The organism is Paraburkholderia tagetis (genome assembly GCF_022213065.1).
In the GTDB taxonomy this organism is placed as follows: domain Bacteria; phylum Pseudomonadota; class Gammaproteobacteria; order Burkholderiales; family Burkholderiaceae; genus Paraburkholderia; species Paraburkholderia tagetis.
Window position 1 is genome coordinate 459678 of record NZ_JAKLJA010000002.1, and the last position, 42949, is coordinate 502626.

Genomic DNA, 42949 nt, shown 5'->3' on the forward strand with positions numbered 1-42949 from the left:
TTGAAAAGCCGCGAGCGCCCTCCGCGGTGGATCTCGAACTGGCGGCTGCGTTTACGCAGACAGCTGGGATCATTATATGGAGATATTTGCAGTCGGTTTAGGGGGACTGGGTTGTCGCGTTTCCTTGTATTCGCGGTGGTCTATTAGCGTTGCCCCTGTGCGGGGCGGCACCTACTTTTCTTTGCAGCGGCAAAGAAAAGTAGGCAAAAGAAAGCCGCTCAAACCGCTAGTGTGACGCCGTCCACCACTTGCCGTTAATCGGAGCGGTTCCGGAGCGTCTGCCACCACGCGCCCTACAACAGAGTGACTAAGGACTCATACCTCCGGCGGCGCTACGCGCGCCGTGGGGCATAATCCAAAACCAGAGGAATGCATACGAATCGATGCTGTATGTGCGTATTCGAGCGCCCAGGCAGCACCCTTGGTTTCCCCTGCATACCCGACCGCTGCGCGCGTAGCGAGCAGCGGGATGAATGACTCCTTTGTCACTAACATCGAAGGTGCGAGGTGACAGATGCCCCGGAACCACTTCGATCACAGGCAAGAGGTGGACGGCGTCACACTAGCGGTTTGAGCCGCTTTCTTTTGCCTACTTTTCTTTGCGGCTGCAAAGAAAAGTAGGTGCCGCCCCGCACAGGGGCAACACTAATAGACCACCGCGAACACAAGGAAACGCGAAAAACCATGCACCCCGAACCAGCCCCTATGCGACCACCAGCCCCTTTTCCTTCAGCCACTCGGGATTGAAAAGCCGGGACCGATACAACTCGCCACGATCACACAGCAGCGTCACGATCGTATGCCCCGGCCCCATCTCCCGTGCAAGCCGCACAGCGGCTGCAACATTAATGCCCGTCGAGCCGCCCACGTAGAGCCCCTCCTCGCGCAGCAGCCGATAAACCATCGTGACGCACGATTGATCGTCGATCCGGTAGGCGTCGTCGATCGGCGTGCCTTCGAGATTTGCCGTCACGCGGCTCGAACCGATTCCCTCGGTAATCGAATTGCCTTCGACCTGAATCTCGCCGGTTTTCACGAAGCCATACAAACCACTGCCATGCGGGTCCGCGAGGACGATCCGCACACTGCTATCCTGTTCCTTCAGGAAGCGTGCCACGCCGGCAAGCGTGCCGCCCGTACCGGTGGCGCTAACGAATGCATCGACCGTGCCAGCGGTATCGCGCCAGATTTCAGGCCCAGTCGTCTCGTAGTGCGCCTGGCGATTGGCCAGGTTGTCGAACTGGTTCGCCCAGATCGCGCCATCCAGTTCTTGGGCGAGCCTTCCCGCGATCTTCTGATAATTGTTCGGGTCCTTGTACGGGGCCACCGGCACCGCGCGGACTTCAGCGCCCAGAACGCGCAAAAGCTCCATTTTTGCGGGGGATTGCGTCTCCGGAATCACGATCACGCAGCGATAGCCGCGAGCCGCGCAAATATGGGCAAGACCGATGCCGGTATTGCCCGCTGTGCCTTCCACCACGGTGCCCCCGGGCCCGAGTTCTCCGCGCTGTTCGGCATCCTGAATGATATAGAGCGCGGCACGGTCTTTGACGGAGCCGCCCGGGTTCATGAACTCGGCTTTCCCGAGAATCTCGCAGCCGGTCTCCTCGCTGATCCCGGCCAGTCTGATAAGCGGCGTATCGCCCACGCACCCGGCAAAACCTTTTCGCACATGCATACCGCCTCCCGCATCGCGTCATACTGAATTGAACGCCTCGCCATTGTCGGTGTCCGCGCTAGCCGCTGCGACCCATCAGCAAAGCGTCGGCGCTCAACACAAGACGCAGACGGATGTATCCAAGCATCGAGTCCAGGCCATTCGTGAGGGCGCTGTAAAGCGCTTCGGCAAGCGACGTATCCGCACCCTTGGCGCGAAGCGTGCGCAAGCGCTCTTCCTGTTCGTGAACGAGAACGAAGCCTCGACGAATTCGAGTTTCGAGCAAATCGATCGTGGCGAGATCGAGCTCGCATACCTCGCAAACTGGCGGCCGTTCCGATTTTCGCGTTCTATCCTTCGGACGCCCCGATAAAGCCGGCTTATTGCGTGCCTCGTGGCTGGTGAGTTGGGTGGTAAGTTTATCGAGCAGAACGAGCAATGTTGCCGGGTCGAAAGGCTTTCTCAGCATACGCGCGACGGGGACAGGCGGGACCGTCGTCTTGCTGGACATCAGGACCACCGGGATGCGCTCAAAGCCCGGAACGGCCTTGATTTTTTGAACCATGGCTGCCCCGTCCATCACGGGCATGGTGATGTCGGAGACAATCACGTCCGGATGCCGTGCAACCGCAAGCCGCAGCGCTTCGCGGCCGTCGCTGGCCACCGTCACAGTGTGGCCTGCGCCGTCGAGCACTGCGCCCAGCGACTGACGCACGTTTGCATCGTCGTCCACCAACAAAATGCGACTCACCGGCGACCTCCCTTATCGCCCTACTAATCGCGCATCGCCTGTTCCTGGCATCCCCGTGCGGCCTGGTATGTCGCGACTCAGGCGAAGACGAAGTACTTGCGCACCGTCTCCACCACCTCCCAGGTCCCTTTCATGCCGGGTTCAATCACGAACACGTCGCCAGCCTTCAGGTGCACCGGCTCCTCGCCTTCCGGCGTGATAATGCAGTAACCGTCGAGGAAGTGGCAGTATTCCCATTTCTCGTAGTTCACCTCGAACTTGCCCGGTGTGCAGATCCAGGTGCCCATGATCTTGCTGCCGTCTTTGGAGAGGTAAGCGTTGAGGTTCACGGTGTGCGGATCGCCGCCGATGCGCTTCCACTTGGTGGCGTCAACGACCGGAGTCGGGCAGGTTTTGCGCAAAACGGTGATGAAATCGGACATATCAGCTCCAGACGATCGGATAAGAGGTTCATCACCTTAGATCAATCGCGCTACTCGGGCTTGTACGGTTCCGACACCGACTCGTCTATTTTCGACACGCGTCATTACATGGAGCGTTTCTCTTGATCACCCTGAAGACGTTTCTCGACGAGAACAAAATCCACCTGATGTTCGAATTGAGCCTGTGGTTCAAGGCAATTTTTGCGCTTTCGGAAATCGTTGCCGGCGCAGCCACCTGGTTCGTTCCGCAGCGGCTTGTGCTGACGTTCGTGCTTTGGGTCACTCGGGACGAGTTCGCCGAAGACCCGCACGATTTCGTCGCCAACTTTCTGCTTCACACCGCGCAGCATCTTTCTGTCAATACCCAGCGATTCGCGGCGATCTACCTGCTCGGACACGGCGTGATCAAGCTGTGGCTGATCATCGGTTTGCTGAGGGAGAAACTCGGGTATTTTCCTGTTTCGATCGGCGTCTTCGGCTTGTTTATCGCCTACCAGGTCTACCGGTTTACATTCACGCATTCGATATGGCTGCTGCTATTGACGCTATTGGACGTCGCGATTATCGCCCTCACGTGGCACGAGTATCGACACCTCCGAAACGACCGGAAGTCCGTTACGAAGGCCTGACCTGCATACTTACGCTCAACACACCCAGAGGCCCACGAACATGGCCGCAAACCTCGCACACACCTGGTTGACGCTCAGTCCCGCAGTCGCCGCGGCGAAGGCCGCCGGTCGCCCGCTAGTCGCGCTGGAGTCGACCATCATCGCGCACGGCATGCCCTACCCCGAGAACGTCCGCACCGCGCGCGAAGTAGAAGCGTTGGTGCGCGACCTCGGCGCCGAACCCGCGACGATTGCATGCATCGGCGGCCGAATCCGCATCGGTCTTGCCGACGACGACCTGGAGCTGCTCGGCAGCGCTGTGCAAGTACACAAAGTCAGCCGTCGCGATCTGCCAGCGGTGCTCGCCAGCGGCGGCCTCGGCGCCACGACGGTGGCCGGCACGATGATATGCGCCGCCCTGGCCGGTATCGAGGTCTTTGTCACCGGAGGCATTGGAGGCGTACATCGGGGCGCGCCGGAAACCTTTGACATCTCCGCGGATCTTCAGGAGTTGGCGAGAACATCGGTGGCCGTGGTCTGTGCCGGCGTGAAATCCATTCTGGATATCGGGCTCACATTGGAGTATCTGGAAACGCACGGCGTGCCGGTGCTCAGTTGCGAGCAGGATAATTTCGCTGCGTTTTACACGCGCGACAGCGGCTATCGCGCCGATTTCAGGCTGGACGACGCAGCGGACCAGGCACGCTTCATCCGCACCAAGTGGGACCTGGGCCTGGTGGGCGGGGTGGTGTTGAGCACGCCGGTGCCGCAAGCAGCGGCGATGCCGGGCGAAGAGATCGAGACCCTGACCCGGCAGGCGCTAGCCGAGGCCACGGCGCAAGGCATCACCGGCAAGGCCGTGACACCCTTCCTCCTCGCGCGCATCAAGGCGCTAACGGGTGGCCGCAGCCTGGCGACCAATATCGCGCTCGTGAAACACAATGCCGAGGTCGGGGCGAGGCTGGCGCTCGCATTGGCCGGCTCGGCAGATTCGGCAGACTCGGAACATGGGGCGGGCCAGGCGTAGGCGCGCCCCTGACGCGAAGCATCATGAAGCCGAAGAGGCAACGAGCGTGCGGTGTTCGCGCTTGCCCGCATGATGCCTCAAGGTCTGCCGATGCGCGCCGGACGCTGGAGCGTTCCGGTACGACGCGAACCGCACATTGACGCGATGCGAACGCGCGAGCATCGAATGGCGATGATGCAGCCGCGTGTCTGCGTACCAGTGCGGCGCGACGGTCGGCGTTTCGTCGCCGTTCAGCCACCGGCGTATCGTGACGAGGTCCGCCGAGCGCCCCCACGATGTTTGCGAGCCGAGCAGCGCGATCATCACCTGGCCGCCTGGCATGTTGGCATCGACCACGATGCAGCGTCCCGCCTCGCGGGTATAGCCGGTCTTGGCGACCAGCACGTCCCAATCGGCTGAGCGGACGAGCGGGTCGGTGTTGTGATAGAAGCGCGTCCTCGCGCCGATCTGCTCTTCGTAACGGGGAAGCGTCGTGTCTTCGCTAATCAATGGATAGTGCGATGCGGCGGCCGCCATCTTCACGACATCGCGTGCCGTCGAGAGATTGTCCGGCGAGAGCCCGCTTGGATCGTCGAAGTGCGTAGCGGCCATCTGCAACGCGCGCGCCTTTTCATTCATCTTCTGGATAAACGCGGGCTGGCCGCCCGGAAACGCACGCGACAGCGCAGACGCCGCGCGGTTCTCGGACGCCATGAGCGCGAGCCGCAGCATCTCCGCGCGTTCCAGCGATACACCCGTCGGCAGGCGCGACCCGGAATGCTTGAGCCGGTCGATGTCGTCATCGTCGACGCTCACCCTGTCTCCCAGCGGCTGGGCGCTGTCCAACACCACCATGGCGGTCATCAGCTTGGTGAGCGAGGCAATCGGCTGGGCGTCGTCGGCGTTCTTTTCCAGCAGGACCTTGCCGCTCCCGACGTCGTAGACGATCGCGCTATGCGAATAGAGGAAGGGCGTTTGCGCCCACGCGACGAGAGGCGCAGACGCAAGCACTAGCGCACCGAGGGAGTGTTTCATGGCATTCACACCTTGGGACGGCAATCAAGCGATGGCGGGTCCAACGTGCAGGTCGATTCCCGATAACTAAACTGTAGTGGCTGGCGGCCGGAATGAGTGTGTGAAAGAAAACAGAATTTGCGTGCCTGGAAGTCGGGTAGTCGCCGGCCGATCACCAGACAATTCGGGTGTTGGGTAAAGCCGTTTTGAGGTCGTCGACATTGGTGACCTTGGTGCCATAGAGAACGAGTTCCCGCAGCCCGGTCAGGCCCTTCAGTACGTCGACGTCCTTGACCGGCGCGTTGGCGAGATACAGCTCTCGCAGACCCTTGAGCCCCTTCAGCGCATCGATGTCCCGAACCTCGGTGCGAAACAGATTGAGCGTTCGAAGGCCCTTGAGATTGCTCAGTGCATCGATGTTTTCGACGCTGGTATCGGAGAGATTGAGTCTTTGCAGGCTCGTCAGGCCCTTCAGCGCGTCGATATTCGTGACGGGCGTGCGGGCAAGAACGAGTGTGTCCAACTGGAGCAATCCGCGCAACGCGTCGATATCCTCGACCTTGGAGCCGTCGAGCACGAGCGTCTTCAGGTCGGGCATGTCCGCCAGCACATCGATGTCGCGGACGGGCGTATTCGCGAGATAGAGCGCCTGCAAATCGTGCAGATCCTTCAAGGGGTCGAGGCGCTCGACTTGTGTCTCGTTGAGATCGAGTAGTTTCAACGTGGTCAACTGACCGAGCGGCTTGATATTCCTGACGTTTCTCGCGCCACCCAGTTTGAGTGCTTCCAGGTGAGGCAGCTTCGCCAGCGTATCGAGGTCGCGAACCTGCGTATCGCGCAGATCGAGTTGCCGCAGGTCGGTCAAGTCCTTCAGCGCGTCGAGATTCGACACGCGGGTCTCCCAGAGATTGAGCGATTGCAGACTCGTCAGTTCTTTGACCGCATCGATGTTCTGGACCTGAGTGCGGTGTATCACGAGTCTTTTCAGCGAGCGCAGGTCCTTTAGCGCGTCGATGTTCCAGACCGGCGTGCCCGTGAGGTCGAGCGATTCCACATCGTCCAGGTCTTTCAGCGAGTCGATGTTGTCGACCGTGGAGTCCGCGAGACTCAACTCGAGTTTGCGGTGAATCCTGGCCAAATGCGGAACCGCGGCGGCGAGCTGAGCCGTCGTCAATGTCGATTTGGCCCGCAGTGCCAGGCATCCGGACTCGCGGGTGAGCGCCGAATCGCCAGCGTCAATGCACGCGCCCGTGAAAAATCCCAGCTCGCCTAGCGCCCGTTCATCCAGCTTTTCCCGAAATGGGCTGAAGACCACCAACAGGCTCGCGAGCAAAATAACAATGCCTGCGCAGATGACCCAAAACTTCGCACGACGCGAGACCGATGTGCGTGCGCCTTGCGCAACGGGTTCTTTGTTGGAGGGAGGGAATTCGGCCACAGTGGTCTCCGTTTGGTGCTGGATCGGCCCATTCTATTCGAAGCGGGTTGAATCCCGTTTTTCGACCTTCCCTGGCAACGCTCGCCCCACTCCTCCCATCAATCCCGCACCGGCAACGTGGCGCGCGCCGGCTCATCCCTTGGGGTGCTTCATGTTTTCCGAGTCGACGGCCGCGTGCCATTCCTCGTTCGCCTCGAACGGTTCCAGTTCCTCGTCAATGGAAGCCCTTGCGCGCTCGGCGGTCGCCCGCGCGTCGTCGGCCTCCAGTTCCGAGTCCTCGTCGACAACCTCAGGGGGCCGGATCATCTCCCTGATCATCGCGCGCAATTCGGGCGTATCCCATGGCAGGTGATGCTGCGTTTTCACCTTGATGTAATGCCTCACCTCCGCATCCTGCTCCGGAGTCAGAGGCAACCCCCTGAATGTGCTTTCCGGGCCGAGGTCAGTCATGGTGTCCTCCTGTCGCCGCGATCCGAATAATCATCCTAGTGTAACGCCGGCGCCATGACGCTGCCTGGATTCACTTGCAGGCATCAGACATCGAAGTACAGATAGAACTCCCAAGGATGCGGCCTCATCCGGATCGCGTCGATCTCGCGCTTTTTCTTGTACTCGAGCCACGTGTCGATCACGTCTTCGGTGAAAACATCGCCTCTGCGCAGAAACTCGTTGTCGGCTTCCAGCGCCTTGAGCGCTTCATCGAGCGAACCGGGCACCTGGCGCACGTCCTTCGCTTTCTCGGGCGGCAGATCGTAGATGTTCACATCGAGCGGATCGCCCGGATCGGTCTTGTTTTCGATGCCGTCGAGGCCCGCCATCAGCATCGCCGCGAATGCGAGGTATGCATTGGCCGATGGATCGGGACAGCGAAACTCCACGCGCCGCGCCGCCGGCGAATCCGAGTACGTAGGAATGCGCGCCGCCGCCGAGCGGTTGCGTTGTGACATGGCCAGATTCACCGGCGCTTCGTAGCCCGGCACGAGCCGCTTATACGAGTTCGTGGTGGGCGCGCAAAACGCCATCAGCGCCGGCGCATGCCTGAGCAGGCCGCCGATGTACCAGCGGCACAACGCCGACGTGAGCGCCCAGCCGTGCGCGTCGTAGAACAGATTCTCGTTGTCCTTCCAGAGGCTCTGATGACAATGCATGCCGCTCGCGTTGTCGGCGAAGAGCGGCTTGGGCATGAAGGTCGCCACCTTGTCGTGCTGGCGCGCCACGTTCTTGCAGATGTATTTGTAGATCATCACGTTGTCGGCCATGCGCGTGAGCGTGGAAAAACGCATGTCGATTTCGTTCTGCCCCGCCGTTGCCACCTCGTGGTGATGCACTTCCACCTGCACGCCGGCCTGCATCAGCAACAGCACGATTTCCGAGCGAATGTCCTGCAAGGTGTCGTGCGGCGGCACCGGGAAATAGCCCTCCTTGAAGCGCGACTTATAGCCGAGATTGCCGCCGCCATATGCGCCTTCGTCGCGGCCGGTATTCCAGTCCCCTTCGGCGGAATCGAGGTAGTAGTAGCCGCTGTGCGCGTCCTGGCCAAAGCGAATCGAATCGAAGATGAAAAACTCGAGCTCGGGCCCGAAGTAACAGGTCGTGGCAATGCCGGTCTGCCGCAGATAAGCCTCGGCCTTCTTCGCAATGTGACGCGGATCGCGCGAATAGGGCTGATGCAGCACGGGATCGACCACATCGCAGATCAGCGAGAGCGTGGGCGTCTCGCTCACCGGGTCGATGAACGCAGTCGTGGGATCGGGCTTGAGCAGCATGTCGGATTCCTGAATTTCCTGGAAGCCGCGAATCGACGAACCGTCGAAGCCTATGCCATCGGCAAAGAGCCCTTCGTGCACCTCGGGCAGCGTGATGGAGAAGTGCTGCCAGAGACCGGGCAGATCGGTGAACTTGAGGTCGACGATTTCGATCTTGTGCTTGTGCAACTGATCGATGACCTGCTGCGGGTTTTCGGGCCGCGAAACGCGATAACTCCCGGCGTCGACGGAGACCTCCAACGAAGATGAACCTTTGGAATTGGACATGAATGCCTCCCGGCGTGACTGCTGATGGATGCAAGCGCCTTCGGGCGGGCGTCGCCCGCGTGATTCGCCGCGCGCTGACTGGAGCATTGCTCGTGCCGGCCCGGCGGGCCGTGGCGTTTCTCGGCCGGGGCGAATTCTTCCGAACTCTTCGTTAGGTAATTAAATGCACGCTTTTGGGGGGCGGGATTGGTCGGGGTTTTTTTCGTTGTTCCTGGTTTTTCGCGTTTCCTTGTGTTCGCGGTGGTCTATTAGTGTTGCCCCTGTGCGGGGCGGCACCTACTTTTCTTTGCAGCCGCAAAGAAAAGTAGGCAAAAGAAAGCGGCTCAAACCGCCAGTGTGATGCAGTGGACCACTTGCCCATTATCGGAGCGGTTCCGGAGCGTCTGTCACCACGCGCCCTACAACAGAGTGACTAAGGACTCATACCTCCGGCGGCGCTACGCGCGCCGTGGGGCATAACCCCAAACCAATGGAGTACATGCGCATCGATGGGTGCATGCGTACCCGAATGCCCAGGCAGACCCTTGGTTTCCCGTGCGGACCCGACCGCTGCGCGCGTAGCGAGCAGCGGGATGAATGAGTCCTTTGTCACTACGTTTGAAGGTGCGAGGTGACGGATGCCCCGGAACCACTTCGATAATGGGCAAGAGGTGGACGGCGTCACACTGGCGGTTTGAGCGGCTTTCTTTTGCCTACTTTTCTTTGCCGCTGCAAAGAAAAGTAGGTGCCGCCCCGCACAGGGGCAACGCTAATAGACCGACACGAAAACAAGGAAACGCGAAGGAGAGCGCGAAGGAGAACGCGAACGAAAACGCGCCTCGTGCATTTGCAATCTCCAAATCGCTAGCGCGAAAATCAATTGCTACGCGCCCGCGTCCTAATCTGCACAAAATCGGCAGCAATGTGCGCGCTACCGTAGCGCACTTCCATCTGCTTCAACTGCTGTTCAACAGCAGCGAGATACACCGCACGCGGTTCCGACGCCGGACGCAGCGCATCGAACAGCGGCGCAGGCGTAATCAGCAACACAACCATCTCGGTCCCGAACGGCTTGTCGATAATCCAGTCGCCCGCGCTGCCGACCGTCGCCGAAAAACCCGGCGGCGCCTGGTTATCGCGCTCGTGATTGCTCGGCACGAGATGCACGACGCTGCCGTCGAGCGCGTAATAGTCCACGTTGACATACGAGTCATAGTGCGGCGTGGTGATGTCGACGATGAGCGGGCTGCCCTGCATGAGTTGCGCGTCCAGCGGCCGCGTGTGGATCGTCGCCTCGCCGCCTGCCTGTCGATTGGCGCGCCAGTACGGCGCGAACGCGTTCACGACCTCGCAGTTGTGGTTTTCGATGGCGCTCACGTCAAGCCTCGCGCCCTGTGCACCCGGTATTTGCGCGAGTGCGTCGCGCATGCGCGCCATGCCGTCGCCGGCACTGGCAAAGCCCCGGACCTGGAGCGCCTGCGCCGGCAGCGACGCCGTCAGCGCCGAGCACGGGATACGCGAGAGCGTCGAATCAAGCGTAGCCAGCGCCGCCGCGCCAGGCACGGCGGCCACCAGGGTGGTGCTTGCTGCGGGTGTTTGCGCCGCCGCGCTTGCGGCAGGGGCATTCGCCACCACGGCGGCCGACGGGGCCGCGTTCATGGGCGCGGCGGTACTGGAAGCGCTTGCATGCGGCGCTTCATTGCCGGATAGCGCGCGGTAGCCAATCCAGAGGCCTGCGGCAAGCACGATGGCGCCCGCGCCTAAGGCACCCACCCGCGCACCCACCCGTGCACCCATCCGTGCACCCATCCGCGCGCCAGCAAACGCCGGCGCGTGCGCGTGCGCGCCCATGCCCTCGAGAAACTGATTGATGCTCGCCGTGCGCGCGGCCCGGTCAAACGACAGCGCGGCGCTCAACGTGCGCCATTGGGTGCGATCGAGCCCCTGGGGCCGCTCGGCGCGCATCTTCTCGCTGCGCGCCTGGGTCGCCGACTTGCGCTTGAACGGATGCGTGCCCGTGAGCAGTTCGTAGGTCACGCAGGCGAGCGCGTAGACATCGTCGCGCGGGTCGGGCTCCCGATGCTCGAACATCTCGGGGCTCGCATAGGCGGGCGTGATGCCGCCGAGCGTCGCCGGATCGAATACGGTCACGTCGGGGTCTTCCTCGGGCCGCTGGAACACGCGGGCAATGCCGAAGTCGATCACCTTGACGTCGCCGCTATCGGTGAGAAAGACGTTGGCGGGCTTGAAGTCGCAATGCACGAAGCCGCGCTCGTGCGCATACGCAAGCGCCTGCCCCATCCCGGCGATGATGGGCCGCGCCTGCTCGAATGGCATGCCCGCAAAGCCTTGCGCGCGCAGCACCTTGCTGAGCGGCTTGCCGCACAGATACTCCATCGTCAGATAGACGAGCGGGCCATCGCGGTCGAAGTCGTACACCGTGACGATGTTCCGGTGCGCGAGCGTCTGCGCCTTGCGGGCCTCGCGCTGAAGCGCGATCAGCGAGGTCGGCTGGCCGCGAAACTGCACGTTGAGCACCTTGATCGCAATGTACGGTCTGCGGTCGGACGCTTCGAGCTTGCGCAGGTCGAGTGCCTTGTAGACCGTGCCCATGCCGCCCACGCCAAGACATTCTTCGAGCACGAAGCGCCCATTGAGCGTGTCGCCAATGCCCTTGATGTGCTCTTGCTCGTCGGGCGTCTGGGGGGCGCGCGCCGGCTGCGCACGGGCCACCGAAGGGCTCTCCTGGATGCGGGTTTCGTCGCTGGTGGTCGCCGTGCTGTCCTGGCGGCGTTCGATGCGCCGGAGGACTTCCGTGTAGACGGCATCGGGCAGCGGACGGACCGTCTGCGTCGCGTCCATCGCTTCGCGCAGGCGAGCGCCATTGGCCGCGTCAACCGCGAGCATGTGGTCGATCTCGGAGTAGAACGCCTCGCGTGAAAGCGTCCCGCTCTGGAACGTCTGGATCAGCTGCGAAAGGCTCATCATTCGTCTGCCTTCAACTCAGCTTCGGGCTGGCCGGCGCCGCTGAATTTGCGCTTGCGTTGAGCAGCACCACGCTGCGCGCGCAGCGTTTTCGCCCTGTCTGACGGGAGATTAGTCTGCCGCAACGCGCAGCGCAATCGGTGCCTGAACTATGCGGGGCGGCCGCAACGCGGGCGAAATGCATCGCGTGTTGCTGCGAACCCAACGCCTTTGCAGCGCTCTGTTGGGCGCGGACCATCTGCGCCGCCGCCCGCGCACGCTGCCCTGCATGGCGCGCGAGCGCGCCAGGGCCCGTCAGTCAAGGCGCTCGCGTCTTGTGCGGCGAGCGCCACGGCGCTGGCACATCCTGTGCATTAAGAGAACCGAGCCCGCAACACACTGCAGCTCAACTACCCACCCCCGTATTGCCCTTCTGGAGAACTGTCATGAGCAAGCTGATGATCGCCGACCTGAGCGCCACCCAAGAACTCGACCGCCGCGCCATGAGCGCCGTGCGCGGCGGCCACCTGGGCCTCTGGCCCGTCTACTACCCCACGCCGAGCGTGAAGGTCGACACCACCACCTTCAGCGCCGAACAGCTGATCGGCCAGACCAACAGCATCGTGAGCAACACGGGCAACGACGTCGCGTTCGCGTCGGGCATCAAGTCGACGGTCAACCCCGTGCAGAACGCCCACAACACGATCAACTTCTGATCGCGCCGCGGCGGGACGACTGCAACACGCTCGATCGATGCATCGCGCCCGCCGGTTCCGATTCACCTGTTTTCACTATTGGAGGCTTGCCATGTCTTCCATCGTCATTCGCGAGCTGGCCCCCGGCACCGAACTCGATCGCCGCGCCATGATTGCCGTGCGCGGCGGCGCCAACTACCCAGCCAATGGCTACGGTCCGATTGCCAGCATCAACGTCTCGCCGACTATCCAGCAGAACATTCAACAGATTCAGGTGGTCAACGTCGCCGCGCTCAACAATATCGGTTATATCGGCGCGGGCTTCGGGCCGCTGAATCTCAAGGTCGATCCCTCGCAATACGCGAGCACGGGAGTAACGCTTTAGCCGACGCTCCACGCCATAAAACGCAGACGGTGCGGGGTCCCGTCTGCGTTTTCACGTGCACCGAATGCGAGGCGCTGCGCGCCTTTCGAAAACCCTGTTGAAGACCTGGCGGCGCGCGCTCACAATCACATAAGCACACAATCACACAGGCACGCTGGCGCTTGCACCGGCGTGCTGCCTTTTCCCTTTGCTTGCGCTCTCATGGAGCAGACCATGGGTATTCTCGTCATCAAGGATCTTCCCGAAAGCGTCGATCTGGACAAAGAGGCGATGGCCGCGATCACCGGCGGCGCACGCATCGTCTCGCACGAAGCGCTGCTCGCGCCGCGGCCGTTCATCGGGCTGCACGTGGGCGTCGTGGGCGTGCCAACGCCGCGCGGGCTGGCACCCGTCACTGCGGTACCGCCGCGCCCCACGCTGTTACGCTGATTCCCCGCCTGTCTCACCACCCACCGATACGCCGCCGCGTGCCCCGCCAAACGGGACACGCGGCGTGTCATGCGGCGGGTCATGCACCGGATCATGCGGCGCGCGTCATCATGGCCGGACGATGAGTTGCCTGAGGAAATACGCACCAAGAACCATCGCCGTGGCGGAAGAAGAAGATTGCAATCGTGCGCGCGGGATGAACGGCCTCGACGCAAACGTAGCGCAGCCGGTTGTCCTGCATGCGGCTAAAGCGCACCACGCGCGCGTGCACATAGTCGTTCGGCGCGAGCCACTTGTCGACGAGAACGCGCAGTGAAGATCCGGTGGGGTTCATGACGATCTCCGAAACACGGAGCGATAGCGGAATCCGAACACGACGATCACGCCGCCAGCAGGGCGAACGCATCGCGGTGCGCCTGAGCGCGGCGCGCGCGAACCAGCGCGCTGACAACGCCAATGGCGGCAAGCGGATGGGCGAAACACGTGCGGACCTGTTCGCTGCGGCCCTTGCCGTCCACGCACCACGTGCAGAAGTGCTCGCAGTTATTGGTCAGCAGGCGATAGTGGTCTTCGCCCAGACGCGAGCGCGCCCGCGCGACGGCTGCGCGGCCCGCATACGCGGCAAACGGATGCGCGACGACGGAAACTTCATGACCGGCCGCGAAGCGTTCGAGCGAGACTTCTTCGATCGGGCCGCGATGCAGCGACGTGCACAGACCCGCATAGTGGACGACCCGGCCCGCGCCAACATAGATGCCGTGATGGCTGTAGCCCGCGCGACGCGAGACGAGATGGGCGCCAAGCGGCAGGTCCCCGGCGGCGCTGATGTCTGCGCTGCTATTCGTCGGTTGAAGGTCGAGGCACATGGCTGAGTCCGTCTGGCTGGTTGAGGGCTTCCCGTGGTGCTATACGGTTTGCCGGTTGCCAACTATCCTGCATCAGCCATGCCAAGGCGCTCGCCCACGGCCGCATAAGGCTTTGCGGGAAAGCGCACGCCACGCTGGCGACGGCCTGTTAGCCGGTCGCCAACGAATTCGCCTCAGATCTGTTTGCGTCGATCCACCAGTTCGCCTCCAATCTCTCAGCTGGAGCGGAACGCCACAAGTGTCGGAGTCCTGACAACGTTGCGAGGTCCAGGTGTTGGCGCGGCGATGACCATTGCGCAATGGGGTCACGTGGCACTAGCATGCACAGAACGCTCGGGCACCCAGAAGCGTCCCCAAGCGCCTCGTCCAGCAGGGCTCTCAGCGATATGCAGCGATATGGCTCGCCCAGCGCGGGCGCGCGCTCCGCACTGGCATGATGCTTGCACGGTATGGGCGCACAGCCGCGCGCTCGCGGCCATCATCTGGATGGAGAACACCATGACCTCGCTCGCGATCACCGACCTTCACCTGCAACGCGATATCGACCACAAGGCGATGTCGTTCATCCGGGGCGCGGGTGCGCCGTGGGTGTTCGGCTGGATTCAGCCGTACCAGCCCGAACAGCCCTCCGCGTTCGGGCCCGTCATCAATCTTTATCAGACCAACAACACGTTCTACGCGAACCAGGTCGTCAATCAGTATCAGATGCTCGACGTGACCAACTCCGGGGCCAATTCGAACGTGACGGTGGGCGTGGGCCAGAACGGCAAGAACCACGGTCTCGTATAAGGGGTCTGCGGGTCTGCTGTATAGGGTCTGCTTACCTAAGGAGGCACGATCGTGACAGCCGGATTGATGTGGACCTCGGCGTCGCGCACGGACGTGGGCCGCGTGCGGGCGCTCAACGAGGACGCGTGTCTCGATCTGCCAGCGCAGGGCCTCTGGGCCGTGGCCGACGGCATGGGCGGTCATACGGCGGGCGACCTCGCCAGCCAGACGATCGTGCGTGCGCTTGGTGCCCTCGGTGCGCCTGGTGCGCTCAGCGCGCTCGGTGCGCCTGCGGCATCGAACTCGCTTGCCGCCATCAAGAGCGCCGCTTGCAGCGCGCTGCAAACGGTGAACCAGCAACTGCGCGAGGAAGCGGCGCGGCGGCGTGTGCGCGTGATCGGCAGCACGGTTGCCGTGCTGATGGCGAGCGGGCGCGAATGCGGGTGGCTGTGGGCGGGCGACAGCCGCCTCTATCTCTATCGCGACGCACGCCTCGAACCGCTCACGACCGACCACAGCCACGTGGCCGAGCTTCAGGCACAGGGGCACCTGAGCGCCGAAGCGGCGCGCCACCATCCCTCGCAGCATCTGATCACGCGGGCCGTCGGCGCCGCGAACTGGCTCGATCTCGACGAAGGCCATCTCGCCGTGCGCGACGGCGATTGCTTTCTGCTTTGCAGCGACGGCCTCAGCAACGAAGTGCAGGCGGCCGAGATGGCGCGCGCGCTCGAAGGCGGCGACTGCCAGCTCGCGACCGATACGCTCGTCGACATGGCCTTGCAGGCGGGCGGGCGCGACAACATCACCGCGATCGTCATCCGGGTCGAAGACCTCGACGCCGCGGATCATACGCTGGTGAATCCCGCCGTCGTGTCACCGTGAAGCACCCAGCCGTTGGCTCGCGTGTTCGCGTTCAGGATTCCTTTTCGCGATCCGTCTTGTCCGCATGACGAAAATCCTTCGAGTGGATGCCGTGCTTCTTGAGCAGCATCTGTAGATGCGAGCGGTTCATGTCGCAGCGGCGCGCCAGTTCCGCCACGGTGCCGCCGGTTTCATGCAGGCCGCGCTCGAGAAAGGCGCGCTCGGCTTCGTCGCTCGCGGCGCGCTTCGCGTCGCTGAGCGAGAGCGGCGAGCCGTGCCCATCGACTTCGGGCAAGGCCGCAATCGCAGGCCCAGGCCCGGTCACGGGCCGGATATCGTCGGGCAGATGTTCGAGGTCGGCGGTGTCGCCCGCGAGGCACGACAGCCGGTAGACGACGTTGCGCAGTTCGCGGATATTGCCCGGCCACGCATAGGTGAGCAGGAAATCGCGCAGCTTGGGGGTGAGCTTCACGGGGCGGCGCTTGAGCTGACTGGCCGCCTCGTCGCCGAACCACGAGATCAGCAAGGGAATTTCGTCGCGGCGCTCGCGCAACGCGGGCAGCGTGACGTGAATGACGCTCAGGCGGTAGAACAAATCCTCGCGAAACTGTCCCTGGGCGGACAGCTCGCGCAGGTTCCGGTTGGTCGCGGCTACGATGCGCGTGTCCACCGCAATCGGCTCGTCGGAGCCCACGCGCTGGATCTCGTGCGCTTCGAGCACGCGCAGCAGCTTCACCTGCCCTTGCAGCGGCAACTCGCCAATCTCGTCGAGGAAAATCGTGCCGGTGTGGGCGCTCTCGAACTTGCCCTTGCGGTCGCTCGACGCGCCTGTGAACGCGCCTTTGCGATGGCCGAACAGTTCCGATTCGAGCAGGTTGTCCGGAATCGCGCCGCAATTGACCGAGATATACGGGCGCTCGGAGCGCGCGCCATTGGCGTGGATCACCTTCGCCATCAACTCCTTGCCGGTGCCGCTTTCGCCATCGATCAGCACGGGCAAGTCGGTGGGCGCCGCCTTTTCCGCCACCTCCAGCGCCGCCAGCAGCTTCGGGTTGTCGCCGAATATGCCTTCGAAAATAAAGCTTCGCGCGATGAGCGCCTCGCGCCGCCGATGCGCCGAGGGCGAGAGCGCTTCAGGTTTATCGAGCGATTCGAGCGATTCAGGCGCATCGGACACATCGGACACATCGGCCGCCGCCTCGATGAAGCGCTCCTTGCGCGAAAGCTGCATGACTTCGTCGCGCAGCGCGTTCGACTGGTTCAGCAGCTTCTCGATCTCCGCGCGTTCGAGCCGCGGCGCCCAGCGCAAGGTGGAGCGCAGGATCTCGATCTTCTCGAGCAGCCCGGCATACGAGAGCGTGGAGTTGCCGAATCCATGCGGGTCGAAGAGTTTCATGTCGCACTCAGCTGTTTCTGGACGAGCTGGTAGTACATGCCCTTGCGCTCGACGAGTTCTTCGTGCCGCCCCTGCTCGACGATGGCGCCTTCGTAGAGCACGAGGATTTTATCCGCCCGCATGATGGTGCTCAGGCGGTGCGCGATGATGAGCGCCGTGCGGCCCTGGAGAATATCGTGCATGTTCGAGAGGATATTGCTTTCGGACTGGGTATCGAGCGACGAGGTGGCTTCGTCGAATACGAGCAGGCGCGGGTCGTGATAGAGCGCGCGCGCGATGCACAGGCGCTGGATCTGCCCGCCCGAGAGACCCATGCCGCGTTCGCCCACCACCTGTTCATAGCCTAGCGGCATCTTGCTGATGAATGCGTGCGCGTCGGCCATGCGCGCCACTTCCTCCATGCGCCGCCAGTCCGGGCTCGGGTCCCCGCAGGCGATGTTCTCCGCGATCGTGCCCGAGAACACGAGATTGGTCTGCATCACATAGCCCACCTGGGCGCGAAAATATGCGTGGTCGATCGCGCTCATGTCGTAGCCGTCCACGTTGATCTTGCCTTCCGTGGGCGCATAGAAACCCACCAGCAGCTTGGCGAGCGTGGTCTTGCCCGAGCCGCTGCGCCCGACGATCGCCACCATCTGGCCGCGGCCAATCGAGAAGCTGATGTTCTCCAGCACATAGGGCGTTTCGTTGCCGCCATAGCGGAAATACACGCCGTTGAATTCGATGTCGCCCTGCACGTCGGGCAGCAGCACGCGCGAGCCGAGATCGGCGGGCTTTTGCTCGGGCTCGATGTCGAGCACGTCGCCCAGGCGCTCCATGGCTACCGCCGCATCGTTCATGAGGCTCCACAGACCCACGAGGCCCATCAGCGGCGCGAGCACGCTGCCCATGAATGCGTTGAACGCAATCAACTGGCCGATGCTCAATTCCTGATTGAGCACGAGCGTAGCCCCCACCCAAAGAATCACCACCGTAGTGGCCGCGTTGAGCAACTGGCTGCCGAGGCCCACCAGAATATGGAACGCCTGCGCGCGATACTGCACTTCGAGCGACTTCGCGTACTTGCGCTCCCACTTCAAGCGCACCGCTCTTTCGATGCCCATGCCCTTCACGGTCTCCACGCCGCCGAGCGTTTCCATCAGCATCGAGCGCGCGTCCGTCGATGCAGCGAACACCTCGCGCGCATAGCGCTTGATGCGCGGCGTGGCAATCGCGGTGAGCGCCATGATCGGTATGACGAAAGCGATCAGCAGCAGCGTGAGCTTCACGTTGTAAAGAAACATGATCGTGAAGTAGATGAAGATCATCAGCAGATTGAGCGCCGTGGTCACCGTCGATTCGGTGAGAAACGCGCGGATTGTCTGGTTCTCCTGGAAGCGCGCGAAGATATCGCCCGTTTTGCGGCGCGCGAAGAACGAGAACGGCAGCGACATCGTGTGCTTGAAGAATTGCGACATCATCGCGAAGTCGAGACTGCGCACCATGAAATTGGATAGATGCGCGCGTATGGTCGCCATCAACTGCGTGAACACGTGCGAGATGATGAGCCCGACAATCAAGAGATGCAGCAGGCTCACGTTCTGGTGCACGATCACGCTGTCGAGAATGCTCTGGATGATGAGCGGCGGCACCACCCCTAACATCTGGATCACGAAGGTCGCGAGAAAAAGATGTGCGAGGATTTTCCGGTACGGCAGCAGATAGCCGATGAAGCGCACCCACGGCGAGCGTGACGCCGCCTGCGCGCCCGTGGTGTCGCCGGCAGTGAACAGCAGGCAGGTGCCGTTCCAGCCGCGCTCGAACGCTTCCACGCTCAGCTTGCGAAAGCCCAGCGCCGGGTCGGCCACCCTCACCCACTGCTTCGACACGCCATAGACGACGATATAGTGGTAGCCCTCCCAGTGCGCGATAAACGGCAGCTCGAAGCCTTGCAACGCCTCATAGGTGCACTGCACGCCGCGCGTCGTGAAGCCGAGCGCCTCGCCGGTGCGCGCGAGGCTTTCGAGCGTCGCGCCTTGCGTCGTCACGTTCGCGAGATCGCGCAGCTTGCCGAGCGTCATCGCAATGCCGTAGTGGCGGCAGATCATCGCGAGGCACGCCGCGCCGCAATCCATCTCCTCCGCCTGCTCGACCAGCACGAAGCGCTTGATGATGCGCTCGTTGAATTTCGCATCCGCGCCGGTGTCGATCGCGAGCGGGTGACGGCGGCGCTCCGCCAGCTTCTTCTGGCGCTGCAACTCGCGCTCGCTGAAGCGCACGCGTTCTTCCAGCACCTCGCGCAGCTTCGGGTTGCGTTCGAGCATGAAGTGCACGGTCTTCTCGGGAATCACGAGCAGCCGCACGTCGGTGAGCGCGCTCACGCTCGCTTGCTGGTCCTGGCGCAGCAAGCACGCGCGTTCGCCAAAAATCTCGCCCGCGCCCAGCTTGCCCAACTGGTACACGTTGCCGTCTTCCTCGCGCGCGATGCTCACTTCGCCCTGACGCACCACATAGAGCCGCATGTCGCCGCCCGCGCCCTGACGCACGATCTCCTTGCCCGCGCTCACGCGTTTGACGCCGACACTCGACACATATTCTTCGAGTTCTTCGCGCGAGAGCTTGCCGCGCAAATCGAAAAGCCGCGAAACGAAGCCGCCAGCGGAGCTGATCGCCACATAGCTCGTCACGAACGACTGCGCGGCCGGGTTCGCGGCCAGCAACGGTTCGAGCGCCGCGCGCGGGATGCAGAGCACCTCGGTCTTCGCGGAGGCGCGCACTGAAACCTCGTGCCAGTAGTCGCGCAGCATGGCGATTTCGGCGAACACCTCGGGCGCCTTGCGCACGCCGAGGCTGGTTTCCTTGCCGCGCTCCTCGGCGATCAGGCGCACGGAGCCCGAGCGAATCACGTAGAGTCCGGCCGCGGGTTCGCCGCGCTTGCACAACGTGTCGCCGAATGCGTAGCTGCGCGTTTGAACCTGCGCGGCGAGACGGTCGAGCTCCTCGCGCGAAAAGAGCGAGAGCGGTTCGACCGTTGCGAGAAAGTCCGCCAGCGTGGGTACGCTAGCCGGTGCGGGCGCCTGGGTATCCATCTGCGGGGCTCTGCGCACTCAATGCGCGTCGATGATGTGTTCTTGCGCGCGCTCGGCCAGCCATTCCTCGCGCAACAGCCGGCGCACTTCGGAGGAGACGTCCGCATCCAGCGTCGCCGGATGGTTCGCGCTCACGCAGAAGATCTCGAAGAACGAGCCGTCGGGCGCGGGGAAGGGTCCGAGCAGGTCCCCCACCTGCGCGTTGAACACCTTCGCTTCGATGTCGGTCTTGAGCGAGCCGCGCAGCACCTTGCCGATCACGCCGCCACGCTCGCTCGTATCGGCAATCGAGTGTTCGTGCGCCATTTCGCCAAATGCCTGCGGATCGTCTTCGAGAATCGACATCACTTCTCGCGCCTTGCCTTCGGTGTCCACCACGATATGGCTTACCTCGATGCTGTCGAACTTCGGCGAATTGAGCTTGAAATAGCTTTCGATGGCCTCGTCGCTGCAGATCTGGTCGAAGGTCTTCTCCTGATAGAGCGTGTCGGTAATGAAGCGCTCGAATTCATCGAGGCTGATGCCGAATACGTCCAGATAGCGATTCATGTCCGCCGCGCGGTGCAGTCCGCGCACGCGGCGGAACTGGTCGGCGCGCTGCTGGATTTCGTCGGCGCTCACCTGCACGCCCATTTTCTTCGCCGCGATGACGGTGAGCCGGTCGCGCACCTGCTGCTCGACCAGACTCTCGAATTGCCCCGTGAGCTTGAGCACCCGGATGAAATCCTCCGTGCCGATCACCTCGTCGTCGATACGTACGATTGCGGTCATTTCGTTCCCCTGAGTTCCAGGTCCTGATTCGTGAGTGCCGGGTTCCGGCCCGCCCGCCCCGCCAGCTTCAGCCCGCGACCTGCCGGAACGGGTCCAGCGCGAAATCGATGAGCCGCCGCTCGCGCACGACAATCTCGGCCGTCGCCGTCATGCCATAGCGCAGCGGATACGTCGTGCCGCCAATCGAAAAGTCATCGCGCGCGAGACGGACGCGCCCTTCATAAACCGGTTCGTGCGTTTGCGCCTGCGGCTTGGTGGTCGGCGAAATATATTCGAGCGTGCCATCCACCACGCCGTAGCGCTGGTAAGGAAATGCGTTGAACTTGAGCTTCACGGGCAGCCCTTCGTGCAGAAACGCCCGGTCCTGCTCGGCAATCGCCACTTTCACGACCGGGCGCGCGTTGGCGGGCGCAATGCCGCCCAGCGGCGTGTTGGCCTGAATCTTGTCGCCGGGCTGCGTGGTGGTCACGTCCGTGATGACGCCCGAGACCGGCGCGAGCACGAGCAGGAAGTTGTCCTTGTCGATGTTCTCGAAGCGGATGCGCGCCGCCGCGTCGGCGGCCAGCCGCGCCGTCTGCACCTGCAAGCGCAGCTTGTCCTCGGTATTGGCGATTTCGCGCTCGGTGGCGTCGTATTCGATGCGCAGATTGGTGAGCGTCTCGGCGCTGCCCTGAAGCTGCGCTTTCGCCTGCGCGAATTCGTGGCTCGTTTGCGCCTGCAACGCGGCAAGCCGCGACTGGGCAATCCGGTAGTTGTTGTCCGCCTGCAAAAACGCGCTGCGCTTTTCCGCGACCTGGCTTTGCGAGATCCCGCCGCCGCCGGGCAGCGCAAACAATCGCTCGTACTTGTCCTGCTCGTCCTTCGCGAGGTCGCGCACGTGGCGCGCGTTGTCGATGTTGCCGCGCGCTTCGTCCAGTTGGGCGTTCTCGGCCTGCTGCAATTTGCTCGTGCCTTCCGCAACGCGGGTTTCGTGCGCATGCTCTTCGACGTCGATCTGCGCCTTGAGCGCCTCGGCCTTGCGCTCCATGAGCGCCTTCTTTTCGGGGAACGCCTTCCACTCGTGCTCGGCGTCGTCGAGCTTCAGGCGCGCGTCGAGCGCATTGGTTGCCGCCTGGATCGCACCGCGCGCATTGATGCGGCCAATCACGTCGTCCTTCTCCACGGGCTGGCCCTCTGCAATATAGATATCGACCAGTTCGCCATCCACGGGCGCATAAATGCGGCGCACCTCGGACTCGGGCGAGAGCGTGCCCTGCGCGCTCACGATCACGTCCGCGCGGCCGACGAACGACCAGGCGAGCCCGCAGATCACGAGCGCCACCAGCGCGATGATGGTCGCCTCGATCAAACGCCACGGCCGCGCGGTCAGGATCGCGACGCCCTCCTCGCTGTGGTCGTCGAGCGCCTCGCCAAGCGGCCGGGGCGACTCAGGCGCTGCATGTACCGCGTGCACTGCATGCACCGTCTGCGCCGCGTGCACCCCATGCGCTGCGTGCACCGTCTGCGCCGCGTGCATCGTCTGCGCCGCGCGTGACTGGAGCGTTTGCCGCGCCGCGCGCAGGCGCTCAATGAGCCGGGGCAGCTTCACCGTGGTCTCCTGCCGATGCGCGCTTTTCAAGCCCAGCCGCATGGGCCGCGAATTGCGGCGTGGCGAAGTGCGCCGCCGCGAGGCGCTCGCGCACCGCCTGCACATGGCCGGCGTGCGCCTCGCTGTCGATCTGCTGGTACTGGTCGAGGTCGGCGCGCACGGCGTCGAGCCCGCCAAGCCGTGGGTAGCGTTGCGCGTAGTCGGTCAGCATCGCGGCGAGCCCGTCGAGACGGTCGCTCTCCAGCGCCCCATCGATCGCCTGCTTGATGCGCTCAAGCGCGGCCACGTAGACCGAATCGTCGCTTTGCAGCTTGCGCAAGTGGCTGAGCGCATCGGCATAAACCGCCGCAAACGCCGGCACGTAGGCCGAAATCCGGTCGAGCGCGCGCTGATGTTCGCCGGGGTCGTCGTTCCAGCGGCCCGTGATAGCCCGGATGGGCGCTTCGTCGCGATAGATGCGGATCGGCGCTTGCGGACCGCCGCGCCCCAGCACGAACGATTCCAGCGCGCCCATCCAGCCGATGTTCTCCACGAGCGGCGCTGCGTCCGCGTTGTGGCGCGCAAGCGTGCGCATCTGCTGCACGATGGCTTGCGCGCGATCGAAGGCGCGCTCATTGATGGCGGCGATCCATTCGGGCACCTTCGCCTTGACGAGCGCTTCTGTCCCCATCGCGCGCCAGGCGGTGTCGTCCGGGTAGCGTGCGAGGTGCTGATCGGCGATACGTGCCGCGCTTGCGTATTGGCCGCTCGCCAGCAAGGCTTGCATGTCGCGCTGCGGCGCGCCCTGGAAGTACGTCACGGCAACCAGCGCAACGAGCGCGGCCAGCACGCCGCCGCCCCACCAGCCAAGGCGGCGCATGTCGATGCGCCCGCTGCCGCCCAGCGCTTCGCTCAACTCGCTGAGAAAGACTTCGAGCCGGCCGCGCCGGCGCCGCGCGTCCGGTGCCGATTCGGGCGCGCGCGCGGGCGCATCGGGGTTGATCTCGTCGTCCTGCGCGGGCACCGCCGTGCAGAAGATGTCGAGGAACGAGTGCGCGGTGCCGACGAACGTGGTGCGCTCGGGATCGGATACAAAGTCGGACGCTGGGTTGGGCGCTGAATTGGGCGCTGGGTTGGCTGCTGAATCGGCTGCTGAATCGGCTGCGGAATTGGCCGCTGAATTGGCCGCTGAATTGGCCGCAAAGTCGGCGCCAGCACCGGCGGCGGCATGGGGATCGCCAGCAGGTGCGTTTGCGCCGGACTGGCGCGTCGCCGTCACGGTGGAGTCGGTTGAAGACGCGCTTTCGAGGCCGACGCGGTAAGCGAAATGGTCGCCGCCGAACGCGAGCCGCTGCCCTTGTGCCAGCCGCACCGCGTGCTCGGCGAGGCGCTCCCCGTCAACGAACGTGCCATTGGTGCTGTCGAGGTCTTCGACGTACACGGCGTCGTCCTCGGCGTAGATGTGCGCGTGGCGCCGCGAGAGGTAGTTCACCTGATGCGGCCAGGCCTCGCGATACTGGGCGAAGGTCTCGTCGGCCTTGCTCACGAGAAACGGGAAACTGCTGATGACGATGGGCTGCAAACCCAGATCGCCGCGTTCGGGCGTGAGCGTCACGATGGCCGCCCGCACCGCCGCGCGCGCCGCGCGAGGGACGAAGCCCACGCGGTAAGTGAGCGTGCCCGCAAAGCAGAGCGCGTCGCCGTCCTTGAGCACGTGGGGCTTGTGCGTGACTTCGATGCCGTTGACCGCCGTGCCGTTCTTGCTGCCCAGGTCGGCCACGTAGGCCACGCTGCCTTCGCGAAAGATACGCGCATGACGGCGCGAAAGGTCGACGACCAACTCGGGCCGCGCGGACGCAAAAGGCGGCTGCGTGCGCCCCACGGCGAACAGATCCTTGTCGATGCGGATTTCGCCCAGTTCCGGGTGGGATATCGGCCGAAGCACGATATCGAACGGGTCGAGTGGGGTCTGCCTCTGCACCATCGAAGCGGCACTCGAAGCGGCAATCGAAGCGACGTCAGGCACCATGATTCCGCCAACGATCAGCATTGGTCCGCCAGAGCGCGCGCAGCACGAGCGCTGCGCGCGCACCCACGATCCGTGTGAAGCCGCGCGCCCTGCACATGGCGATCGGAGTGTGAGAAAAGTGTAGGCGACGGATTGCGGGAATCAAACACCTGGCGCGTCTTGCCACGTTGCGCGCGCTCACCTTGCTCACCCTCGCTCACCCTCGCTCACCTTGCCGGGGCGGCGGCCACTGCGGCGGATGCCACGTTGGTCACTTCGACAGCCGGCCACCCGCCGCCGATTGCCTTGTAGAGCGTGACGGTGTCGCTCAGGATCTGTTCGTGATTGGCGAGCAGCGATAACCGCGCGGAAGCGAGCGAACGTTCGGACTCCAGCACTTCGAGCTGCGAGACGAGCCCTTCCTTCAACTGGGCCTCCACTTGTGCCGCGACCATGCGCAAACGCTCGTTCTGCTGGAGCAGTTCGGCGCGCTGCTTTTTGTGCGCATCGAGATTCACGAGCGCGTTTTCGACTTCCTCGAAGGCCGTGAATACCGCCTGACGATACTGCTCTTCAGCCACCTTGCTTTGCGCCTCGGTCGTCTTGATGTGCGCATGCACGCCCGGATCGAACATCGGCAGGTTGATGCTCGGCATGAAGCTGAAGGTGAAGGCCTTGAACAGATCGGCGAGCGAGAATGCGGCCGTGCCGCCCCGCCCCGTGAGGCTGATGCTCGGCAATTGCGCGAGCCGCGCGGCGCCGACTTCATCATACGATTCGAGAATGCGAAACTGCGCGGCCACCACGTCGGGGCGGCGTGCAAGCAACTGGGCGGGCAGCCCCATGGGCACGTCGGGCAGCTTCACGCGCTGGCGCAACTGTCCCGCCGGCATCTTGAACTCGCCCGCCGGCACGCCAATCAGCGTGGCCAGCGCGTTTTCCTCGGTATCGCGCGAGCGGTGCAGCTCGAGCAACTCGTTCGCGAGCCCGTTGATTTCGGCGCTCTGGCGCAGCACTTCGGTCCTCGGCGCCACGCCATTTGCATACATCTGCTCGTAGATCGTGAGAATCTGCTTGTTCTTGTCGAGCGTCTGTTGCTCCTCACGGATTTGATCGTCGAACTGGAGGATCTGGAAATACGTGGTCGCCACATTCGCAACCAGCGTGAGCCACCCCGCGCGCCAATCCGCTTCGCTCGCGTGGTATTCGGCCTTCTGGGCCTGCACGCCTTTTTCGACCTTGCCCCAGATGTCGATGTCCCAATTCACTTGCGTACCAACGCTATAGGTTTTCGTGAGCGTTTGCCGCGTGCTCTTTTCGTAATCGATACCCGCGCCCGCATCGAGTGTGGGCAGCGCGCCGGCCTGCACTTCGCCAATCTGCGCACCGGCCACGCCAATGCGCGCCGCGAGAATCTTGATGTCGACGTTGCCCGAGATCGCCTTGTCGATCAGCGTGTTCAGGTACGGGTCGTTGAAGGCTTTCCACCATTGCGCGTCGACGGTATCGGCTGCGGAAACTGCGCCGTGCGCGCGCGCCCAGGTTTGCTTGGCTGGCATGTCGGGGCGATGGTAAGCAGGCGTGCTGAGATCCGAGCAACCGCACAGCAGCGCCGCACTCAATCCCGCCGAGCCCATGAAGCGCGCCAGCAAACGCATCGTGCCGCAACGCGCAGGTGTGGAGAGCGGCGTGTGCAACGGCGCGTGCAACGGCGTGTGCAACGGCGCGTGCAACGGCGAAAGCGGTGTGTTCACGATCGACTCCTTGAGCGGAACGCGACGGCGAGGCAGTGTGGGGATGGAAAGCGAAGGAGGTGCCGTGGAAGCGCTTTCGCTTCCACGGCTTGCGGCACGATCAGAAGAAGTTGATCGTGTTCTTGGCCGTCTGCACCGGATTGACTGACGAATGGATGCCCGACACGAACGCCACATCGTTGCCTGTGTTGCTCACGATATTGTTGGTCTGGCCAATCAGCTGTTCGGCGCTGAAGTTGGTGGTGTCGACTTTCACGCTCGGCGTCGGATAGTAGATCGGCAGGCCCAGGTAGCCGCCGCGCACGGCGCTCATGGAACGGCGGTCGAGTTCCTGGGTGGCGCTCAGGTCGGCGATCATCAGCTTGCTCATGACAGTTCTCCAGATAGGTAAGTGCCAGGGATGTTGGCGTTTGAGCTGCAGTCTTGCGGGCTCGCTTCCCTTAATGCATGAGCTGTGCCAATTGCGCGGCTGCGTATCGGCAATGCCGCGCAATGCCACGCAACGCCCGTTGCATAAGGACTTCGCCGATGGTCATGGAGATGCCGCGCACCTGAGCCGGTGCTCGCGAGCCATGCGCGCCGATGGTCACCGATGGTCACTGATGGGCGCGCGCCAACTCAGCACGCGAATAGTGTTGGCGCGGCGCAGACACTGGCGCGCCGCGTGTTGAGCAGGCTGAAAACCTGGCAATAAACTTCGTATGGATCACTTAACGTATATCGTGATCTTCTTCGAATAGATCGGTGGATTGTGCGGAATGTGATGAGCGTCGCCCATCAGCAGTTGTAGCGTGTGCTTGCCCGGCGGCAACTGGATCATGGTTTCGGTTTCGCCCGCGCCGAAATGCAGATGGTTGCGGTCGGAGGGAATGGGCTGATCCATCGGCGGCAGGTCGGCGTCGATCAGCAAATGGTGATGCCCCGTGTTCTTGAACTCGACGTCCTTGGGCGCCACGCCCATGTAGCGCAACCCGAACCAGACACGAAACGGTTTCCCGGCCTGCATTACCTGGCCGTTGTTGGGCCAGCCGATATAGGCGATGGCCTTGGGGTCGGCCTGGGTCGTGCCCGCGTGCGCCGCGCCACCAAGGAGCAGCACGAGGCTGGCCGCAAAAACACGCACAAAGACAAGAATCCTGTTCATGGCATGCACTCCCGCATCTGGCCGCGGACGGCCAGTAAGCCCTGCTCCGCTACTTCACCGTGATCGTGATCTTCTTCGAATACACGGGCGGATCGTGCGGCACGTGGTTGTAGTCGCCCATCAGCAACTGCAATGTGTGCTTGCCCGGCGGAAGTTCGATGCGGGCCTCCGTTTCGCCCGCGCCGAAATGCAGATGATTGCGATCCGACGGGATCGGCTGGTCCAGCGGCGGGAGGTCCGTGTCGACGAGCACGTGATGGTGGCCCGTGTTCGCGCGGTTGACGCCCTTGGGGCAGACGCCCATATTGCGCAGACCCATGCGTACCCAGAACTTGCCGTTGGGAATCGTTGCGCCGTCCGGTGGCCAGATGATGTAGACCTCGGCGCCCGGTGGCGATGGCGTGCGCTCGGCAAACGCGAGACGCGGTATCAGAACAACCGCTGCCAATGCCAATAAAGTTCTTCTTCGTTGCATCTCGTTGCTCCTTCTTCGGCGATCGGCACGCGGCTTCCTGGTCCGGCGCGTGATGTACAGCTTAGGTCGGATTCCCCCGGATGCACATATATCGACGCGTGCACGCCACGTTCGTCGCAAACGCTTCATTCGTCTCATGCATCGACTGCACGCGTGCTATTTTGTAGTTGTATACGAACAGTGCTGGTGTCTGTACCGTACCCTGCGCGTTAGGGAGAACGAACATGTGGCGGCGATTGGTGCCTGTGTGCCTGTTAGTCTCGTTCAGCCTGAGTCCTGCGATCCGCCCAACCCTGCCGGTCACGCATGACCGTTCGGCTCCGGCAAACACGCTGCACGCCGTGTCTGTGCGAACGCATAACAGCTACGCGCGTGCGATACCCGCGGCCCATTTCGGTCACGGCTTTGCTGTCACGCGCGTTGGCCTGATGCCCAAGGACACCTCGGAAGAGTACGAGATCACGTTCTGGAATTCGATCAAGGACAGCCAATACGCGAGCGATTACGAGGCGTATCTGAAGGCGTATCCGAACGGGCGCTTCGCGCCGCTCGCCCAGGCGCGCCTTGCACGCTTGCGCGCAGCGGCATCGAAAGCGCCCGCTGCGCCAGCAGCACACGAGGCGAGCGGCGCGGCCAGCGCGACGCCTGCGCCAGCCGCGCAAGCGAAGACCCCGCCACCCGCAGCCGTGCCGCCGGCCACCCAAACGAAGCCAGCGTCCGCTGCCGCAGCGGCGGTTCCCGCAGCGGTCCAAGCAGCGGTTCAAGCGGCGGCGCCTGCGAAAACCCATGTCGTCGCCGCGAAGCCGGGGCTGCACGACATTCAGGACTGCCCCGCCTGTCCGTTGTTGATCGCGGTAACGCCGGGCAACTTCATGATGGGCAACGAAACCGACGACCCATCGGAAAAGCCCGTGCACCGCGTAGCGATTGGCCACGGCTACGCGCTCGCGAAATATTCGGTGACCGTGGCGCAGTGGAACGCGTGCGCCAACGCCGGCGCTTGCCCGCACTTGTCGAGCGATAGCAATGCCGCGCCGAATGCCCCCGTGCGCGACCTGAGTTGGGACGACGCGCAGCAATACGTGAAATGGCTCTCCAGGATCAGCGGCAAGCCCTACCGCCTGCCGACCGAGGCCGAGTGGGAATATGCCGCGCGCGGCGGCACCGCAACGCGCTACTGGTGGGGCAACGAGATGCGCAAGGGCACGGCGAACTGCAAGGATTGCGGGCCACCGTGGCGCGTGGAAGCCCCCGACGACGTCGGCTCGTTTACCGCCAATCCCTATGGCTTTTACGACATGGCCGGCGGGGTCTGGGAATGGGTCAGCGACTGTTGGCACAACTCGTACAAGAACGCCCCCGACGACGGCCGCTCATGGGACGAGCCCAACTGCCAGACGCGAGTGATCCGCGGCGGCTCCTGGCGCGATGGTGCAGGCTATATGCTGAGCGCCACGCGTTTCAAATACGACAGCAGCGTGCGTTACAACGCCAATGGATTTCGTGTGGCGCGGGACATGCAATAGCGCTATAGCGCTATTGCGCTATTGCGCGGCCACGCGGTGCAGGTGTCGTCAAAGACAGTCCGAATCATGTAAGCACACCCGTAAGGCTTCGACTTCCCTACGTGGAGGCGCAGCATGGCTTGCGATGTTTCGCTCACCCGCCGAACCTTTCTCAAGGCCATGGGCAGTGGCGCATTCACGGTCTCGGTGAGCTCGATCACGGCATTCACAGGCGCGTGTTCTTCGCAGCGCACGCAAAGCGAACCCACTGGAACGATCGCCCCGCACACCCACGCCACGCCAGAAGCCAGCGCACCGGAACAAGCCGTGAATGGCATGCCCGCATGGGCGCCGAAGCCCGGCAAAGCGCGCTGGCGCATCGAAGGCGTGCGCAAAGTCACGGGAGCGAAGATTTACGCGCGCGACTTCAAGGCACGCGATTTCGAGGGATGGCCGAAACAGGAAAACTGGCTATACGCGCTCCGATGCAATTGCATCGACAAGACGGTCGAGGGATTCGACCTCAGTGTATTGCCGCGCGAGCTTCGTCCCATTGCCGTGATCTCCAACGAGACGCTAACCAACCATCACATCTCTCTCTCGACCAAACCTGATCCGAGAAAGAACAAGGATATCTATCTTTTTGCGCAGCAAGGCGACCCGGCGGATTGCTATGGTCAGCCCGTCGCCCTGTTGATCTTCGAAGATTTCGATACCTGGCGCCACGCGAAAAAGCTGCTCGAATTCAACGAAGCAGTCATTCGCTATGGCGCAACGGTATCGCGGGGCAACCAGCCGCCGCCCTTGTTTTCGCCGCCCAAACTCTATGTGCGCGACGACGACAAATCGTTCTCTAACCTCCACATGGCTACGGACACCCATGGCAATCCAACTGACGCTTTCCGCAGCCAGTGCAAAACCGTAAGCGACGAGATTCACGATCTGGCGAGGCGCAATGTCGAAAGCAGCGCCTGGCGCCGGTTCGACGGCACGTTTCAGACGCCTGCAATCGACCCTGTCTTTATGGAACCGGAAGCGGGACTGGCCTGGTATCAGCAGGATTCCGGCGTGCTGCAACTGGTGCTCGGCACACAATCGCCGCGCGACGACGCCACCTCTGCCGGCAGCCTGTTTGCCAATAGCAAGATCCCTATCGATCACGTGCACGTGACCGGTTGTTATCCCGGCGGCGGCTTCGGCGGCCGCGATAAATCGTATTTCCCGCTCTATCTTGCGCTTGCGGCGCCGTTTGCGAAGGGGGCATTGCGCTGGCAGCAGTCACGCTACGAGCAGTTCCAGGTGGGCCTGAAACGATCCGAAACCGAATTCACCGAGTCCATCTGGGTCGACGGCAATGGCAAGCTCCAGGCATTGGACAGCACGTTCAAGCTCAATGGCGGCGGCAAGGCCAACCTGTCAGGCGCCGTGGGCGACCTCGCGGCGATGAGTTCGATGAGTTGCTACGACATTCCGCGCGCGATTGCGCAAAGCTCGGTGACCTGGACGCCCGAGGTGTTCGGTGGTTCACAGCGCGGCTTTGGCGGCCCCCAGGCCTTTCTCGCCATCGAAACGTTGCTGGATGAAGCTGCTCAATCCCTGCACAAGAGCCCATTCGAGATTCGCCGCGACAATCTGCTTGTCAAAGGCCGTGGCAAGACGCTGACCGGCGCGCCCATCCTGTTCGACCTGCAACTCGAAGAACTGCTGAACCGGCTCGAAACTCACGCGCTGTGGCGTAACCGGGCAAGCACCCGCGCGCAAAGGCACCAGCAGGGATTGCGCTATGGCGTCGGGCTCTCGATGTCGAATCAAGCCTATGGCACCGGGAAAGACGCGGTGTTCGCGATGGTGCAGATTCAGCCGGACGCGGGCGTGCGCGTGCTGACGCACTACACCGATATGGGCAATGGCGCGGCAACCACGCTGGGACTCGCACCCGCCGCCTGGCTCGGGCGCAACGCGCAAGAGATCGTGATGAGCGAGGTCGAGGCATTCGCCTCCATGACGGATTTCAACTACCGGGCGCTCGGCCAATGGCCGGACGACAGCCGAAGCTATCCCATTTCCGGGCCGTTTGGATCTTCGAGCGCGTGCCTCGGTGCATTCCATCACTATCAGGCCGTGGATCGCGCGGCCATGGTCTTGATGTTGCAAAGCGTGCTGCCCGCCGCGCGCCGGATATGGGGCAACGCGCGCATTGCGCCGCAAGCGCTCAAATGGACGAATGGCAAGCTGACTGCCCCTGGCCGCCCGTCGCTCAGTTGGCCCGCCTTGCTCGACGAAATCGGGCGTACCCAACTGGCCTCCGTGGCGGCCGTCCACCTGACCTACGCCGGTGATTTCTGGAAACGTCAGTACACCTTCAAGTCTGGAGCCGCCGAGATGGACTGCGACTTCGTGGCAGTCGGCACCGATACGCGCAACCTCAAGCCGTTGCCTCACGGTGCGCTGATCGCCCCGCACGACACAGTGGGATACGGCCGCACGAACTATGCGCCCGCTGCCGCGCTGGTCGCGCTAAGCGTCAGCCCCGCTAGCGGGCACATCAAGATCGAGCATGTCGTCACCACGCTCAGCGCCGGGCGGTTGATTTGTCCTGAGATCGTCGAAGGTCAATCGCAAGGCGCGGTTGCGATGGCGATCGGCAACGTGCTCAGCGAAGCGTGCCCGTTCGGCGATCAAGGCCCCGGAAACGGCAAGTGGAATCTGGACCAGTACCTGATCACGCGCATGACCGACGTCCCGATCCAGGAGCTGATCACGCTGCCGCCACCCGCGGACAAGGATCGCCATGAGGCACGCGGAATCGGCGAGGCCGTCATGTGTCCCATCGCACCCGCGCTGCTCAATGCGCTGGCCATGGCAACAGGGCGCCGCTTCAGGCAAACCCCGGTGACGCCCGCGATGATTCGGGAGGCACTAGCGTGAGCGAACGTGCGGTGCAGATTCACGTAAACGGGCAAGCGATCACGGTTCCCGCAGCCGATGCCGATATGAGCCTCGCTGAATTCCTTCACGAACGCATGGACCTGACGGGCACCAAAGTATGCTGCGGCATCGGCGTGTGTCGTGCGTGCACCGTAGGCATGCGTAGCAGCCAGGACGCATTGATGGAAAAAACCCTGGCATGCGTGACGCCGGTCAGCGCCGTTGCGAATCAGTACATCTATACCGTGGAAAGCCTCGCGCAAGGACCCAGGCTCTCGCCGCTGCAACAGACCTTCCTCGAATCGTTCGCGTTTCAATGCGGCTACTGCACGCCCGGTTTCCTGATGGCCGCCACCGCCATGCTCGAACATTTAAAGGCGTACCGCGCCGATCAGCTCGAAGCGGCCATCGATACCTGGGTGGGCGGCAATCTGTGCCGTTGCACCGGCTACGTCAAGTACCGCGATGCCATCCGCAAGGTCGCGCAACAGCACATGAAAGGCGGAGCGTGAAGATGCGTCGCGCGATCCGGCTATTCGCCCTCTCCTGCATCATGGCGATGCCGCTTGCGGCATGGGCTCGTGAACAGACATTGCTCGAATACGCCGGGCAATGCGCAAGGGAAATCGGCGAAATTCCCGCCTTCGACTGCAACGACGGCACGGACATACCCATTACGATCAACGGCAAACCTCCCGCGCACAATGAATCCCCACGGCTATGCGACAAGCCCTCACTGCTTCATCCGGATTCCGAAGTAACGGGACAGTGCATTCCGTACTCGAAAATACTGAATCTGTCGCGCGGCAATACGCAGATCTCCGCGTACTGCCGGCGCAACACGCTGCGCGCCGACAAGGATCCAAACTATGACGAAGTCGTCATCGTGATGCATCACTCCGGCAACGGCAAGACCTGCTGGTTCCAATCCTTACCCGCTTCGGGTGCGAAAGGATTCGATGCGACACGTGTGCCGCCACCCAACGAGAAGAAGCCGCCGCCAGGCCGGACCTCCGCTGTCGAATTCTGGACGAGTCCCGCAAAGGTTGCCGCAGAGCGCCCTGGCTGCGTGTCCTGCCACGATGCAGGACCGTTTATCTTCAGCCCCTATATCGGGCAGGTCTGGGACAAGGTGCCCACCGACCCGTGGGGGCGCTATTCGAACATCGGTGCGGCATTCTCATCGCATCGCCTCACGACGATCACCACACCGGGTAACGCCTGTATCGGCTGCCACCGGATCGGCAGCGAACAGAGTTGCACGGCTTATATCGGCCTTTCGGCGGGCAAGTTTGCCGCGCCAGGGAACGACACGCTCGCCAACCGTTATCCGCTTAGCCACTGGATGCCGACCGACAACACCATGAGCGAGGCGCAGTGGAATGAGGCAAACGTGAAATCGGTCGAGGCCTTGCTGGCCTGCTGCAATGACAAGGCACACAAAAACCCGAACTGCAGCTTCAATCCGGTTCCTGCGAGTTCGAACGCCAGGTAAGGCGGCACGATGTATGCGGCTGTCGATGGTGCGGCGGGCGTTCGGGAAACCCGTTTTCCCGTACCCCGGTCAGGGCGCGTCAATATTGATGGCGACTCCGTGGCGTTTCGAACACCTCTTTTCCTTCCTCAAGGTACGCGTAACTCCATCCGTAGCGCAGTAAAGCGGCAGATATTGCCTCTCGATATCTCGAGAGGACGACTATCGAACTGGAGTTACATCATGAAGTTCATTTTGATCACCTGGCAAGCGCTCCGCCTGGTCGGCGGCCTGTCTGTGCGCGTGGCGGCATTGCTCCTCTGGTCTGCAATTGCGGCAGGCGCTGGCTGGATGCTCGTGCATCTGCCGGACGTCTGGTATGACCATCTCGGGAACCGGTCGAGCACGGGCTTCGCTGTTGCCGCCATCATGGCTTACGCCTTCGTGGCTGGCGCGTTCTTTCTCGAGTTTTCCTGCGGCGTCGTGCAAATGCTGGTGGACGTATATAAGGAAACCCTGAATTTCGTGCAGCTAAACCGGGCAGCGGCTGCAATTCACCGTCCCGGGTAGCAGCCAATCCGGCCGGGAATGACTAGAATTCAGGAATGGTCGCGTTCCAGAAGGAGGCTGCCATGACTCAATCAATGATCAGCTTTTGGGTGGGTCTTCTGGTGCTCATTGTTGTTGCATGGGCCCTGTCCAGCCGCTACCGGCGCGATCACCCGACAGAGAGCCTGGACCACTGGCTCGACACCCACCATATGCGCTGGCTGCATCGCAAGCACTAGCGGGCGGCGCTCCCCGGCGCAGGGGAGCGCACATGCCCCTCTCGCTGGCATTCGAAAGCGCGCCGACGGCCATCGCCACCACGTTGTCCGTAAATCTCCATTTACGGACGGGGGCGCGGGCATGACTTTTTAACATTCCCTGCATATTCTTCTTTTCCCGGCTGAGGTAGTCACAAAAAACGGATACCAAAATGGTCGTACAAAGGCTTTCGATCCAGGCCGCCAAGGGGAAACTGCAGGTTATTCCGGTGTGGCAATGCCTGGCGAGGAACGGTGCAAAAGTTCGTCGCTGGAATGTGAGCGTCGATTGCAAGACCGGCGTCGAGTCGATGACAATCGATATCGCCGTTGGCGGGCCTCAGTGCACCGCAAACATTATCGCCACGCTTGGCACGGCTCCGCTGGACATGACGGTGACCCCGCTTCCGCTCGCGTGGGCTCGAAACACGGAGCGCGGAGAGGGAGACCCGTGCGCAGCGGCAAATCCACGCCCGAATCCCCGTTTAGAACCGAAGCTGACTGTAGTCGAACGCATCACCGATCGTATCGCCACTCCCATGCAGGATTGATCGTGGGTGCGTCGCGGCGCAAGCCACAACGGCACGAGGCATAGCACATGATGAAGAGGACATACGAGCGCCACGGCTTCACGCTCGAAGTAACGGTCGAGTCGGACTTCATCTTTCGGCCGGCTGAGCGAGCGATCGTGTGCCAGGACTATGTGGCGATGGTCCGCGTGTTTCGCGACAGTCACGTCATCGCGGCCCTCCCGCCGATCAGGTTGGGCACGGTCGACGGTCAGCCCTTTGCTTCAGAGGTCGATGCGTTGATGAGCGGATACGGCGCGGGCCGCAGGATAGTCGACAATCTGCCCGGCAAGGATGTCTCGCGCCCCCATGATGGCGGCGCGGATATTCGTTAAAGCCGGGTGCATATTTGCACCCGGGCCTTCTTAAAACCGATGTCGCAAGGCTGCACGAACGACAACCTGGTGATTGTTGGTTGAGTCACCGAGACTTCCGATATTCGCAACCGCAGCCGCCCCCGTCGACGAGGTTCCGGAAGCACGCTGCCATGCACCTTCCAGATACACGTCCGTGCGTTTCGACAGGAAGTAATCGCCCATGACGCTCACCTGGTTGTAGTGCTGGTCGCCAACCGTTTGCCCATTGGTTTTCGTCACGCCCGCGCCGTTCAGGTAATCGTAGGCGGCCATCACTGCAAACGCCGGTGTCACCATGTACTTGGCAGTGAAGTCCACGTTATTGAATCGCGCTGTCGCGCCTGCGAATCCGGCGCCCAGATTTCCATACTGGGTATTCGTGTACGAGGCCGCGAGGGAAAGCGAGCCGATCGCGTAACCTGCGCCGGCACCGATCACCTGATAAGCCGTGGCGCTCGTATACCCCTTGTTGAGCGACCAGGCAAGTTGCGAGCTACCGTTTGCATTGTCCGTAAAGAAACCCGAGCCCGCCGTCGCCGAAGTCGGATTCTTGAAGTATTCGTAGATAGCACCGAAACTGAACGGGCCATTCGAATAGGCCGCGCCCACCGAATAACCGCTGTTCGCGGTGGTATTGCCTGCCACGCCACCCACGCTGTATTCGCCACCGAACGTGAATCCGCCGTAGTTCTGGCTCATGAAGCGCACCGCGTTGTTCACCCGCACGGAGTTGCCCGTGTTGTCGAGATCGCCGGGATGCTGGAATGCCGCCGAACCGGCCTGTGCACCTTGCGAAGTCAGGGGTTGCAGGAAATAGATAATCGAATCATATTGCCGGCCAAACGTCAGGCTCCCGAACTTGCTGCTGCTCAATCCCACAAAGGCCTGTCTGCCGAGGAACGTTCCTCCTTGTGCTGACTGGCCGTTGTTGATATTGATTCCGCCCTCCAACGTGAAGATGGCCTGAAGACCGCCACCCAGGTCCTCAGCGCCTTTGAATCCCCAACGACTGCCGTTAATTCCGCTTGTCGAATCAAGGAAAAATTTCTTCCCTCCTGTCGCCCCCCCGGCGTTATTCAGAAACATGACGCCTTCGTCGACGATGCCATACAGCGTCACGCTGCTTTGTGCGAAAGCGGGCGCGTTAGCCACCGCGGACAGTGCAGTCACAGCCGCAAAACCGATCAGGCGTCGTTGTGCATTCTTTTTCATCGCGAGTTTTCTCCAGGTCCTCGATTCGAGGTTGTTGTCGATTCGTTATACTTTTCAATCCGGAATGATTTCCGGTAATTCAATGCGGCGCGCCCTGCCGGGCGGCCGCTTTGCAGCCGCTTTGCAGCCGCTTTGCAGCCGCTTTACAGCCTCTTCGCAGCCGCTTCGCAGCCGTTCAGTCCGCCGGCGTCCTTGTTTTTGAAGCCGTGTGAGCATCCGCTTCGTTTTTGGCGGCAGGCTCCGGAATCGCTTCGATCCGGCCCATCACGAATACGAACGACACGATGCCGATTGCGAGGATGACGCCCGCCACGAGGAACGCGTTGGTGAACGAATTCGTCGCGCCAACGATGAAGCCCGTCACGATCGGCGCGGCTACGCCCATCAGGTTGTTGACGAAGTTCATGATGCCGCCGATGGTGCCCACGCCGCCCTTCGGCGCAATCAGCGAAGGCAGCGACCAGCCGACCGGCGCCGCCGCCGCGAGACCGCCCAGCGCAATCGAAATCCAGAAGATCGCCCAGCCGGGATTGGTGGTCTGCGTCGCGCCGAATACGGCGAGGCCGAACAACATGCCCGTCACCAGCACCGCCCTGCGCACGCGCGTCTCGTCCTTGCCTCGTGCGATCAGATGATCGATCAGCCAGCCGCCGACGAGCAGATCGGTCGCCGTGGCAACGGCCCACGGAATCGCCGCAAAGCCAGCCGACTTGAGAATGCTCATGTGCATGGTCTGGACCAGATAGCCCGGCAGCCAGGTCAGGAACAAATAAAACGAGTAGCCGTAGGCGGCGAACCCGATCGTCAGGCCCCACACCTTGGTCTTCGTCAGCAGATAGCCGAGCATGCCGAATACGCTACCGCCCGGCGTGCCTTCGGGTGTCGCGCCGCCCTGCTGGATATAGTCCAGTTCTTCCGCCGATAGCCGGCTGTCCTTGCTCGGATCGCGATAAATAATCAGGAATGCGACGAAATAGGCGAGGCTCAGCAGCGCGGTCACGCCAAAGCCCCAGCGCCACCCGGCGTTCACGACAACAACCGCGATCAGCGGCACGCCAATCACATTCGAAAACTTCGCTGCGGCGTCGAAGATGGCCGTCGCGAGCGCGCGTTCGTTGCGCGGAAACCAGTAGCCCGTCGCCTTCGAACTGACTGGGAACCCCGGTGCTTCCGCAATCCCGAGCACCGCGCGCGCGGCGAATACACCGCCGAAGCCGCTCGCGAAGACGGTGATGGCGGACGCCAGGCCCCACAGGAACGCACCCAGCCGGCCGATGCGCGTGACGCCGTAGCGGTCGAGCAGAAGACCCGCCGGCACCTGCAACAAGGCGTATGGCCAGAAGAACGCGCTGAACAACAGGCCCATCTCGCCCGGCGAGAGGTTGAACGCCTCCTTCATCTGTGGCGCCGCCACCGAGAGGTTGATGCGGTCGAAGTAGTTGATGAGCACGCCAATGCCCAGCAACAGTCCTATGGCCCAACGCCGGTTGGGGATACGTTTTCCTGATGCGATTGCCATCATCGTCTCCTTGAATATCTCGTTCTGGTTGCCTGCTTTTGCCGCCTGGGGGACGGGTAAAAGACAGCGCTATCTCACGTAAGCTGCATAAAGCGCGACTGCCTTTACGCGCTCGCCCACCACACAACCGCATCCCTGGCGCTGATGGACCAGCGAGCGCACGGCGTCGACGGTCGGGTCAGCGGCTTGGCAACCGGGGGGTTCCACTGCGGCAGCCCGAGAAACGCGAAACCGGGCCACGCCGTGGCCCCCGCGCAGCACGGAGGTAGCGCTGTCTTACATTCACAAAAAAGCGCGCCCTCGTGCGCAATCCCTTCCGGCTGCCTTATTAGGGGCACCTCCATTGCATTGGAGGCAAGACAGCGCTATCCTAAATTGATCGTGGCGACATCGACACTCAGGAAAACCCGCAGCAGCGGCCGGTCCACGCTCGAAAAAGTGGCCCGGCACGCCGGCGGGAGCAGGTGCGCGCGCCCTGGCACGGCCTACCATCCATACTTGAGTTCGACGCCCGCGTAGTCGGCGTTGTGCCCGCCCGCCTGGCGAATCGAGTTGCCCACCTGGAAATGCACGGCTTCGATCGCCCCAATCAGGTTCGGCTCGATCGTCCAGTCCGCACGCAATTGCACGTACATGCCGGTCCACAGACTGCCCTTGCCCGCGGTGCCCGGCACCACCTGATTCGCTTGCTGATACACGGCGTCGCCAGTCGTCTCGCGCCACTGAAAACCGAGTGCTGCAAGCAGCGCGAGGTCGTTCGTCGGCTTGAGCGTGATGGACGGCTTGATGTGAATAAGGTTCGAATATCCCGTATAGCCTGCGAGCGTAAAGTAGTAGCCGTTTGGAAACAGCGTATTAAACGTCTCGATGCGGCCGTCGTGCGGGTGCCGGTCGCCCGACGCCGCGTCGATCTGCACCGCGATGTGCGGCGACCACGGCAGGTCGAGCTTGTAGCCCGCAATCGATCCCACCGCCCACGCGAAGATCGTATTGTTGCCGACCGTACCCGTCTGCAGCATTGTTTCGACATCCCAATCGAATCGATCGTGCGAGCCCGAATAGCGCACATCCCAGACGTCGCGGCGCTCGGGGCCGCGTGCATCGAGAAAGCGCGCGTTGCTGCGGTTATAGCGCGACCAGTAGCCGGAAAGGTCTCCCGGTCCGACTGACTTGCGTTCGAAACGCACGCCGCTGAAGGTGAGATCGCGGTTCGAGACGTCATCGAACACCGTGGCGTCGCGGTTCTGCACGGGCTGCGTCGCGTAGGCGATAAAGCGCCACTTCTGGTATTCATAGTCGGCCCAGATCGCGTCGTAGGCCTGGCGCACGTTCGGACCATCACGCACGGAGATGAATCGCTGAAGGTCGAATGCCATCTCCTGGCGGCCAACACGGAACTTGAACGTGCCGCCACCCAGCGCGCCAGTGTAGGTGACGAATGCCTGTTCGAGATCGAGCGGGTTCTTGTCCACCGGCGTGACGACGTTCTTGCCGAACGCGCGTGCGTCCTCGAACTGGACAAAGAACTGCCAGTGATCGGCAAGATGGGCATCCGCATGAACCTCGATGCGTTGGATCAGATACGTATCCGACTGGGTGCCAATGCCGAACAGCGGAGCGTTGTTGCTCTCCACACGTTCGCGCAGGTTCACGCCCAACGACAGGTACGAGGCGGGATCGCCGCCAAGCGGTATGTACTTGAGGCTGTCGAGCGGCTTGCGCGGCACACAGGGATTCGCGAGCACCGACCAGTCTTCCTGCCAGCGATTGAATAGCACGGCGGGCCGTTTCGCATTGCATGTGGCTGCCGAAGTATCGGCGCTCGCCGTCGCACCCGCAGGGGTATCGGCGGTGGCGCTCAGCGCCGTGGCGGACTCCGTCGCCGTATCCGCGAACGCTACGTCGGCGCCCACGAACAACAGCCCTGCGATGACCGTGGCGCTCCCGGCCTTGTCGAATCGTCGCTTGCGCATCGTGCTCGATTCCATGGTTTCCCTTGCCGTTACCGGCTTGTGGTTATGTTGGTCGGCCCGCGCGCGCAGCGAGCGCAATCGCTGTCGCCTCTCCCGGTGCTGCGCATTCATGCTCATGCGCGCCCCGGAGTGGTCACGCGCTCGCGTTCTCCGGTGGTCAATGCAAGCCCCAAGAGCGCACACGCGGGCACGAGCAGCGCCCAGAAGCCCACGTAGCGCCACCCCATCGCCCCCGCCACCGCGCCTGCCGCGAACGCGACGATTGCCGGCATCATCTTCGCGAAGCGCGCGCGCGCCGTCGCGCGCACGCTTTCGTCCGTGCCCGCGGACAGCATGTCGACCACATCGAGAATCGCCTGCGTGACATTGCCCGTCATCACGGTATTGGGCACGCCGGGTCGATTGATCAACTTCGGATGCGCGTTCTGCACGCCCATCGCGATCGCGCCGACCACGCCCGCCACAATGGCCGGCAGGCTGTCGGGCGTGCTGACCGGCGTCGCCCACACGCCGGCGAAGCAAAAGCCGAACATCAGTACAGCCTGCACCGCATGGAGCAGGCGCGCGCCCTGACGCGCATGCTGCCCGGAAAGCGAGCGCACGAGCAGGCTGCTCAGCACGACGCCGCAGACAAACGCCGGAAACACAATGAGCTTGAGCATGACGCCCTGGCCGAAGCCCGCGACGCCGGCGCCGATCAGCACGAAGTTGCCCGTCACGTGCGCGGTGAACAACCCGAACAGCGCGACGAAGCTCAGCGTGTCGACATATCCGGCAATCGCGGCAAGGATGGTGTCCTCGGATTTCATTTCGACACGCTGGCGTGGATCTCGGCGATATAGCCGCCCGGGAACTGGACGATCGCGGCTTCGCGCCCATCCGAGGTGAACGGCGGCACGAGCACGTTCACGCCCGCGGCCTTCGCCTTTTGCAGCGTCTCGTCGAGATTCGATACTTCGTAGCCCGTAGTTTCTCTTCCGAACGGGTAAGACAGATGGCCGTCGGTCACGAGCACGGTCATCTTGCCGAAGCCCGATTCGATGCGAATGCGGTGATAGGTGTCGTTCGGCCGGCCAATTTCGATGCCAGGCGCCTTGAGGTCATCGGACACCACCTTGCCGTGCGAGAACTTCACGAAGTCGTGCACCAGCTTGTGCAGGCTTTGCGGCGAGACGTAGACACGGTTCTCGGGAACCGTCTGCAGCGCGTCGTAGTGCGGCGCCTGGGTATGCCAGTACAGCTGCATGTTCACGCCGCCCGGCCACTGGATCACCACGTCGCGGCCAATCGGGTCGGGGAAGGGGTCGACGATCACATCCGCGCCATGCGCGCGCGCCGCCTTCACCGCCGCGTCCATGTCGGTCACGAGATAGCCCGTGCGCTCCGCGCCGAACGGGTACGGTGTGGGCGTCTTGAAGCCGAACACCGAGATCGTGCCCACCGGCGTGAACACGAGCTGCGACATCGTCTGGCTGGGCGTCGGTGTGACCTGGAAGACGCCCTGCTTCGACTTGCTGCCGCCGAACGTCGCGACGAAGCTGTCGGTGAAGCGGTCGTAATCCTCGGGCGCGACGTACACGTGTGTCGTGTCGTACTGCGGACCGACGGCGACGGCTGGCGTCCCGGGCGTCAGCACGGGCGGCTTGGCGAACGACGCCGGCGCGGCGGTAAGGCCGCCTGCAATCATCACGGCAAGCCATGCCGAGCGAATGGTCTTCATTACACAATGTCCTTGTTGTTTCGTCATACTGTTCAATCGACTTGCTCATCGCCGAGCATCGTCGCGAGCACGAGCGCCGCGATCAGGCCCAGATGCTCGAAGAAACTGTTGAGCGCCATGAAGCGCGCGATGCCGGCCTGGTTCCAGAAGTCATTTGCGACCAGCATTGCGACGACGGTCAGCATGCCGAGCCCGCCCGCACCTATCCACGTAAAGCGGCGCAACACTACGCACAGTGAACCGATGATCTCGACAGCAACAGCCAGCGCCGCCCAGAGCGCCGCCGGGTGCAGGCCGAAATGCGCCTGCTCCGCGACGGCGCTGTCGAAGTGCAGCGCCTTGTCGATGCCGCCGATCAGGTAGGCCGACACGAGCGCGAGACGCACGAGCGGACCTACCCACGGTTGAGAAAGCAGCACACGAACCCAGGCAGGGCTGCTGCGCCCGGTCATGGCCGACATCTCAGACGGCCCAGCAGGCGCAGCCCAACGCCCCCCAGAAGCCCTTCGCATCCGAGGTCGGCAACGAGGCGCTCCACGCTCCCGCGTGCGCATGACCGTGCACGTTGCACGCGCTTGCGCAACCGCACATTGCCGATGCGGCAGCACGCGCGAGCGGTGCGCCGTCGCGCTGCATGGCGTTCGAGCCGCCCCATGCACCGTAGCCGCCATACTGGCGCACCGGCGACCAGTCGGGCATCGCCGGCGGAATCGGCGCATCGTGTTGCGAGAACGGCCCCGCGCCCCAGACGATCCTGCCGCCGACCACCGTCAGCAACGCGGTGGTGTCGGCGATATCGTCCTCGGCACACGCGAAGAAGTCGCGGTC

The 42949-nt window shown here is 62.9% G+C and carries 41 protein-coding genes and 1 pseudogene (1 of these 42 running past the window's edge); 16 read left to right on the top strand and 26 right to left on the bottom strand.

Annotated features, from left to right (window positions below; all coding sequences use genetic code 11):
• Window positions 1-101, top strand: the final stretch of a protein-coding gene (locus tag L5014_RS04945) for a chemotaxis protein CheB (RefSeq protein WP_238462449.1). It extends 2884 nt beyond the left edge of the window; only the last 101 of its 2985 coding nucleotides appear in the window; its start codon lies off the left edge, out of view; it ends in the stop codon at window positions 99-101.
• A gap of 602 nt (window positions 102-703) precedes the next feature.
• Here the strand turns inward: L5014_RS04945 and L5014_RS04950 are convergent.
• From L5014_RS04950 to L5014_RS04960, 3 genes are all read right to left on the bottom strand, one after another.
• Window positions 704-1678: a cysteine synthase A gene (locus L5014_RS04950; protein WP_238462450.1), complete on the bottom strand. Its 975-nt coding sequence runs from the start codon at window positions 1676-1678 to the stop codon at window positions 704-706.
• Between the two features lie 58 nt (window positions 1679-1736).
• Entirely contained in the window at window positions 1737-2408 is a 672-nt protein-coding gene (locus L5014_RS04955) for a response regulator (RefSeq protein ID WP_238462451.1), read from the bottom strand.
• A 77-nt stretch (window positions 2409-2485) separates the two neighbouring features.
• Entirely contained in the window at window positions 2486-2830 is a 345-nt protein-coding gene (locus L5014_RS04960; protein WP_059466993.1) for a cupin domain-containing protein, read from the bottom strand.
• A 122-nt stretch (window positions 2831-2952) separates the two neighbouring features.
• Between L5014_RS04960 and L5014_RS04965 the strand changes: the two genes are divergently transcribed.
• Together L5014_RS04965 and L5014_RS04970 are read left to right on the top strand one after the other, a co-directional pair.
• Window positions 2953-3459 carry a DUF2127 domain-containing protein gene (locus L5014_RS04965; RefSeq protein ID WP_238462452.1) on the top strand — a complete coding sequence of 169 codons (507 nt, stop codon included), beginning with the start codon at window positions 2953-2955 and terminating at the stop codon, window positions 3457-3459.
• 40 nt (window positions 3460-3499) lie between these two features.
• Window positions 3500-4465, top strand: a complete 966-nt coding sequence (locus L5014_RS04970; RefSeq protein ID WP_238462453.1) for a pseudouridine-5'-phosphate glycosidase — start codon at window positions 3500-3502, stop codon at window positions 4463-4465.
• 21 nt (window positions 4466-4486) lie between these two features.
• On the opposite strand, the gene L5014_RS04975 is transcribed toward L5014_RS04970, so the two are convergent.
• The 5 genes from L5014_RS04975 to L5014_RS04995 all read right to left on the bottom strand — a co-directional run bounded on the left by L5014_RS04975 (window position 4487) and on the right by L5014_RS04995 (window position 11896).
• Window positions 4487-5479 (bottom strand): D-alanyl-D-alanine carboxypeptidase family protein, encoded by a 993-nt coding sequence (locus L5014_RS04975; protein WP_238462454.1) that lies wholly within the window; start codon window positions 5477-5479, stop codon window positions 4487-4489.
• A 151-nt stretch (window positions 5480-5630) separates the two neighbouring features.
• Window positions 5631-6596, bottom strand: a complete 966-nt coding sequence (locus tag L5014_RS04980) for a leucine-rich repeat domain-containing protein (protein WP_238462455.1) — start codon at window positions 6594-6596, stop codon at window positions 5631-5633.
• Between the two features lie 432 nt (window positions 6597-7028).
• Entirely contained in the window at window positions 7029-7346 is a 318-nt protein-coding gene (locus L5014_RS04985; RefSeq protein ID WP_238462456.1) for a hypothetical protein, read from the bottom strand.
• A gap of 83 nt (window positions 7347-7429) precedes the next feature.
• On the bottom strand, window positions 7430-8929 hold the full coding sequence (glnA, locus tag L5014_RS04990; RefSeq protein WP_238462457.1) for a type I glutamate--ammonia ligase: 1500 nt from the start codon (window positions 8927-8929) through the stop codon (window positions 7430-7432).
• Between the two features lie 855 nt (window positions 8930-9784).
• Window positions 9785-11896, bottom strand: a complete 2112-nt coding sequence (locus L5014_RS04995) for a serine/threonine-protein kinase (RefSeq protein ID WP_238462458.1) — start codon at window positions 11894-11896, stop codon at window positions 9785-9787.
• A 422-nt stretch (window positions 11897-12318) separates the two neighbouring features.
• Here L5014_RS04995 and L5014_RS05000 point away from each other — a divergent pair, with 422 nt between their 5' ends.
• From L5014_RS05000 to L5014_RS05010, 3 genes are all read left to right on the top strand, one after another.
• Window positions 12319-12588 (top strand): hypothetical protein, encoded by a 270-nt coding sequence (locus tag L5014_RS05000; protein ID WP_238462459.1) that lies wholly within the window; start codon window positions 12319-12321, stop codon window positions 12586-12588.
• Window positions 12589-12679: 91 nt separating this feature from the next.
• Window positions 12680-12952: a hypothetical protein gene (locus L5014_RS05005; RefSeq protein WP_238462460.1), complete on the top strand. Its 273-nt coding sequence runs from the start codon at window positions 12680-12682 to the stop codon at window positions 12950-12952.
• A gap of 213 nt (window positions 12953-13165) precedes the next feature.
• Complete coding sequence (locus tag L5014_RS05010) at window positions 13166-13381, top strand: hypothetical protein (RefSeq protein WP_238462461.1); 216 nt, start codon at window positions 13166-13168, stop codon at window positions 13379-13381.
• A gap of 91 nt (window positions 13382-13472) precedes the next feature.
• On the opposite strand, the gene L5014_RS05015 is transcribed toward L5014_RS05010, so the two are convergent.
• Window positions 13473-13715, bottom strand: a complete 243-nt coding sequence (locus L5014_RS05015; protein WP_238462462.1) for a hypothetical protein — start codon at window positions 13713-13715, stop codon at window positions 13473-13475.
• Between the two features lie 46 nt (window positions 13716-13761).
• Window positions 13762-14247 (bottom strand): lecithin retinol acyltransferase family protein, encoded by a 486-nt coding sequence (locus L5014_RS05020; protein ID WP_238462463.1) that lies wholly within the window; start codon window positions 14245-14247, stop codon window positions 13762-13764.
• A gap of 498 nt (window positions 14248-14745) precedes the next feature.
• Between L5014_RS05020 and L5014_RS05025 the strand changes: the two genes are divergently transcribed.
• On the top strand, window positions 14746-15036 hold the full coding sequence (locus L5014_RS05025; RefSeq protein ID WP_238462464.1) for a hypothetical protein: 291 nt from the start codon (window positions 14746-14748) through the stop codon (window positions 15034-15036).
• Between the two features lie 66 nt (window positions 15037-15102).
• Window positions 15103-15897, top strand: coding sequence for a PP2C family protein-serine/threonine phosphatase (locus L5014_RS05030; RefSeq protein WP_238462516.1), 795 nt, complete (start codon window positions 15103-15105; stop codon window positions 15895-15897).
• A gap of 31 nt (window positions 15898-15928) precedes the next feature.
• Here the strand turns inward: L5014_RS05030 and L5014_RS05035 are convergent, their stop codons facing one another.
• The 9 genes from L5014_RS05035 to L5014_RS05075 form a co-directional block, all read right to left on the bottom strand.
• Window positions 15929-17272, bottom strand: a complete 1344-nt coding sequence (locus L5014_RS05035) for a sigma-54 interaction domain-containing protein (protein ID WP_238462465.1) — start codon at window positions 17270-17272, stop codon at window positions 15929-15931.
• Window positions 17269-20340: a peptidase domain-containing ABC transporter gene (locus L5014_RS05040; protein ID WP_238462466.1), complete on the bottom strand. Its 3072-nt coding sequence runs from the start codon at window positions 20338-20340 to the stop codon at window positions 17269-17271. The genes L5014_RS05035 and L5014_RS05040 overlap by 4 nt, the downstream gene beginning before the upstream one ends.
• Before the next feature lie 18 nt (window positions 20341-20358).
• Window positions 20359-21111 (bottom strand): peptidylprolyl isomerase, encoded by a 753-nt coding sequence (locus L5014_RS05045; RefSeq protein WP_238462467.1) that lies wholly within the window; start codon window positions 21109-21111, stop codon window positions 20359-20361.
• Window positions 21112-21178: 67 nt separating this feature from the next.
• Window positions 21179-22699: a beta-barrel domain-containing protein gene (locus tag L5014_RS05050; RefSeq protein ID WP_238462468.1), complete on the bottom strand. Its 1521-nt coding sequence runs from the start codon at window positions 22697-22699 to the stop codon at window positions 21179-21181.
• Window positions 22677-24728, bottom strand: a complete 2052-nt coding sequence (locus L5014_RS05055) for an FHA domain-containing protein (RefSeq protein WP_238462469.1) — start codon at window positions 24726-24728, stop codon at window positions 22677-22679. The genes L5014_RS05050 and L5014_RS05055 overlap by 23 nt, the downstream gene beginning before the upstream one ends.
• Before the next feature lie 185 nt (window positions 24729-24913).
• Window positions 24914-26344, bottom strand: coding sequence for an efflux transporter outer membrane subunit (locus L5014_RS05060; protein WP_420800018.1), 1431 nt, complete (start codon window positions 26342-26344; stop codon window positions 24914-24916).
• A gap of 196 nt (window positions 26345-26540) precedes the next feature.
• Window positions 26541-26810 (bottom strand): hypothetical protein, encoded by a 270-nt coding sequence (locus L5014_RS05065; protein WP_238462470.1) that lies wholly within the window; start codon window positions 26808-26810, stop codon window positions 26541-26543.
• 336 nt (window positions 26811-27146) lie between these two features.
• Window positions 27147-27584, bottom strand: coding sequence for a DUF4399 domain-containing protein (locus tag L5014_RS05070; RefSeq protein ID WP_238462471.1), 438 nt, complete (start codon window positions 27582-27584; stop codon window positions 27147-27149).
• A 49-nt stretch (window positions 27585-27633) separates the two neighbouring features.
• The gene (locus L5014_RS05075; RefSeq protein ID WP_238462472.1) at window positions 27634-28059 is read right to left on the bottom strand and encodes a DUF4399 domain-containing protein; all 426 of its coding nucleotides are present in this window, start codon (window positions 28057-28059) and stop codon (window positions 27634-27636) included.
• A 341-nt stretch (window positions 28060-28400) separates the two neighbouring features.
• Between L5014_RS05075 and L5014_RS05080 the strand changes: the two genes are divergently transcribed.
• The 8 genes from L5014_RS05080 (at window position 28401) to L5014_RS05115 (ending at window position 35676) form a co-directional block, all read left to right on the top strand.
• Entirely contained in the window at window positions 28401-29585 is a 1185-nt protein-coding gene (locus L5014_RS05080) for a formylglycine-generating enzyme family protein (protein ID WP_338019263.1), read from the top strand.
• Window positions 29586-29699: 114 nt separating this feature from the next.
• Window positions 29700-32492 carry a xanthine dehydrogenase family protein molybdopterin-binding subunit gene (locus L5014_RS05085; RefSeq protein ID WP_238462473.1) on the top strand — a complete coding sequence of 931 codons (2793 nt, stop codon included), beginning with the start codon at window positions 29700-29702 and terminating at the stop codon, window positions 32490-32492.
• Entirely contained in the window at window positions 32489-33004 is a 516-nt protein-coding gene (locus L5014_RS38775; protein ID WP_238462474.1) for a (2Fe-2S)-binding protein, read from the top strand. The genes L5014_RS05085 and L5014_RS38775 overlap by 4 nt, the downstream gene beginning before the upstream one ends.
• Before the next feature lie 2 nt (window positions 33005-33006).
• Window positions 33007-33987: a hypothetical protein gene (locus L5014_RS05095; RefSeq protein WP_238462475.1), complete on the top strand. Its 981-nt coding sequence runs from the start codon at window positions 33007-33009 to the stop codon at window positions 33985-33987.
• A gap of 222 nt (window positions 33988-34209) precedes the next feature.
• Window positions 34210-34536, top strand: a complete 327-nt coding sequence (locus L5014_RS05100) for a hypothetical protein (protein WP_238462476.1) — start codon at window positions 34210-34212, stop codon at window positions 34534-34536.
• Between the two features lie 62 nt (window positions 34537-34598).
• Complete coding sequence (locus tag L5014_RS05105) at window positions 34599-34754, top strand: hypothetical protein (protein ID WP_238462477.1); 156 nt, start codon at window positions 34599-34601, stop codon at window positions 34752-34754.
• Between the two features lie 191 nt (window positions 34755-34945).
• Window positions 34946-35323, top strand: a complete 378-nt coding sequence (locus L5014_RS05110; RefSeq protein WP_238462478.1) for a hypothetical protein — start codon at window positions 34946-34948, stop codon at window positions 35321-35323.
• A gap of 47 nt (window positions 35324-35370) precedes the next feature.
• Window positions 35371-35676, top strand: a complete 306-nt coding sequence (locus L5014_RS05115) for a hypothetical protein (protein ID WP_238462479.1) — start codon at window positions 35371-35373, stop codon at window positions 35674-35676.
• 30 nt (window positions 35677-35706) lie between these two features.
• Here L5014_RS05115 and L5014_RS05120 read toward each other — a convergent pair whose 3' ends face one another.
• From L5014_RS05120 to L5014_RS05150, 7 genes and pseudogenes are all read right to left on the bottom strand, one after another.
• Complete coding sequence (locus tag L5014_RS05120; protein ID WP_238462480.1) at window positions 35707-36909, bottom strand: porin; 1203 nt, start codon at window positions 36907-36909, stop codon at window positions 35707-35709.
• A 175-nt stretch (window positions 36910-37084) separates the two neighbouring features.
• On the bottom strand, window positions 37085-38431 hold the full coding sequence (locus L5014_RS05125; RefSeq protein ID WP_238462481.1) for an MFS transporter: 1347 nt from the start codon (window positions 38429-38431) through the stop codon (window positions 37085-37087).
• Window positions 38432-38913: 482 nt separating this feature from the next.
• Window positions 38914-40401 carry an alginate export family protein gene (locus tag L5014_RS05130; RefSeq protein WP_238462482.1) on the bottom strand — a complete coding sequence of 496 codons (1488 nt, stop codon included), beginning with the start codon at window positions 40399-40401 and terminating at the stop codon, window positions 38914-38916.
• Between the two features lie 113 nt (window positions 40402-40514).
• Entirely contained in the window at window positions 40515-41210 is a 696-nt protein-coding gene (locus L5014_RS05135; protein ID WP_238462483.1) for a YoaK family protein, read from the bottom strand.
• Window positions 41207-42121 carry a VOC family protein gene (locus L5014_RS05140; RefSeq protein ID WP_238462484.1) on the bottom strand — a complete coding sequence of 305 codons (915 nt, stop codon included), beginning with the start codon at window positions 42119-42121 and terminating at the stop codon, window positions 41207-41209. The genes L5014_RS05135 and L5014_RS05140 overlap by 4 nt, the downstream gene beginning before the upstream one ends.
• Window positions 42122-42153: 32 nt before the next feature.
• Window positions 42154-42582 (bottom strand): DoxX family protein, encoded by a 429-nt coding sequence (locus tag L5014_RS05145; protein WP_238462485.1) that lies wholly within the window; start codon window positions 42580-42582, stop codon window positions 42154-42156.
• Between the two features lies 1 nt (window position 42583).
• A pseudogene (locus L5014_RS05150) lies at window positions 42584-42949 on the bottom strand (amidohydrolase); the annotation flags it as partial.

Excerpts from the sequence above, each read along its gene's own strand:
- L5014_RS05010 (WP_238462461.1), top strand. The coding sequence starts at position 13,166 with ATGGGTATTCTCGTCATCAAGGATCTTCCCGAAAGCGTCGATCTGGAC.
- L5014_RS05120 (WP_238462480.1), bottom strand. The coding sequence starts at position 36,909 with ATGAAAAAGAATGCACAACGACGCCTGATCGGTTTTGCGGCTGTGACT.
- L5014_RS04960 (WP_059466993.1), bottom strand. The coding sequence starts at position 2,830 with ATGTCCGATTTCATCACCGTTTTGCGCAAAACCTGCCCGACTCCGGTC.
- L5014_RS05015 (WP_238462462.1), bottom strand. The coding sequence starts at position 13,715 with ATGAACCCCACCGGATCTTCACTGCGCGTTCTCGTCGACAAGTGGCTC.
- L5014_RS05000 (WP_238462459.1), top strand. The coding sequence starts at position 12,319 with ATGAGCAAGCTGATGATCGCCGACCTGAGCGCCACCCAAGAACTCGAC.
- L5014_RS04985 (WP_238462456.1), bottom strand. The coding sequence starts at position 7,346 with ATGACTGACCTCGGCCCGGAAAGCACATTCAGGGGGTTGCCTCTGACT.
- L5014_RS05055 (WP_238462469.1), bottom strand. The coding sequence starts at position 24,728 with ATGCTGATCGTTGGCGGAATCATGGTGCCTGACGTCGCTTCGATTGCC.
- L5014_RS05025 (WP_238462464.1), top strand. The coding sequence starts at position 14,746 with ATGACCTCGCTCGCGATCACCGACCTTCACCTGCAACGCGATATCGAC.
- L5014_RS04995 (WP_238462458.1), bottom strand. The coding sequence starts at position 11,896 with ATGATGAGCCTTTCGCAGCTGATCCAGACGTTCCAGAGCGGGACGCTT.
- L5014_RS05060 (WP_420800018.1), bottom strand. The coding sequence starts at position 26,344 with ATGCGTTTGCTGGCGCGCTTCATGGGCTCGGCGGGATTGAGTGCGGCG.
- L5014_RS05065 (WP_238462470.1), bottom strand. The coding sequence starts at position 26,810 with ATGAGCAAGCTGATGATCGCCGACCTGAGCGCCACCCAGGAACTCGAC.
- L5014_RS05095 (WP_238462475.1), top strand. The coding sequence starts at position 33,007 with ATGCGTCGCGCGATCCGGCTATTCGCCCTCTCCTGCATCATGGCGATG.
- L5014_RS05105 (WP_238462477.1), top strand. The coding sequence starts at position 34,599 with ATGACTCAATCAATGATCAGCTTTTGGGTGGGTCTTCTGGTGCTCATT.
- L5014_RS04970 (WP_238462453.1), top strand. The coding sequence starts at position 3,500 with ATGGCCGCAAACCTCGCACACACCTGGTTGACGCTCAGTCCCGCAGTC.
- L5014_RS04950 (WP_238462450.1), bottom strand. The coding sequence starts at position 1,678 with ATGCATGTGCGAAAAGGTTTTGCCGGGTGCGTGGGCGATACGCCGCTT.
- L5014_RS05075 (WP_238462472.1), bottom strand. The coding sequence starts at position 28,059 with ATGCAACGAAGAAGAACTTTATTGGCATTGGCAGCGGTTGTTCTGATA.
- L5014_RS05145 (WP_238462485.1), bottom strand. The coding sequence starts at position 42,582 with ATGTCGGCCATGACCGGGCGCAGCAGCCCTGCCTGGGTTCGTGTGCTG.
- L5014_RS05115 (WP_238462479.1), top strand. The coding sequence starts at position 35,371 with ATGATGAAGAGGACATACGAGCGCCACGGCTTCACGCTCGAAGTAACG.
- L5014_RS05045 (WP_238462467.1), bottom strand. The coding sequence starts at position 21,111 with ATGACCGCAATCGTACGTATCGACGACGAGGTGATCGGCACGGAGGAT.
- L5014_RS05140 (WP_238462484.1), bottom strand. The coding sequence starts at position 42,121 with ATGAAGACCATTCGCTCGGCATGGCTTGCCGTGATGATTGCAGGCGGC.
- L5014_RS05035 (WP_238462465.1), bottom strand. The coding sequence starts at position 17,272 with ATGAAACTCTTCGACCCGCATGGATTCGGCAACTCCACGCTCTCGTAT.
- glnA (WP_238462457.1), bottom strand. The coding sequence starts at position 8,929 with ATGTCCAATTCCAAAGGTTCATCTTCGTTGGAGGTCTCCGTCGACGCC.
- L5014_RS05110 (WP_238462478.1), top strand. The coding sequence starts at position 34,946 with ATGGTCGTACAAAGGCTTTCGATCCAGGCCGCCAAGGGGAAACTGCAG.
- L5014_RS05005 (WP_238462460.1), top strand. The coding sequence starts at position 12,680 with ATGTCTTCCATCGTCATTCGCGAGCTGGCCCCCGGCACCGAACTCGAT.
- L5014_RS05100 (WP_238462476.1), top strand. The coding sequence starts at position 34,210 with ATGAAGTTCATTTTGATCACCTGGCAAGCGCTCCGCCTGGTCGGCGGC.
- L5014_RS05135 (WP_238462483.1), bottom strand. The coding sequence starts at position 41,210 with ATGAAATCCGAGGACACCATCCTTGCCGCGATTGCCGGATATGTCGAC.
- L5014_RS05020 (WP_238462463.1), bottom strand. The coding sequence starts at position 14,247 with ATGTGCCTCGACCTTCAACCGACGAATAGCAGCGCAGACATCAGCGCC.
- L5014_RS05125 (WP_238462481.1), bottom strand. The coding sequence starts at position 38,431 with ATGATGGCAATCGCATCAGGAAAACGTATCCCCAACCGGCGTTGGGCC.
- L5014_RS05130 (WP_238462482.1), bottom strand. The coding sequence starts at position 40,401 with ATGCGCAAGCGACGATTCGACAAGGCCGGGAGCGCCACGGTCATCGCA.
- L5014_RS05040 (WP_238462466.1), bottom strand. The coding sequence starts at position 20,340 with ATGGATACCCAGGCGCCCGCACCGGCTAGCGTACCCACGCTGGCGGAC.
- L5014_RS04975 (WP_238462454.1), bottom strand. The coding sequence starts at position 5,479 with ATGAAACACTCCCTCGGTGCGCTAGTGCTTGCGTCTGCGCCTCTCGTC.
- L5014_RS05085 (WP_238462473.1), top strand. The coding sequence starts at position 29,700 with ATGGCTTGCGATGTTTCGCTCACCCGCCGAACCTTTCTCAAGGCCATG.
- L5014_RS05070 (WP_238462471.1), bottom strand. The coding sequence starts at position 27,584 with ATGAACAGGATTCTTGTCTTTGTGCGTGTTTTTGCGGCCAGCCTCGTG.
- L5014_RS05030 (WP_238462516.1), top strand. The coding sequence starts at position 15,103 with ATGTGGACCTCGGCGTCGCGCACGGACGTGGGCCGCGTGCGGGCGCTC.